The organism is Pseudomonas sp. HLG18 (assembly GCF_051903985.1).
In the GTDB taxonomy this organism is placed as follows: domain Bacteria; phylum Pseudomonadota; class Gammaproteobacteria; order Pseudomonadales; family Pseudomonadaceae; genus Aquipseudomonas; species Aquipseudomonas fluorescens_BT.
Window position 1 is genome coordinate 1,246,864 of sequence record NZ_CP195831.1, and the last position, 54,685, is coordinate 1,301,548.

Genomic DNA, 54,685 nt, shown 5'->3' on the forward strand with positions numbered 1-54,685 from the left:
AATTCGCGGCACAGCAGGAGGCCGTCATCGCCCGGCATCATGATGTCGAGCACGATCAGGTCGACAGTGTTGGCTTCCAGAAAACTGCGCATCTGCCGGCCATCAGCGACCACCGTGGTGCGCAGGCCGTTCTTTTTCAGGTAGTTGCCAACCAGTTCGCGAATCTCGCGGTCGTCATCGACGATGAGAATGTGATCGACATGATCCATGGAGCCAAACCTCTATCAAGTGGGGGAATGTCTCGCAGTCTATAGAGCCCGCGCGGGCTCGCCTGCCTGCCTTTGTATTGCAGTGTATCCGGCGCAACGATGGATACATGTGGACGCAAAATCGCGATTTTTTCAGGGTTTTGTATCGCTGTGTATCCCCCTGCGGGCGAGATACGTAGCGATTTATACCGGCTGTTTTCCGACACAGACGGGATACCTCGCGAGCTTTAAATGAGCTCCATCGAGGCACACCGCAACGCCTCGGCTCAATCAACGACCTACCCATTGAAGCCTTGAGGAAATCGCCATGACCAACAAATCCGTAATCGCCGCCTGCCTGTTTGCCGCCCTGAACATCTGCACCCTGTCGGCCCGCGCCGAAGCGGTTGCCCCGCAAACCTACACCTACGGCACCCATCTGGACATCCAGAAAGTGCTCTCGATGAAAGAAGACCAATCGATGACCTGCGGCATCGTCGACGCCCGCATGACCTACCTCGATTCGGCCGGTCAGACCCGCGTTCTCGACTACAGCAAATTCGCTGACGGCTGTGACAACCAGAACTGATCCGCCACCCATTTAAAGGAAGATTGCCATGAACAACGTTTCGCGTTTCTTGACCGCCATTGCCTTCTCGTTTGCCGGTGTCGCGGCGCATGCCAACAGCGCCGTCGAACAGAATAGCTGCGCCGGCAGCACCTGCTTTCAACTGAGCCCGGTGGCCAAACAGGGCAGCGATGCCTTGATCGCCGCCGACGGCGCCAGCCGCACGCCGCAGGGGCAGATGGTGGCGGCCGACGGCTCCAGCCGCACGCCGCAAGGACAGATGGTGGCGGAAAACGGCGCCAGCCGCACACCGCAAAGCCAATGGCTGGACAGCCAGACCGCTTGAGCTACCCGGGTGCCTGTCGGTGAACGGCAGGCACCTGTTTGATCGGCAGACCGCCCACATTTCAAAAGGTGAACCCTATGTTCCTCATCGCTTTCCTGGGCGGTCTGTTGACTGTCCTCAGCCCGTGCATTCTGCCGGTGGTGCCGTTCCTGTTTGCCGGAGTCGACCGCAGCCGTTCCTCGATCCTGCTGACCCTCGGCGGCATGGCCCTGACCTTCGCCCTGATCTCCAGCCTCGCGGTAGTCAGCAGCGAGTGGGTGATCCAGGCCAACAACACCGGCCGACACATCGCGCTGATCGTGATGGTGCTGTTTGCGCTGTCGCTGATTTCCGCACGCATCGGTGACTGGCTGGCGCGGCCATTCGTGTTGCTGGGTAATCGCCTGGATCCGGACACCCGCAAGAAGGCCGGTCCCATGGGCTCGATCATGATCGGCGTGGCCACCGGTCTGCTGTGGGCACCGTGTGCCGGTCCAATCCTCGGCGTGATCCTCACTGGCGCCATGTTGCAAGGTGCCAATGCCCAGACCAGCCTGTTGCTGCTGGCTTACGGCGCGGGCAGTGCGCTGTCGCTGGGGACGCTGATCTTCGCCGGTCGCGGCTTGGTCAACCGGTTGAAACCGTCGATTCCGTTCACTGGCTGGTTGCGTCGCGGGGCGGGCGTTGCGGTGTTGGCGGCAGCCGCCGTGATCTCCACCGGCGCTGATAAAACCCTGCTGGCCGGCACGTCGTCCGAAGGCGTCGCCAGCGTCGAGAAAAACGTGTTGGAAAACGCGCCGAAAGTGATCGATTACTTCATCAGCAAAGTGCGGGCGGATTCGACGTCGGACGAGCAGGGCAAAGGCGCGATGCCGTCACTGGCCGGCGCAGTGCAATGGCTGAACTCCCCGGAGCTGAACGCCGAATCCCTGCGCGGCAAAGTGGTGCTGGTGGACTTCTGGACCTACGACTGCATCAACTGCCAGCACACGCTGCCGTACGTGAAAGAGTGGGAGAAGAAGTACGGCAAGGACGGCCTGGTGGTGATCGGTGTGCACACCCCGGAATACGGCTACGAGCGAATCATCGACAACGTCAAGGATCAGGTGAAGAAACTCGGTATCACCTACCCGGTGGCCATCGACAACAACTACGCGATCTGGCGCAACTTCGACAACCAGTACTGGCCGGCGCACTACCTGATCGATGCCAAGGGGCAGGTGCGTTACACCCACTTTGGCGAGGGTCGCTATGAAGCTCAGGAGCAGATGATTCAGCAACTGCTCAAAGAGGCCAAGGCACCTGCAGCCTGAACCGCGAACGTCAATGGCTCACAGGTCGCGCACCATGAGCCATTGTTCGTTGTCCCAGGCCTGAAAACGCTCCAGCACTGTCCAGCCGCGTTTGGCGTAGTAGTTCTGTTTGTTTTGCGTATGCAGGTAGAAACGCGGCAGGCCTTGTTTCTTTGCTTGCTCGGCAATTCCTTCGATCAATTTTTCTGCCAGCCCCTGACCGCGAGATTCGGGACTGACCAGCACGCAGGCCAGCCAAGGCTCCAGATCCGGTCGTTGCGCAAGATCTGCACGAGCCAGTGCCGCGCCACCGAGCAAGCGTTCGCCGTCCAGCGCGATCAGGCAGCGCCAGTCACCATTGGTTTGCCCTTCGGCAAATTCCCGCTGCCACTCGGCCAACGGTTGATGGGCATATTCGTAGTGAAACTGGCGGTGGATCCACTCAGCGTAAGTGTCGCTGTGCTGCATGTGGTCGGCGAGCCATTCGAGGCGCAAGGACATGGTCGGATTCCGTTCGCGATTCGGGTCTGCATCAGAGCCGATCCGACGACACCTTGGCAACCCCCATGAGAGTGTTTCGGGGCCTTTACAAAATCCCGCCATTCATCGGCGAAAGCCCGGTTTTAAAGGCTCTTTAGACGATTGGAGGGGACGCCGGACGGCCTCGGGGCGATAGTGGAAGAGCAGGGCTGTACCCGCCCTGTCACTGATAAAAAGAAAGCGAGGTTGCCATGCCGAAATTCGTGATCGAACGCGAGATTCCAGGGGCCGGAAAGCTGTCGGAGCAAGAACTCAAAGCCGTGTCGCAAACGTCCTGCCAGGCGTTGCGTGAACTCGGACCGCAGGTGCAGTGGCTGCAGAGTTATGTCACCGCCGACAAGGTGTATTGCGTGTACATCGCCCCCAACGAAGAGCTGGTGCGCGAACATGCCAGGCTGGGCGGGTTTCCCGCCAACAGTGTGTCCCGGGTGATGAACATCATTGACCCGACGACCGCCGAGTAACGCCTGATTCAACCTGTCGTGGAGCACCCATCGATGAGCACCCCCATTGATCTCACTGCCCTGAAGGAACGCCAGAAAGTCGCCTGGGCCAGTGGCGACTATGCCGTGATCGGCACCACCTTGCAGATCGTCGGGGAAAATCTCGCCGAAGCCTGCGATTTACGCTGCGATGAAGAGGTGCTGGACGTTGCCGCCGGCAATGGCAATGCCACGCTGGCGGCGGCGCGCCGGGGCTGTCGGGTGCTGTCCACCGATTATGTCGCGGCGTTGCTGGAGCGCGGCCAGGACCGGGCGCGGGCCGAGCATCTGGACGTGACCTTCCAGGTCGCTGACGCCGAAGCGCTGCCGTTCGCCGATTCCAGTTTCGATGCGGTGCTGTCGACTTTCGGTGTGATGTTTGCCCCGGATCAGGCCAAGGCTGCGCAGGAACTGGCGCGGGTCTGTCGCCGTGGCGGGCGGATCGGCCTGGCCAACTGGACGCCGGAAGGCTTCGTCGGTCAGATGTTCAAGACCCTCGGTCGCCACCTGCCACCCCCGGCTGGCGCGCAACCACCGTCGAACTGGGGTTCGGAAGCCTGGCTGCATTCGCACTTCGATGAGCGCCAGTTCCTGATGCAAGTGACTCGTCGCCACTTCAATTTCCGTTATCGCTCGGCGGCACACTTCATCGACATCTTCCGCCACTGGTACGGGCCGGTGCACAAGGCATTCGCCGCATTGCCGCCGGAAAGCGGGCAGGCGCTGGAAGGGGATCTGACGCAGCTGATCGACGGGCTGAACCGGGCGGGGCCGGATTCGATGGTAGTGCCGAGCGAGTATCTGGAGGTGGTGATTACCAAGCGCTAAGCGTAATGCAAGACAAGTGTGGGAGCGAGCAGGCTCGCTCCCACAAATTCTTCTATTTCAGGTGCGAAGCATCAAACCACTCCAGCGCCGTTCGCCAGATGCAGATGCCGAGGAAATACGCCGACGCCAGCAACCACAAACCCATCACCAGCGGGTTGATGACCGGGTGGTTGAGCACCAGCGACAGGCTGCACAGCAGCCAGATCGCCGTCACCGCAATATTGATCGGCATGAACCGGCGCACACGGAACGGATGGAGGAATTTCATTCGGGTCACGGTCAGCAGCGCCAGAGCGATCACGGTCAGGAAGGTGATCCACGGCCCCGGGGCGATGATGTACAGGCACAGCGCAACCACGTTCCACGCGGCGGGGAAACCGACGAAGTAGTTGTCCTTGCTCTTCATGTTGACGTTGCAGAAGCAGAACAGCGACGACACCAGAATCAGCGACACGGTCAGCAGCAGGGTGTAGTCGGGCAGGGGAATGTAGCGATAGATGAACAGTGCCGGAATGAACACGTAGGTCAGGTAATCGATCACCAGATCGAGGATCGAGCCGTCGAAACTCGGCAACACTGACTGCACGTTGACCTTGCGCGCCAGCGCCCCGTCGAGGCCGTCGACGATCAGCGCCACGCCCAGCCACATCAGGCAGTGGATTGGCTGGTTTTCCAGCAGGGCGAGGGTGGCGAGGAAGGCTGTGACCACGCCGGTCGCGGTGAAACCATGGGCGCCCCAGGCCTTGAGCCTGGCGATGTGAACGGTCGATATCACGGAGGCGGTCTCCAGAAAGTGAAGCAGGCCGGGAAGCGTCTTGAGCAACAAGCGTGCGGCCAACCGGGTCGGGGTTGCAGCTATCGACCGGCCGGGCCGGGATAAGGTTCACCCATTCATGAATGTTAGCTGGCAACGGAATTTTTTCGACGCAGAAATCATTCGCCCTCCCAGTGTCAGCCAAACGGTGCTGGCACAACCGGTGCGCAGGTCTATCGTTGCCTGACGCGGTTACGCCTTTGCCTGAGGACGACGTCATGAACACCAGTGATTTGCTCGAACAATTGCTGCGAGGCCAGGCCTCGGCGGGACAACAACAAGGCGGCGCTGGGTCCGGTGATGGTCTGGGCGGACTCGGCGGCTTGCTGGGTGGTCTGCTCGGTGGCGGCGGTGCGACTGCCGGCGGACTGGGCGGGCTGTTGGGCGGTTTGCTTGGGGGCACAGGATTGGGGGGTGGAGCACTTGGCGGTGGGACGCAACGTCGTTCCGGCGGCACTAACTACGCGGCCCTGGCCTCGCTGGGCATGATGGCGTTCCAGGCGTATCAAGCCTGGCAACGCAGTCAGGCGTCAGCCGCGCCGCAACAGACACCGCAGACGGCGGACCTGCTGGCCGGCCCGCAGGTCGAGGAGCATAGCCACGCGGTATTGCGCGCATTGATCGCGGCGGCCAAGGCCGACGGGCGGATCGACGAGTCGGAGAAACAGCTGATCAGCAGCGAAATCGGCCGCCACACCGATGATCCGGACCTGCAGCAATGGCTGGACGCCGAAGTCGCCAAGCCCCTCGATGCCCGCGAAGTCGCGCAGGCGGCGAACAGCGATCCGGCCGTGGCCGCCGAAATGTATATCGCCAGTGTGATGCTGGTGGACGACCAGCAGGATGCCGAACGCAATTACCTGGATGAGCTGGCGGCGGCCTTGCAGATCGATCCAGAGTTGCAGGTGCATCTGGAGCAGCAGGCCAAAGGTACGGCCTGAAACCCACCGCTCACAGCCTTCGGCAACTTCTGTTCAGGAAATAAAGTTGCCGGGGGGCTCCGTCCGTCCGGGCAAATTTCACGTCGATTGAATTTTTGCAGCGCGCTGCCTCTCTGCTGCTTTAGAGGCGCGTGAACCAGCGTCCTGCCAATTGACCGGGAATCTGCCATGACTGTCCTGACACGTCTGCTTTCAACACCTGCCCACGCGCAATCGATCCATCCCCCTGGAGGCTTGCGCAGCCTGTATGAAGCATTGCTCTCGGGGGAACCCCCCCGTGCCCTGGCGCGTCCGTTTCTCGAAGAGCAACTGCTGCAGGCTGCGCAATTGCCAGAGGTGTTGCCGCCGGATCCTTCGGTATGGCACGACTGGGTGGCCGAGCATTGTGCCGAAGTCGGCCGGCAATACGCCGATTATCTGCAACATCGCAAGGACGGTGGTTCACGGCAGTTTTTCAGTGGCAAGGCCCATGCGCTGTATTTCCTGCAAGCGGTAGCCCCGACCAAACGGGTGGACGGTGCCTGGCTTTACGGTCTGTTGCAGCACTGGCGCGATCCGCGTTTCAGCGGCCTGATCTGCACTTATCTGGAAGAGCTTGGTGAAGGCAACCCTGCGCAAAACCACGTGGTGATCTACCGCAAACTACTGGCCGAGCATGGTCTGGAACACGCAGATGCCTTGCCCGACGAGCGTTATCTGCAAGGTGCGTTGCAGCTCGCACTGGGTGCCTGCGGCGATGACTTTCTGCCGGAAGTCATTGGCTACAATCTTGGCTATGAACAACTGCCCTTGCACCTGTTGATCAGCAGTTATGAGTTGAGCGAGCTGGGCATCGATCCGTATTACTTCACCCTGCATGTGACCATCGATAACGCCAGCACCGGCCATGCGCACAAAGCCGTGCAGGCTGCACTGGATCTGATGCCGCTGGAGGCTGATCGCGCCGATTTCCTGCGCCGGGTTTCGCGGGGCTACCGGCTCAACGATTTGGGGCAGGGCAGTCGCGCCATCATTGAGGGTTTCGATTTGACGCGTGAGTTGCTGGCCATGCTCGAACGCAAGCGCGTGTTCGGCCAGGACATGCATTCGGACTATTGCCGGTTCGAAGGCAAGACCGTCAATCAATGGCTGGCCGCGCCAGAGCAACTGTCAGGATTTCTCCAGGCGCTGCAAGACAAAGGCTGGATAAAGCGTCATCAAGACCCTCAGGCCAGCCGCTTCTGGCAATTGATCGAGGGCGATGGCGCGTCGATGTTCGGCGTGTTCAATGACTACGAAAAACAGCTGCTGCACGACTGGATTGCCGGTGACCGGGCGCCTGCGACCGGACCGGTTCCGGCGCGACGTCGGAGTCGAGCGGCACCGGTAGTCACGGTGTCCGCGCAGGATCCCGATGTCCGGCAATTGAACGCGGCACTGCACGGACTGGATGGTCACGGACAGATGGCGGCGCTGATCCCTTGGCTGGCGCCGGCCCGTCATGCTCATCCGGCCGGTTTGCTCGCGACCCGCCGTTTCATCGAACTCAAATCCGGCCTGGACTGAGGGAGTCGCCCATGAATCAGGAAGCGTTGCTGTCTGCCGACGATCTTGCGCTGTTGCAACTGGGCCGGCGCTTGCAGGCGGACGGCTATCGATTCGTCACACCGACGCCGCTGACCCATCAGCGGGTCAATCAGCGCGACGAAGGCCAGGCGGTCGACTGTCTGCGCGATGTTTTCGGCTGGTCGCGTTCCTTCGAACCCGGATTGCTTTCGGCCGATGAGGAGCGGCAATGGCAGGATGCGCAAATTCTGGAGGTCTGCGATGGGCGTCTGAAGAGTCGGGTGCGCTGGTCGAGTCTGGACGATTTGCTGTTTGTACATTCGGGGTTTCCCACCGAGGCGGCCGATTCGGTGTTCTTCGGCCCGGATACCTACCGCTTCGCCCAATTGATTCACAGCCATTTGCAACAGAGCTTTGCCCCGATCCAGCGCGCCGTGGACATCGGTTGCGGCGCCGGTGTCGGTGCGATTCTGATCGCCCGCGCCCGTCGCCAGGCACAGGTGCTGGCACTCGACATCAATCCCGCGGCGTTGCGCCTGACCACGATCAACGCAGCGCTGGCAGAAGTGGCCAACGTCGAAGTGCTGGCCAGTGACGTGTTGCAAGGCGTGGAGGGCGAGTTCGACCTGATTGTTGCCAATCCGCCCTACATGGCGGATCCGGCGGGGCGCGCTTACCGCCACGGAGGGGGAACGCTGGGAGCCGGGTTGTCGTTGCGCATTGTCGAGCAGGCGCTCAATCGCCTCACGCCCGGAGGCTCGCTGTTGCTCTACACCGGTGTGGCGATGGTCGATGGCCGTGATCCGTTTATTGACACCGTGGTGCCGCGGCTGGATGCAACGAGGTTCGACTGGACTTACCGTGAACTCGATCCCGATGTCTTCGGCGAGGAGTTGCTGAATGTCGGCTATCAACGGGTCGAGCGGATCGCCGTGGTGGCGCTGACCGTGACCCGAACTGGATGAAACAAGGCAGGTGCGCCATGAACAGGAACCTCGACGACTACAACCGCATGCGCGACTTCTCGGCGACCTCGGAACCGGCAGCAGTCAAGCGTCGGGGCAAAAAGACTGGCGCCGGTCACGCGTTGCAGTTCTGCATCCAGAAGCACGACGCTTCGCACCTGCATTACGACTTTCGCCTGGAGTTGGACGGTGCGCTCAAAAGCTGGGCAGTGCCCAAAGGCCCGTCACTGGATCCCAAGGTCAAGCGCCTGGCGGTGCATGTCGAGGACCACCCTCTGGATTACGCGACATTCGAAGGCACCATCCCGCAGGGGCATTATGGTGCCGGGGACGTGATCGTCTGGGATCGCGGCGTGTGGATTCCGCTGGAGGATCCGCAGAAGGCCTATGCCAAGGGCAAACTCAAGTTCGAGCTGCAGGGCGAGAAGCTTGGCGGCGTGTGGAATCTGGTGCGCACCCACATGCCGGGCAAAAAGGAGCAGTGGTTCCTGATCAAGCATCAGGACAGCGCCGCCCGGCCGCAAAGCGATTACGACGTGCTGGTCGCCGAGCCGGATAGCGTGCTCAGCGAGCGCACCCTTGTCGATAAACCGAGGCTCGACGCCAGGCAAGTCAAACCGCTGAAACAGCCAGCGCGCAAACCTGACTCGGCCAAGCTTGTCGGCGCACACAAGGCGCGAATCCCCGCCCGGTTGAAACCGCAGCTGGCCACGCTGGTGGACAGCGCTCCGGCAGGGGACTGGAGTTACGAAATCAAATTCGACGGCTACCGGGTCATGGCGCGCATCGATCATCAAACGGTGCAGCTGTTCACCCGTAACGGCCATGACTGGACGCACAAACTGCCGGAGCAGGCTCAGGCACTGGCGGCGCTGGGGCTGGAGTCGGCGTGGCTTGACGGTGAAGTAGTGGTCGCCAACGAAAACGGCATTCCGGATTTTCAAGCGCTGCAGAACGCCTTCGACACCCGCCGCAGCAGCGACATCCTTTATTACCTGTTCGATGTGCCTTACCTCAATGGTGTCGACCTGCGCGAAGTTCCGCTGGAAGAACGGCGGGCAGCGCTGGCCACGGTATTGAAGGCTCACGAACATCCGTTGCTGCGTTTTTCCGAAGCGTTCGACGAAACGCCGCAGGCGTTGCTCAACAGCGCCTGCCAGATGCAGATGGAAGGCTTGATCGGCAAGCGTCGCGGCTCGCCCTACGTGTCGCGGCGCAGCAGCGACTGGATCAAGCTCAAGTGCAAACATCGCCAGGAATTCGTGATTGTCGGCTACACCGATCCAAAGGGATCGCGCAGTGCCTTTGGTGCACTGCTGCTCGGTCTGCATGATCGCGACAGCGGCGAGTTACGTTATGCCGGCAAGGTCGGCACTGGCTTTAACGAGGCCACCTTGAAAACCGTGCTTGCCAGGCTCAAGCCGTTGCGCACGAAAAAGACTGCGCTGGCCAACCCGCCCAGTGGATTCGAGGCCAAGGGGGTGCACTGGCTCAAGCCGCACCTGCTGGCGGAGGTGGCGTTTGCCGAAATGACCCGGGAGGGTTCGGTTCGCCATGCCGTGTTCCATGGTCTGCGCGATGACAAACCGGCGCTGGAGATTACGCAGGAGCAAGCGAAACCGATGAAAACTTCAGCCGCGAACCCCCCTGTGAAAAAGCCGGCACCTGCCGCCAAGGCACCCTCTCAGACAGGAATGGTCAGCGGCAAGGTCAGAATCACTCACCCGGACCGCGTGATCGACGCCAGCAGCGGCACCACCAAGATGCAACTGGCCGAGTACTATGCCAGCGTCGCCGAGTGGATCCTGCCTCAACTCAAGGATCGGCCCGTGGCGCTGGTGCGGGCACCGGAAGGCATTGCCGGCGAACTGTTCTTCCAGAAAAACGCCGAAAACCTGGCGATTCCCGGCATCCGCGTGCTGGACAAGCACGTCACCGGACAACCGGTGATGCTGATCAACAACGTCGAAGCGCTGATCGGTGCGGTGCAGATGAGCACCGTCGAACTGCACACCTGGAACGCCACCACGGTGGATCTGGAGAAGCCAGACCGCTTTGTTCTCGATCTGGACCCGGATCCGGCACTGCCGTGGAAAAGCATGGTTGAAGCCACCGCTCTGACTCTGACTGTGCTGGATGAATTGGGCCTCAAGGCTTTCCTGAAGACCAGTGGAGGCAAGGGTATTCACCTGGTGGTGCCGCTGACGCGCAAGCATGGCTGGGACGAGGTGAAGGATTTCAGCCATGCCATCGTCAATCATATGGCTCGGCTGTTGCCGGAGCGGTTTTCAGCGGTATCGGGGCCGAAGAACCGTGTGGGGCGGATTTTCATCGATTACCTGCGCAACGGCCTGGGCGCCACGACCATTTGTGCCTACGCCGCCCGCACCCGGGAAGGGCTGCCGGTATCGGTGCCGCTGTTCCGTGAGGAAGTCGGCGAGATCAAAGGCGCTGACAGGTGGAATGTGCACAACGTTCATGAGCGCCTGGCGGACGTCGGCGATGAGCCCTGGGCGAACATGAAGAAAACCCGACAGAGCATTACCGCCGAGATGCGCAAACGGGTCGGCCTGAAAAAATGATCAGGCGTCGCGCAGCAAGTCGTGGGCGTTGAGCAGTTCGAAGGCGATTTCCGGGTGTCTTTCCAGCCCCCGGCGAATGGCGGCCGGGATCGCCTGGCGAGTCTTGCGACACAGGCCCGGCAGTTCAGCGATTTCGATGGCGATACCGCGCATGGTCCGCACTTCGTTGAAACCCGGAGCGATGTCCATGCGGATCCCCAACTGTTCGAACATCCGCTGTCGCAGGCGTTCGAGGTCAGCCAGGCTTTGCAGGTTTTCCAGGCGTTCGAGCAGGCGCTTTTCTTCCTGCCGCGTGAGCAAAAGTATGCGCAGATCCGCGCCGGGCATTTCCAGCAACGGATCGCGCCCGCAAATGCAGGCGCCGGGCGGGCAGGGGGAGCGGATCGGGGCGGCAATCGTCATGGCCTCCATCATAGAGGCCGTTCGACGGTTTTGCCCATGGTCGCCCGGCTGCCGTCCATCGGCGCAACGCGGAGGTGGCAAATCCGTCAGCCACCGTCGTCGAGCGCGTGGCTGTTACTGCGACAGACCTTCGTAGTGGACCAGGATCGCATTGGCCAGCTCTTCATCGCTGGCGTTCAAGCCCGGGTTTTCCTGACGAACCTGTTGCAGCGCCGATTCCAGATACGCGCCACGGATGGCACCGCCGCTGGCGACGAATGCGGACAGGTCGTCACGGGCCGGAATCACCATTTTGTGATCCTTGAAGGTGGAATACAGCGACGCGGAAACACCGGCCGAGGTGGCGACATCCCCTGCATCCACACGGGCGAAGGCTGAGCCAAAAGGCAGGCAGAGCATGAGAGACGAAACAAGTAATAAACGACGCATGACGGTGTTCCTCCAGCAGCGTAAAGCGAAAAGGAAGTACCACATAATGTGAGAGGTGCGGCGTGACCGGTAGTTCCGTGCAAGATGGCGGGTGGTCGCCGCACAAAGTGAGACCTGGTGCACAGTCTTCGAGGGCGCGGGGCGGGTGCTGACACACATTGCGACGCTCTGGCGCGGCAGCCGGGTGGAAATGAGCTTAACTGAAACGCTGAAAGGCTCATTTCAGGGCGCTCCCGGAGGATCCACCGTGTCGATCAAACTGCGTTTGGTGCTGCTGATTGCGACTAGCCTGCTGACAGCGCTGATCGTGAGTCTGGTCAGTTATGTCGGCAACCAGCGGATGGCGTCGGCAGTCAGTGACAACGCCGTCAGCATGAGTGCGCTGCGCAATCACATGGAAGCCGACATGATGCATGACGCCCTGCGCGCCGACGTCTATTCGGCCATGCTGGTGGGGCTGGGCAAGAGTAACGGCACGGCGGACGAGGTGCGCCGTTCCGTAGAGGAGCATGCCGCGCATTTTCGCGATGTCCTCGGCGAGAACCTCAAACTGCCCCTGGACGCCACGATCCGGGCTGCGCTGGAGCAGATCAAGCCAAGCCTCGACACTTACATCAACGCGGGCGAGCGGATTGTCGGGCTGGCGCTGGACAACCCCGACACGGCGCAGCACGAACTCGGTACGTTCAGCGCCGCGTTCAGCCAGCTTGAAGAACAGATGGCGTCCTTGAGCGAACTGATCGAAACCAGTACCCGGCAGACCAGCCAGGGCACCGAGGCGGCGATCCGCAACGCCAACATCGCCCTCGGCATTGTGCTGATCGCCAGCCTGTTGCTGCTGCTGGTTCAGGGACGCTGGGTGATCCTGAGCATCACCGGCCCGCTGAAAACCGCCAGCCGCATCGCCGAGAGCATTGCTCATGGCAACCTCAGCGAGCCGATCGCCGAGCCGTCCGGCAAGGACGAAGCCAGCGCGCTGATCCGCACGCTGGCCACCATGCAGCGGGATCTGCGGGAAATGATCGACGTGGTGCGACGCAATGCCCACGGCGTCAGTGGCATGAGCGAGCAGCTGAGCCACGGCTGCCATCGGGTGGCGGACAGCAGCCAGCAACAAAGCACCGCCGCCGGCACCATGGCCGCTGCCGCGAGCCAGATGACCGCCAGCATCGAAGAAATCACCCGCCACGCGGAACGGGCCCTGAGCATGGCCAGTCAGGCCGAATCACTGGCCAAGAACGGCGGGCAGGTGATCCATCAAGTGGTCAGCGACATGGACGACATCGCCCGCTCCGCCCAGCAGTCGGCGCAGGTGATCCGCACCCTGGATCATGAGTCCGAAGGCATCTTCAACATCATTCAGGTGATCAAGAGCATCGCCGACCAGACCAACCTGCTGGCGCTCAATGCGGCCATTGAAGCGGCCCGGGCGGGTGAGCAGGGCAGAGGTTTTGCCGTGGTCGCCGATGAAGTGCGCAGCCTGGCTGCCCGCACCAGCGCCTCGACCCAGGAAATCGCTGCGATGGTCGCCCGCATCCAGAACAGCACCCGTGAGGCGGTCAGCAGCATGGAGGCGGGTGTTGCTCAAGTCGACAAGGGGATGGCCGTCACCGCCGACGTCGAACGGGCCATCCGCGAAATCCTCGACGCCACCCTCAACACCACGCAACTGGTCAACGACATTACCCGCACCATCGGCGAACAGAGCCAGGCCAGCAACGAAATCGCCCATCAGGTGGAGATGATCGCCGGCATGTCGGAAGGCAACAGCAAGGTGATCGGCGAGACAGCGAAAACGACGGACGAGTTGTCGACTCTGGCGGGGCGGCTGGCGCAGTCGGTGGAGCGATTCCGGTTGTGACCCGGGCGCCGTCAACCTCATTTGTAACCAGTGCAAGGCCGCAGGCGGGTGGGGAAAGGACGGTCAAATGGCTGAATGGCTTCAGCCAGAGGCATTGTCGGGGTCATGTTCGGTGGGCATCAGCCGATAAGTCATCAGGCGGATAAAGACCATCAAGTCGGGAACAGACGCGCGGGTTTGCCCTGACGTGATATTCTTCGCGCCACTTGGTTTGACCTAATTCAGTCTGGCGCGCTTTTCGGCGGGCCGACCGAACCCCTGTCGCTCAAGTAGCTGAAGCCAATAATGATAAGAAGTCAGTTCAGAAGGGACATATAACTGAGGTCGACGCAGCCTGTCGGCCTTGTGTGCCCACCCGTCAAAATTGAAGTGTGCCGGAACCCGCGACGCTGGCCTGAGTGTCGCGAAAAGAGGGGGAACGCATACGTACAACAGCGGCGGGCGGAAGGCGTTTTATCATAGGTGCAACGGATGTTTAAAAAAGTGAACACAGCGCTGCTGGGTCTGGCTTTGGCGATGGGGATGACATCCGCCAATGCTGACGAAGCAAAAAAAGTCGACGTCCTGCTGATCGGCGGCGGCATCATGAGCACCACCCTCGGTGTGTGGATCAATGAGCTGGAGCCAAGCTGGTCGATGGAAATGGTCGAGCGCCTCGACGGCGTCGCCCTGGAAAGCTCCAACGGCTGGAACAACGCCGGTACCGGTCACTCGGCGCTGGCCGAGCTGAACTACACCCCGGAAGACGATAAAGGCAACGTAACGATCCCGAAAGCCGTCGAGATCAACGAAGCGTTCCAGGTCTCCCGTCAGTTCTGGGCCTGGCAGGTTCAGCAAGGCGTTCTGAAGAACCCTCGCTCGTTCATCAACACCACTCCGCACATGAGCTTCGTGTGGGGCGATGACAACATCAAGTTCCTGAAAAAGCGCTACGAAGCCCTGCAGGCGAGCCCGCTGTTCGCCGGCATGCAGTACTCCGAAGACCCGGCCGTGATCAAGAAGTGGGTTCCGCTGATGATGGAAGGGCGTGACCCGAACCAGAAAATCGCGGCCACCTGGAGCCCGCTGGGCACCGACATGAACTTCGGCGAAATCACCCGCCAGTTCGCCAGTTACCTGCAGACCAAGCCTAACTTCGATCTGAAGCTGTCGAGCGAAGTACAGGACATCACCAAGAATGCCGATGGTACCTGGCGCGTCAGCTACAAGAACCTGAAAGACGGCACCAAGACTGAAACCGACGCCAAGTTCGTGTTCATCGGCGCCGGTGGCGGTGCCCTGCACCTGCTGCAGAAGTCCGGTATCGAAGAAGCCAAGGAATACGCTGGCTTCCCGGTAGGCGGCTCGTTCCTGGTGACCGATAACCCGGCCATCGCCGAGCAGCACCTGGCCAAGGCCTACGGTAAGGCTTCGGTTGGCGCGCCTCCGATGTCCGTTCCGCACCTGGACACCCGCGTCCTGGACGGCAAGCGCGTCATCCTGTTTGGCCCGTTCGCGACTTTCAGCACCAAGTTCCTGAAAGAAGGTTCGTATCTGGACCTGCTGACCAGCACCACCACCCACAACATCTGGCCTATGACCAGGGTCGGCATCAAGGAATACCCGCTGGTCGAGTATCTGGCCGGTCAACTGATGCTGTCGGATGAAGACCGTCTGAACGCGCTGAAGGAATACTTCCCGAACGCCAAAGCCGAAGACTGGCGCCTGTGGCAAGCCGGCCAGCGCGTGCAGATCATCAAGCGTGATGAAGCCGCTGGCGGCGTGCTGAAACTGGGCACCGAGATCGTTGCTTCGAAAGACGGCTCCATTGCCGGTCTGCTGGGCGCATCGCCAGGCGCATCGACCGCTGCACCGATCATGCTGAGCGTGCTGCAGAAAGTCTTCAAGGACAAGGTCGCTACCCCTGAGTGGCAGGCCAAGCTGCACCAGATCGTTCCAAGCTACGGCACCCAGCTGAACAACGATCCGGCCAAAGTGGCCGAAGAGTGGGCTTACACCGCCAAGATCCTGCAACTGCCAACGCCACCGGCGATTGGCCAGGCTGCACCTGCGGCGGCACCTGCTTCGGCTGAAAAGCCACAGGCTCCGAAAGAAAGTGCTGCACGTGACATGGCTCTGTAATTAGACGCCTGACACACAAAGCCCACTGAACCGGTGACGGTCAGTGGGCTTTTTTGTGCCCGGACTTCAGGCTTTGGCGTTCGCCAGATAAGCCCCCAGGCGCCGGCCCATTTCCTCCCCCAGCGCCTGCAACCCGCTCAACGGCCGCACCATCACTTCGAACTCGACGATCTTCCCCTGTTCATCGAAGCGGATCATGTCGATGCCTTTGAGTTCTCTCGTCCCAACCCTGGCGCTGAACTCCAGCACCACGTTCAAGCCATCCGCCGTCGCCAGTTCACGGTGGTATTTGAAGTCTTCGAATACGTTGAACACAGTGTTGAGGATCATCGAGACCACCGGTGCGCCGGGGTAAGGCGTGTGGGCCATCGGCGAGCGAAACACGGCTTGTGGATCGAGCAGGTCGGGCAGGGCTTTCAGGTTGCCGGTACGGATCATGTCATGCCAGCGGTTCAGGGATTCGGCGGCGTTGGGGTGCAGGTTCAGCTCGGACATGGTTTCACTCCTGTATTTTTGTTGTTCTTTGCGTGGCGCCCATGACTCTAGATCAAAGCGGCGCAATGGAAACCCTCTGTATCGATCTGAATGTCGACACATGAGTGCGCCAGATCCATCTGATCCGCTTTTTCCTGTTGAATCTGCATCTGTAACCGTCTCAGCCAAGCGCCCAGAATAGCCCTGCGGTTCGGCCACATGGCACGCGCTTCATTCCGAAGCGCCCGGTGCGCCGGACATTCAGTATTCAGGAGGCCTTCATGGCTAAGATGGCGTTTTTCCTCGGCGGCTTTCTCGTGTTGACCATCATGATCGGCGTTCTGGCCACGATTTCACCGGTCTGAGCCGTCCCGCGCCAGTCGGTTTCCGCAGGCCCGGACGGGTGTCGGCACAGGATCCGGACTAAACCGGGGAATCCCTTCAATGGGGTACCCATCGTGGCGCCCTAGTCATGGACTCTGCGCACGATCAGGGTGGGTGCCGATGGCGGCGAGCGGGCGATGCGTCGACCGAAGTGAGGTGTCAAGGCGCGCCGAACAACATCGTCCAGTACACACCGTTGTCACTGCGGGCATCACTGGCAAAACCGGCGCCGACCTGGGTGAACATCGGGTTCATCAGGTTGGCGCAGTGTCCGGGGCTGGCGAGCCAGCCGGCCATCGCACTGCCCGGTGAGCTTTGCCCGGCGGCGATGTTCTCGCCGATCTGCCGCCCACGGTAACCGGCGGATCGGGCACGATCCGCCGGCATGTCGCCGTCCGGGTCCTGGTGAGCGAAGTAGTTGCCGTAGGCCATGGCCTTGCTGTGGCCCTGAGCCGCGGCGCCGAGGGATGGGTTCCAGCTCAGAGGCCGGGCAGCGGCGAAACGCTGGCGTCCGCACAGGCGCGGCCGGGCACGGGCAGCGTTGACTTGCGCCAGCAGGGCCTTGCCGACGCTGCGGTTGTCGCCCATGCGACTGTCGATCAGCGGACGGGCCAGCACCACTTGCCATTCGCTGCGGGCGTGGCTGATGCCGATGTCGGCATACTGCGCATCCAGCAGCGCGCTGCAATGTTCGTCCTGCAACTGATCGAACGCCTCTTCGGCATCCTCGGCCCCGACAATGCGGATGCTGCGCACGGCCACTGCCGCATAACCGGAAGACTTCAACTGCTCACGCAACCCGCCGCCGTAGCCATAGCCGATGGGCAACGCAATGTTCTGCTTGAGCGCCAGCGGCGCCAGGCGTTGTGCCGGGCGTCGGTCACAGCGTTGCGGATGGGCGCGCAGGTCATTGATGGCGGCCGCCAGTTGTCGTTCCGCGCCGGCATGGGCGGTGGGGGCTAGCAAAGGGGAGAGGAGCAACAGGCACAGCGATACGAAGCGAGACGAACGAGCGGCGTGGCGCATGGGACGCAAGACTCTGAAAAATACAGCGCTGACAGGGAGTTAACCGCGAATGCGGCGCGAGTAGGACTGGCCTTTCTGCACTTGGTTCACGGGACGCCCAGGGCTTTGTCAGGACGCCGACGAACTGCGCAAGGGGCACTCAGCGGTTCAGCACATCCTTCATCCATTGCAGGTATTGCGGGCGCTCGGAAATTGAATTGTGCGTCGCCTCCGTCACCACTTTCAGGGTCGCCACGCCATCCGGGAAATTGCGCAGCAGGCGTTCGCTGCTGCCCCGTGGCACCACCTCATCATCGCTCGCTGCCAGCAGCAGGGTCGGCGCACGGATATGCTCGGCGTACTTGCCCGATTCGTAACGCTCCTTGAGCAGCCATTTGACCGGCACCCACGGGTAATGCCGGACGGCGAGTTCCTGGAGGCTGTTGAAGGGCGTGACCAGAATCAGCCGCGTTACCGGCCGCTGACTGGCCAGCCGCACCGCGACGCCGGAACCGAGACTGCGCCCGATCAGCGCAATCTGCGGATGCCTGGCAAACACCTGATCGAAAAGCCCCACAGCATCCCGGGCAATCGCTTCTTCGGACGGCGAACCGTCACTGCCACCAAAACCGCGATAGTGCAGCAGGTAGATCGCGTGGTCGGGAAACGCCTCGGAAAACGCCGGCAGATTGCGCGAGACGTCCTCGGCATTGCCACCGAAATAGATCAACGCCCGTGCTCCGGAATGCTCGCGGACACTGACGCGAATGTTCGCGTCGGGCATTGTCAGGGTCATCCGCGATTCCGCCGAATCCATTGAACCTGACGGCGGAAAATAGATCAGCGAGCGCTGGAAAACGAACAGTGCTGCACACAGGATCAGGTACAGGGCCAGCAGCAAAGCGACGAGTGACATCAGGATTCTGGACATTCGACTAACTTTAACGGGACGTGGGGGTTCGCCCATGCAGTGTAGTTGAGCCTTCCCCGGTGACCTCCGCCGCACACAAGGTGCAACAGATCCGCGCAACAGAGGTGCGAGCATGAGCCACACTCAGGGTTGTTCCCGTCGCCGCCTGCTCAAACTGGCAGCTGGGGTCACCGCGCTATTCACTGTTGACCGGGCGTTGGCTGCCGCCACGTCGTCGAGTGCCCCTGGAGGCCAGACCATGCAGACCCGCGCCATTCCTTCCAGCTCCGAGCTGCTGCCCCTGGTAGGGCTGGGCACTTATCGCGGCTTCGACGTCGCGCCCGGCGAACCGGCCTATAAACAATTACCGGCGGTGCTCGACGAGTTGTTCAGAAAGGGCGGCACGCTGATTGACAGCTCACCGATGTATGGCCGCGCCGAAGAAACCACCGGCGAGCTGTTGTCGATTCACGAACCCCGTTCACCGGCGTTTCTGGCAACCAAGGTGTGGACCCGGGGACGCGAGGAGGGCATCGCGCAGATGGAGAACTCCTTCCGCCTGCTGCGCACCGATCGCATCGACCTGATGCAGATCCACAACCTGCTGGACTGGCAAACTCATCTGCCGACGCTGCGCGAATGGAAGGAACAGGGCCGCATCCGTTACATCGGCATCACCCATTACACGCCCTCGGCCTACGAGGAAGTGGAAGCGGTGTTGAAGGGCGAGCCGCTCGACTTCCTGCAGATCAACTACGCCCTCGATGACCGTGGCGTGGAAAAACGCATCCTGCCGTTGTGCCGCGAGCGCGGGGTGGCAGTGATCTGCAACCGGCCGTTTGGCGGCGGCGGGCTGCTGGCCCGGCTCAAGGGCAAGCCCCTGCCTGGCTGGGTATCGGACGTGCAGGTCAACAGCTGGCCGCAACTGGCGCTGAAGTTTTTGCTCTCGAACACGGCGGTGACTTGTGTCATCCCGGGCACCGGCAACCCGCGTTACATGGCCGACAATGCCGGCGCCGGGTTCGGGTCGATGCTGACTGATGCGCAGCGGCAGCAGTTGATTGCTCTGGTGGGGTAATTTCCATCGCAGGAGTGAATAGCGCACCAGCACCCCATGCTAGCGCGCTAGCGGATTCAGATCATCGGCGGCAGCGAATCGAGAATCTTGTCCAGGGTAATCGGATACTCCCGCACCCGCGCCCCGGTGGCGTTGTAGATTGCATTCGCCACCGCCGCGCTGACCCCGCAGATGCCCAGTTCGCCCACGCCTTTGGCCTTCATCGGCGAAGAGATCGGGTCGGTTTCATCGAGGAAGATCACCTCCTGATGCGGGATGTCTGCGTGTACCGGCACTTCGTAGCCGGCCAGGTCGTGATTGACGAAAAAGCCCAGGCGCTTGTCCACCGACAGCTCCTCCATCAGCGCCGCCCCGACGCCCATGGTCATCGCGCCGATCACCTGGCTGCGGGCGGATTTCGGGTTGAGAATCCGCCCGGCAGCACAGACCGCGAGCATCCGCCGCACACGCACTTCGCCGGTGGCGGCATCGACCGCGACTTCGACGAAATGCGCACCGAACGTCGATTGCTGATACTGCTTGGCGAGGTCGGCGAATTCGATGCTGTCTTCGGCTTCGATTGCACCGTTTTGCGCGGCATCGCGTAACGGCACGTGTTTGTTGCCGAGCTGCACCTGGCCATCGGCGAACACCGCGTCTGCCTCGGTCATGCCCAGTTTCGTCGTCACCGCTTCGCGCAGCTTCATGCACGCGGCGTAGACCCCGGCGGTCGAGCAATTGGCGCCGAACTGGCCGCCGGAGCCGGACGACACCGGAAAACTCGAATCCCCCAGATGCACCACCACATCATCCAGGCCCACACCCATCATCTCGGCGGCGGTCTGGGCGATGATGGTGTAGCTGCCCGTGCCGATATCGGTCATGTCGGTTTCCACGGTGATCTTGCCGTCACGCTCCAGCCGAACTCTTGCGCCGGATTTCACCAGCAGGTTATTGCGAATCGCCGCGGCCACGCCCATGCCGATCAGCCAGCGACCTTCGCGACGTGTACCGGGCGTTGCATTGCGCCTGTCCCAACCGAAGTGTTCGGCGCCGGTCTGCAGGCATTCGATCAGGCGTCGTTGGGAGAACGGTCGCTCGGTTTTTACCGGATCGACCTGGGTGTCGTTGAGGATGCGGAACTGGATCGGATCGAGTTTGAGTTTTTCCGCCATCTCGTCCATGGCGATCTCCAGCACCATCAGCCCCGGGGTTTCTCCGGGGGCACGCATGGCGTTGCCTTCCGGCAGATCCAACGGTGCCAGGCGCATGCTCACCAGACGGTTTTCCCCGGCGTAGAGCAACTGACTCGGCTGCGCGGCGACTTCGACCTTGCCCTCGGCCAGGTTGCCCGACCAGCCTTCGTGGGCGATGGCGGTGAGTTTGCCGTCCGCCGTGGCGCCCAGGCGGATGCGCTGGATGGTGGCGGGGCGGTGGGTGGTGTTGTTGGCGATCTGCGGGCGGGCGAGGGCGACCTTCACGGGTCGGTTCGCCAGACGGGCGCCGAGTGCGGCGAGGATCGCGTCGGCGCGAATGAACAGCTTGCCGCCGAAACCGCCGCCAATGTAGGGCGAAATCAATCGCACCTTGTCCTTGGGCAGGCCGAGGGTGGTGGCGATGTCACCGACGCTCCAGGCGATCATCTGGTTCGAGGTCCACAGGGTCAGTTGATCGCCTTGCCATGCAGCGAGGGTCGCGTGGGGTTCCATCATCGCGTGGGACTGGTCCGGGGTGCTGTAGGTCTGGTCGAACTGCACCGGGGCGGCGGCAAAAGCGGTGGCGAAATCGCCGTGTCTGACGTCCGGCAATTCTTCCTTCGGCTCCACACCCTGATCCCGCACAGTGGCCAGATCGAACTGGCCTTTGTGTGTCGCGTACTCGACATGCACAAGCTGCGCGGCAGCGCGGGCCTGTTCGAAGGTTTCGGCGACCACCAGTGCCACCGCCTGGTGATAGTGCTGCACCTCGGGGCCGGCCAGCAGGTGCGCGGCGTTGTATTTGCCCTTGCCGAGTTTGCCGGCATTGGCAGAGGTAACGATGGCCAGAACCCCGGGGGCAGCCTGGGCCTTGTCCAGATCCATGCGCGTGATACGACCCTTGGCGATGGCTGCACCGACCATGACGCCGTAAGCCTGATTTTTTGCCGCTTCGTGTTGTTCGTAAGCGTAGGGCGCCTGACCGCTGGTTTTCAGCGGGCCTTCGATGCGGTCGGTGGGTTTGCCGATGACTTTCAATTGGTCAATCGGATTGGTGGCGGCGGGCGTGTCGAATTTCATGCTTCGTCCCTCGCTTGGGCCAGCACCGAGGCGAGCGTGCGCTCCACCAGCGTCAGCTTGAACCGGTTGTCATGGGTGGGTGTGGCGCCGTCGAGCAGGCGCGCACTGACGGCTTTCGCGCCTTGGGGCAGCAGCGCTTCTGCGGCCTCGACACGCCAGGGTTTCGGGGCAATGCCGCCGACGGCGATGCGACCGCTGCCGTCCTTTTGCAGAATCAACCCGACAGAGACCAGCGCGAAGGCATAGGACGAACGATCCCGCACCTTGTGATAGACGTGGGTGCCGCCAACCGGGGCGGGCAGGGTAACGCCGGTGATCAATTCGCCGGCCGTGAGTGCGGTTTCGATATGCGGGGTATCGCCGGGCAAAGCGTGGAAATCGGCCATGGCGATGCGTCGGGTGCTGCCGTCGGGTTTGAGGGTTTCGATCTGCGCATCCAGCGCACGCAGGGCAACTGCCATGTCGCTCGGGTGCGTGGCGATGCAGGCGTCGCTGACGCCGATGATTCCCAGTTGCCGGGTGACCCCGCCAATCGCCGCGCAGCCACTGCCGGGATTGCGTTTGTTGCAGGCCTGGTTGGTGTCGTAGAAATACGGGCAGCGCGTGCGTTGCAGCAGGTTGCCAGCGGTGGTTGCCATGTTGCGCAACTGCCCCGAGGCCCCGGCCAGCAAGGCCCGGGAGAGCAGGGCGTAGTCTTTGCGCACGCGCGAGTCGGCGGCCAGATCGGTGTTGCGCACGAGTGCGCCGATGCGCAAACCGCCCTCGGGAGTGGCTTCGATCCCGTCGAGTCCCAGGTGGTTGACGTCGATCAGGTGCTGCGGCGTTTCGATGTCGAGTTTCATCAAGTCCAGCAGGTTGGTGCCGCCGGCGATGAACCGCGCGCCTTGCGTTTGCGCCGCTTGTGCTGCGGCTGCGGCGGGGGAGTCGGCGCGACTGTAATTGAACGCTCTCATGCCGATACCTCCGCGACTTCGCTGATGGCTTCGATGATGTTGGAGTAGGCGCCGCAACGGCAGAGGTTGCCGCTCATGCGTTCCTGCAACTCGCTGGCGATCAGTTGCGGCGGCTCGGTCAGGCTGGGGCTGGCGTGGCTGGGGATACCGTCGCGGATTTCCTTGAGCACCGCCACCGCCGAGCAGATCTGCCCCGGTGTGCAATAACCGCACTGATAACCGTCATGCTTGATGAACGCGGCTTGCATCGGATGCAACCGGTCCGGCATGCCGAGGCCTTCGATGGTGGTGACCTTGGCGCCGTCCTGCATAACGGCCAGGGTCAGGCACGAGTTGATCCGCCGGCCATCGACAATCACCGTGCAGGCACCGCACTGGCCGTGGTCGCAGCCTTTTTTGCTGCCGGTCAGGTGCAGGTGTTCGCGCAAGGCGTCGAGCAGCGTGGTGCGGGTATCGATATCAAGGGTCTGCGGCTTGCCGTTGACCTCAAGCGTCACTTTGGTCATGGCCGGTTGCTCCAGATTGGCCGCGTAGGCCTTGAGGCTGATGAAGGGCGGTAGCGCAAACGCGGTTGCGGTCACGGCGCCGAGAATCAGGAACCGGCGTCGGGACATCTCCGATGGCGGATGGTCGTTCATGGCTGGGCTTCCTCTGATCAGGTTGGCGGATTGCAAATAACCCGCACATGCACGCCGGCGTGGTCGCCAGTCTTGGTCTGTTCTTGGAGTGACCGCAGGGGAGAGGAAAAGGTTTTGTCGGATTTTTACCCTGGTACCAGACCTCCCTCACAGAGGCAGACGGGGCGATCAACGGTCATGGGCTGTCAGTGAATCATCGGTGTTTTACCCGGTCGAACCTGCGGCTGCGCGCACCGCACCTTGAAGGTGAGGGCAGCGCTGACCGTTCCGTCGTCAAGACCTTGGTTTTAGGGAAATCCTGAATGATGCGTGCAACAACCCTGCTGCTGACTGTTTCTGCCGCCGTTTTGCTGGGCGGCTGCGTGGCGGACTTTGATGATGACTACCGCCATGGCCGGCATTACGATCGCGATCATGGCCGTTATTACGACCACGATCGACGCTGGGATGATCGCGACTATGACCGGCGCGACGGGCGTCGCCATCATCGCGACGACAACGACGACCAGTAATGAGCAAAAAAGGGGCGTTCCTGACCGGAACGCCCCTTGGCATTAAAAATGAGCGTTCGCCCGGACGCTGGATCGCGCAGGCACGTTAGCCTCGATGTCCAGCAAATGGGTGGCGAGTATGTCGCTCAGAAAACGGAACTGATCGTTGAGGCCCACCACTTCATTGCTGAAGTGATTGCTTGCGGCGGGCATCAGCAGATCTTCGAAATCTTCGTTGAACACCAGCGCTTGTGTCTTCAGTGAAACCGGGTGCTGGTCGTAATAGTTGTTGCCGAAGACCGGGAAGCTCACGGCGAGGGTGACGGTATGACTCATGATGTGAACTCCTCGTGGTGTGTGTCTCGGATGGGTGAATCCTGCGCCGGACGCGTCTGCTGCGGAAGGCAATCGTCGTAATGGTGATCATCGACGTCAGTGATGGTTGGAACAAAAACTGAAATCCCGCGCCCGGATCGAGGATCGATACAACCGGACAAACGGCTGAAACCCGCACCTATACTCAAGTCGTTACCTCCAGATCTGACCCATCAAAGGACACCGCCACCGTGAACCTGCGTGCGCTGATCGTCGCGGCACTGATGTTGCTGGCCGGTTGCGCGACTTCGGCGCGGGGCCCGGCGAGCGCGCCGCCGGTGGTGGTTTCACCGGCCACCTGGCAGCAGATCGACCGGGATATCGTTGTGGCGTCCCGGCAGTCCACCGAACAGGTCAAGGCGTTCGCCCGCGGTTCGATGGAACATTGGCGCATTCGGGTCTACGAGCAAACTGAAGAAAAATTCATCCCGTGGTTCAGCAGCTACTGGACCCAGGAATGGCTGTCGATGAAGGTCAGTTGGTACACCATCAGCGCCGGTGGCGAGCAGGATGCTTCGGCCAAGCGTCTGGCGGCCTATCTGCTGGAGCAATATCAGGAGCGGGTGCTGGCGCCGGTGGCTCTGGAGATCGATCCGGACGCGATCCTCGGCCAGGCCACCGCGTTCTACGCGCAACTGATGGCGCAGCAGATGCCGGTCATCGCCCAGCGTTACGGTGTACCCCTCGCGCAGCTCAACGGGCACTTGCAGAAAATCCCCGCCATCGCCCTCGGCCCGCCGCCGGCCCGCGATGCCTCGCTCTACCAGGTTGTCAGCACCGAACCGTTGAATACCTTGCCGGCCTATGCCGCGCTGATCGACAAGATCCACACCGAAGGCGGGGCCAAGGGCATCGCCTCGACCGATGCCGGCATGGCCCCGGTGGCCAAGCGTGCCAGCCAGCGCATGGAGGCAGAGATGGCGCCCCGGGGCGCTGCCAGTGCGGTGGCAGCGGCGGCCGGCAAACTCGTTGGCGGACTGATCTCGGCCGGGGTGGCAGGCATCCGCGCCATCCTCCAGGCCAACGACCGGCCCGACAGCGAAGCGCTGATCCGCAGCAGCCTGGGCAACACCTTCGACAAGGCCTGGCTGAAACTGGTGCAGAACCCGACCACCGGTGTGATGGCCGGCACGCTGCACATGGCGGCGCAGGTCGAGGGCAGTCTGGGTGGGCGGGATGAACCGTCGGTCGGGTTGGGCGTCAACCGTGTCGAATGGCGGCCACCTGAGTCGACTACTCAGCAGACCGAACCCACCCTGCAAGGAGAATGATCATGGCTTACATCGATGTGTTCGTGGCGCCCGTGCCGAATGCCAACCGCGAGCAGTACAAAAAACACTGTGAAATCGCCGCCAAGCTGTTCAAGGAATACGGCGCTCTCGAGGTGATTCAGGGCTGGGGCGATGACGTGCCGGACGGCAAGGTCACCTCATTCCCGATGGCGGTAAAACTCAAGGAAGGCGAAACCGTATCGGCGGGCTGGCTGGTCTGGCCGGACAAGGCCACCCGCGACACCGGCATGGCGAAAATGATGGAAGACCCGCGCATGCAGCCGGACGTCAATCCGATGCCGTTCGATGGGCAGCGGATGATCTTTGGTGGCTTCAAAGACATTCTCGAGCCTTGATGCCGCGCCGCCGGATCACTCCGCTGACGGGGTGATCCGGCAGCCTTTGCGGTTGCGAATCTGCTCGTCTGTCGGCCGCTCGCGGACGAATTCGAAACGTGGTTCTCCCTCGCTGTAATGCACCAGCCAGCCCCATTCCAGTTCGCTCTCATCCTGCCCGGGATTCGGCGGACGGGCCCACCAGGGTTCTTTGCTGAGGATCTCGCGCATGACGTCCTCCGGTTGATGGCAATCGTTGAACTATAAACCCCTTGCCGAGAGTCGCCAGAAACGGGCGTGTAGAATCCAGGGATCTCGACGAACGAAGGAGCGTGGCCATGACGGACGAAACACGCGGGGATCAACCGTTCAAGCGGCTGTTCTTCGCCCTCGACTGCCCACAGGCACAACGCAAGGCGATTGCCCAGTGGCGCAGCGAACTGGGTTTGCGTACCGGCAAACCGGTACCGGCGGACAACTTTCACCTGACACTGCTGTTTCTCGGCGCGGTGCCATTGGCGCAGATCGGCGAAGTCTGCGAAGCCGCGGCGAAAGTGCGTACGCCGGGGGAGGCGCTGAAGATTTCGCTGGATCGGTTGCAGGTCTGGCGGCGTGCCGGGGTCTTGTCGCTGGCGCCGGAGCAGGCACCGCAGGCATTGCTGCGACTGGTGTATGCGCTGGAGCAGGCGATGTTGCCGTTCGGGTTTGAAGAGGCGACCCGTGAGTATCGCCCGCATCTGACGCTGGCCCGGGACTATCGGGCGCCGGAACCGGAATCCGCTACGCCGCCGGAGTTCTTCCTGCGGGCCGAGCGTTTTGCATTGTTCGAATCCCACAAGGGCCGCTACCGCTCTCTGGACGACTGGCCACTGATCTGAGCCCACAAAAAAAGGCGCCCGAGGGCGCCTGAATTCACCTGAACCGAGGAAAGCCAGGTGAGGCCGTTCAGAGCGAGGGTGCAGCGGTGGTAAGGCGCTGCGTGAACGGAAATCGATTGATTCTTGAGTTAGAAACACAACCCCTGTGGGAGCGAGCCTGCTCGCGATGACCTTTGCACATTCAAAATCAATGTCGCCTGAAACTCCGCTATCGCGAGCAGGCTCGCTCCCACACAGTTTCAATTATTTGCCGAGTTTCACGCGGGTCCAGCCCCGGGTCATGATCCGTTGCGTGGCGATCGGTTGATCCGGCACCGCATACAGCGTGGCCATCACTTCCTGCGACGGGTACGAGCCCGGATCGTTGCGGATCGCTTCGTCCACCAGGGGCGTCGCCGCTGCGTTGGCGTTGCTGTAGCCGTTGCTGTTGGTGATCTCGGCAATGATGTCCGGACGCATCAGGAAGTCCATGAACAGGTAAGCGTTCTCGACGTTCGCCGCATCGCGCGGGATGGCGACCATGTCGTAGAAGCTGCCGGCACCTTCCTTGGGAATGCTGTAGTCGATCACCACGTTGTTGCCCGATTCGACCGCGCGGGCCTTGGCCTGCAACACGTCACCGGAATAACCGACGGCCACGCAGATGTTGCCGTTGGCCAGGTCCGAAATGTATTTCGAAGAGTGGAAGTACGCCACGTTCGGGCGAATCTTCATGAACAGTGCCTCGGCTTCCTTGATGTGCGCGGTGTCCTTGTCGTTCACCGGATAGCCCAGATAGTGCAGGGCAGCGGGGATCATTTCGGTCGGCGAGTCGAGAAAGCTGATGCCGCAAGCCTTGAGCTTCTCGGCGTTCTCCGGTTTGAACAACAGGTCCCAGGAATTGGTCGGCGCGTTCTTGCCGAGTACTTCCTTGACCTTGGCCGGGTTGAAACCGATGCCGATCGAGCCCCACATGTACGGGAACGCGTGGGCGTTGTCCGGATCACTGGCGGAGGCGTTTTTCAGCAGCACCGGGTTGAGGTTTTTCCAGTTTGGCAGCTTCGACTTGTCCAGGGTCTGGTAGACCCCGGCCTTGATCTGCTTGGCCAGGAAACTGTTGGACGGCACCACGATGTCGTAGCCGGATTTACCCGCGAGCAAACGCGCTTCGAGGGTTTCATTGCTGTCGAACACATCGTAGGTCACGCGGATGCCGGTCTCGTCCTCGAACTTCTTGACCGTGTCCGGGGCGATGTAGTCCGACCAGTTGTAAACGCGTAGCACCTTGTCGTTGGCCTGGGCGCCTGTGGCGATTGCGCCCAATAAGGACAGTGTCAGCAGAGTCCTGCCAAACATTTTCATCGGTGAAACTCCATTCTTTTTATTCAGAAGCTTTTAAGCAAAAGCGCAAAGCCGTAAAACGCGACGGCCTCAGGCCGTCGCTGTCACTCGTTGAGGTTGCTGCCATGATTCGTTGGCGGTCTGATCCATTGCTTCCTGAATCGCACGCTTGCGGTTGGCTTCTGCCTTGCGACCGAAGTACCAGACCAGGAAGGTCACCAGCGACACCGCCAACAGAATCAGGCTGGCCACAGCGTTGATCTCGGGCTTCACACCCAGACGCACCGCCGAGAACACTTCCATCGGCAGAGTGGTGGAACCCGGACCGGAGACGAAGCTCGCCAGCACCAGATCGTCCAGCGACAGGGCGAACGACATCATGCCGCCTGCCGCCAGCGACGGCGCGATCATCGGAATGGTGATCAGGAAAAACACCTTGAAAGGTTTCGCGCCCAGATCCATCGCCGCTTCTTCGATCGACAGGTCCAGCTCGCGCAAGCGGGCGGAGACTACCACCGCCACATAAGCGGCACAAAACGTGGTGTGGGCGATCCAGATGGTGACGATGCCACGCTCCTGCGGCCAGCCGATCAGTTGCGCCATCGCTACGAACAGCAGCAACAGCGACAGCCCGGTAATCACCTCAGGCATCACCAGCGGCGCGGTCACCAGACCACCGAACAGCGTACGACCCTTGAAGCGCGTCACGCGGGTCAGCACGAACGCGGCGAGTGTGCCCAGTGCCACTGCCGCGACAGCGGTGTAGCAGGCGATTTCCAGCGAGCGCACCACCGAGCCCATCAGTTGGGTGTTGTCGAGCAGGCCGACGTACCACTTCAACGACCAGCCGCCCCAGACCGTTACCAGTTTCGAGGCGTTGAACGAGTAGATCACCAGAATCAGCATCGGCAGATAGATGAACATCAGGCCGAAGATCAGCATGAACTTTGAAAATCCGAAGCGTTTCATCCCCGTGCCTCCATCTCTTTGGCCTGGCTGCGGTTGAACAGCAGAATCGGCACAATCAGGATCAACAGCATCACCACCGCCAGAGCAGACGCCACCGGCCAGTCGCGGTTATTGAAGAACTCTTGCCACAGCACGCGCCCGATCATCAGGGTTTCCGGGCCGCCCAGCAGTTCCGGAATCACGAACTCGCCCACCACCGGAATGAACACCAGCATGCAGCCGGCGATGATCCCGTTCTTGGCCAGCGGCACGGTGATTTTCCAGAAGTTGTTGAAGTTGCTCGAACCCAGATCCTGCGCGGCTTCCAGCAGGCTGCCGTCGTGCTTCACCAGGTTGGCGTAGAGCGGCAGCACCATGAACGGCAGGTAGGCGTAGACCACGCCGATATACACGGCCGTGTTGGTGTTGAGGATCTCGATCGGGTGATCGGTGAGCCCGGTCCACATCAGGAATGCGTTAAGCAGACCGTTGTTGCTGAGGATGCCCATCCACGCGTAAACACGGATCAGGATCGCGGTCCAGGTCGGCATCATGATCAACAGCAGCAGAACGTTTTGCGCTTCCTTGCTGGCCTTGGTGATCGCGTAAGCCATCGGGAAACCGATCACCAGGCACATCATCGTGCTCAGTGCCGCGACCTTCAGCGAGCCGAGGTAGGCCGACAGATACAGCTCGTCTTCGCCGAGCATGGTGTAGTTGCCGATGTTCAGCAGCAGCTGGAATTTCTGTTCGGCGTAGGTGTAGATCTCCGAGTACGGCGGGATCGACAGCGCGGCTTCCGAGAAGCTGATCTTCATCACCAGGAAGAACGGCAGCATGAAGAACAGGAACAGCCAGATGAACGGAATGCCGATGACGAACTTTCGCCCGCTGGGCACCAGGCGCAGGAATTGCTGATTGAAGGTTCTCATGAGCGCAGTACCACGCCGCTGTCGTCTTCCCACCAGACGTAGACCTTGTCGTCCCAGGTCGGCCGCGCGCCACGGCGTTCGGCGTTGGCCATGAACGACTGGACGATCTTGCCGCTCGGCAACTCGACGTAGAACACCGAGTGGCCGCCGAGGTAGGCGATGTCATGCACCTTGCCTTCGGACCAGTTGTAGCGGCTCTCCGGCTTGAGGGTGCTGACCAGCATTTTTTCCGGGCGGATTGCGTAGGTGATCGACTTGTCCTGCACCGACGTGCTGACGCCATGACCGACGTAGATCTTTTGCTGCAAGTCCGGGCTGTGAATGATCGCGTGACCTTCAAGGTCCTCGACCACGGTGCCGTCGAAGGCGTTCACGTTGCCGATGAATTCGCAGACCATGCGGCTGACCGGCGCTTCATAGATGTCGACCGGGCTGCCGATCTGGGCGATCCAGCCCAGGTGCATGATCGCGATGCGCTCGGCCATGGTCATGGCCTCTTCCTGGTCGTGGGTCACCATCACGCAGGTCACGCCGACGCGTTCGATGATTTCCACCAGTTCCAGCTGCATTTGCGAACGCAGCTTTTTATCCAGCGCGCCCATCGGTTCGTCGAGCAGCAACAGCTTCGGACGTTTGGCCAGTGAGCGGGCGAGGGCCACGCGCTGACGCTGACCGCCGGACAGTTGATGCGGGCGGCGCTTGGCGTATTGGGTCATGTGGACGAGGCGCAGCATTTCTTCGACACGGGCGTCGATTTCGCTGGCCGGCAAACGGTCCTGCTTGAGGCCGAAGGCGATGTTCTGCGCCACGGTCATGTGCGGGAACAGCGCGTAGGACTGGAACATCATGTTGATCGGCCGCTCGTACGGCGGCATGTCGGTGATGTCGACACCGTCGAGCAGAATGCGTCCTTCAGTCGGCCGTTCGAAACCGGCGAGCATGCGCAGCAGGGTCGATTTGCCCGAGCCGGAGCCGCCGAGCAGGGCAAAGATTTCGCCCTGATGGATCTCCAGGGACACGTCGTCCACCGCCGTGGTTTCGTCGAACTTCTTGGTGACTCGATCGACCTTCACCAGAACCTTTTTCGGTTGCTGATGACCTTCAAGAGCCTTCCTGTAAGTGCTGGAGGCGTTTGCCATGTGAAACTCCCAACAGGTTTCAGTCGCCGGGCCAACGCGGCCTGGCTTAAGAGTGGATTGCAGACTTGCAAGAGCATTTCCTGTCGGATCGCATCCCCTGTGGGAGCGGGCTTGCTCGCGAATACGTCGTGTCAGTCGACATGGTTATTGCCTGACACTCCGCTTTCGCGAGCAAGCCCGCTCCCACAGAGTTTTGCGTTGTCCTGATGGGCACTGCGCTTGCCGATCCGGCTTGGTCGGCGCCGCCGTCCTGGCTGCCTGGGTAGTACTTGTTGTTATTACGGTTTGTTGTTTTCACGGATGACGGGTGCGCACACGCGCAGCCGCCGACCCCGTGGGGGCAGTAAACAGTGATGAAATTCTGGGTTGTGTCAGCGCTGGTTGCGTCGCGCCGCACGCTGGCGGCAAGCCTCGCCGAATGCCTGGAAAATCCGCAGGTAGTTCGGGTTGTCCAGCACCTGCCATTCCGGGTGCCATTGCACGCCGAGGGCGAAGGTCGGGCTGTGCTCCACCGAGACCGCCTCGATCAGGCCGTCCGGTGCCACGGCTTCGGCGCGCAGGCCGGGAGCGAGGCGGTCGATGCCCTGACTGTGAATCGAGTTGACCTGGAATTCACCCGGCAGCACCAGCGCTTCGAACACGCCACCGGCCAGCACCGTCACGGCATGGGCCGGGGCGTACTGCACGGCGACATCCGGGCTGTCGGCTTCGCGGTGATCGAGCATGCCCGGCAGCTCGTGCACCTTCTGGTGCAGGCTGCCGCCGAACGCCACGTTCATTTCCTGGAAACCGCGGCAGATGCCGAGTACCGGAACGCCCGCCGCAATGGCCGCACGCAATAGAGGAAGGGTGGTGGCATCCCGCGCCGGATCGTGATCCGTGCCGGGAGCGCTGTCCGGGCCCTGATAGTGGAAGGGTTCCACGTTGGACGGCGAGCCAGTCAGCAACAGACCGTCGAGCTGACCCAGCAGGTCTTCGATTTCAGTCAGTTGGCCAAGGGAAGGAATGACGACGGGCAACCCCAGCGCCGCAACGCTGACAGCGCGAACGTACTTGTCGCCGCTGATGTGATAGGGGTGCAGGCCAATCTGTTTGACGCACGCAGTAACGCCGATCAATGGCTTGAATGCCATTTTTATTCACCTCGAAGTTTGACACTTGAACGAGCTTTTCCGGAGCTTAGCCTCGTTGATTTTAATTAACAACTCCCATGTAAAAAATTCTAAACGCCGTTCATCAAATCTTCATGATTCGCGGGCCTCTGGCGCCTGCATTGGCACAAGAGTGTTAAAAAAAGCCCGAAAAATAAACGCTGAGCGGCCCTGTGTTCGCTATTGACTTCACTTTGCCGTTCGGGTTGACTGGCTCGGCGAAACAGCAGTGAACATAATAATTAACAGCTAAATAGGTGCATCATGTCGGTCCCTCTGCGTGCCGTTCAACTCAACGAAGCAAACGCATTCCTTAAGAAACATCCTGAGGTTTTGTACGTCGACCTTCTGATTGCAGACATGAACGGTGTGGTGCGCGGCAAGCGCATCGAGCGCACCAGTCTTCATAAGGTGTACGAAAAAGGCATCAACTTGCCGGCCTCGCTCTTCGCCCTCGACATCAATGGCTCCACAGTGGAAAGCACTGGCCTTGGCCTGGACATCGGCGACGCCGACCGCATCTGCTACCCAATCCCCGGCACCCTGAGCATCGAGCCCTGGCAGAAGCGCCCGACCGCGCAACTGCTGATGACCATGCACGAACTGGAAGGCGAGCCGTTCTTCGCCGACCCGCGTGAAGTGCTGGCCAACGTGGTGCGCAAATTCGACGACCTGGGCCTGACCATCTGCGCCGCGTTCGAACTCGAGTTCTACCTGATCGACCAGGACAACGTGAACGGCCGTCCGCAATCGCCACGCTCGCCGGTTTCGGGCAAGCGTCCGGTGTCGACTCAGGTTTATCTGATCGACGACCTCGACGAGTACGTCGACTGCCTGCAGGACATCCTCGAAGGCGCGAAAGAGCAGGGCATTCCGGCCGACGCCATCGTCAAGGAAAGCGCCCCGGCGCAGTTCGAAGTCAACCTGCACCACGTGTCCGACCCGATCAAGGCGTGCGACTACGCCGTCCTGCTCAAGCGTCTGGTGAAGAACATCGCCTACGACCACGAGATGGACACCACCTTCATGGCCAAGCCGTATCCGGGCCAGGCGGGCAACGGTCTGCATGTGCACATTTCGATTCTGGATAAAGAAGGCAACAACATCTTCGCCAGCGAGGATCCCGAGCAGAACGCCGCGCTACGCCACGCGATCGGCGGTGTGCTGGAGACCCTGCCTGCGCAAATGGCTTTCCTGTGCCCGAACGTCAACTCGTACCGCCGCTTCGGTGCGCAGTTCTACGTGCCGAACTCGCCGAGCTGGGGCATCGACAACCGCACCGTGGCGGTACGCGTACCGACCGGTTCGGCAGACGCCGTGCGCATCGAGCACCGTGTTGCCGGTGCCGACGCCAACCCGTACCTGCTGATGGCTTCCGTGCTGGCCGGTATTCACCACGGCCTGACCAACCAGATCGAACCGGGCGCCCCGGTCGAAGGCAACAGCTACGAGCAGAACGAACAGAGCCTGCCGAACAACCTGCGCGACGCCCTGCGTGAGCTGGACGACAGCGAAGTCATGGCCCGCTACATCGACCCGATGTACATCGACGTGTTCGTCGCGTGCAAGGAAAGCGAGCTGGCCGAGTTCGAAAACTCGATCTCTGACCTTGAGTACAACTGGTATCTGCATACCGTCTAAGGGCTAATTGAAAACCTTGTGGGAGCGAGCCTGCTCGCGATTACGGAGTGTCAGCCGACATCGTTGTTATCTGATGCACCGCTATCGCGAGCAGGCTCGCTCCCACAGGGGGGTCGTATTACCAAAGTTTTGATGGGCGGGCATCTGCTCGCCTTTCACCAATTATTCTGTGTGAGTCACCCCCATGACCATGACCCGCAACGACTGGGAACAACGCTTCCAGTCCCTGACCCTCGAATCCCGTGCCTTCATCAACGGCGAATATCGCCCGGCGATCAGCGGCGAGACCTTCGAATGCCTGAGCCCCGTGGACGGCCGTTTCCTGGCCTCCGTCGCCAGCACCGATGAAGCCGACGCCAACCTCGCCGTCGAAGCCGCGCGCCAATCCTTCAACGCCGGCGTGTGGGCCAACAAGGCCCCGGCCGAGCGCAAGCGCATCCTGATTCGCTTCGCCGATCTGATCCTGCAACACCAGGAAGAACTGGCGTTGCTCGAAACCCTCGACATGGGCAAGCCGATCAGCGACTCGATGAGCATCGACATCCCGGCGACCGCCAACGCGATCCGTTGGAGCGCCGAAGCGATCGACAAGATCTACGACGAAGTCGCCGCCACCCCGCACGACCAACTCGGTCTGGTGACTCGCGAGCCGTCCGGCGTGGTCGCGGCCATCGTGCCGTGGAATTTCCCGCTGATCATGGCCAGCTGGAAATTCGCCCCGGCACTGGCGGCGGGTAACTCGTTCATCCTCAAGCCTTCGGAAAAATCCCCGCTGACCGCGATCCGCATCGCGCAACTGGCGCTGGACGCCGGCATTCCGAAAGGCGTGTTCAACGTCCTGCCGGGCTTCGGCCACACCGTCGGCAAGGCGCTGGCGCTGCACATGGACGTCGACGTGCTGGCCTTCACCGGCTCCACGGCGATTGCCAAGCAACTGATGATTTATGCCGGCCAAAGCAACATGAAACGCGTCTGGCTCGAAGCTGGGGGCAAGAGCCCGAACGTGGTGTTTGCCGACGCACCGGACTTGCGCGCGGCAGCACAAGCAGCGGCCGGCGCCATTGCGTTCAACCAGGGCGAAGTCTGCACCGCCGGCTCGCGCCTGTTGGTGGAGCGTTCGATCCGCGAGCAATTCATCCCGCTGCTGGTGGAAGCGCTGCAAGCGTGGAAACCGGGGCACGCCCTGGATCCTGCCACCACTGTCGGCGCCGTGGTCGATCAGCGTCAACTGGACAACGTGCTGCGCTACATCAGCATCGGCCGCGAGCAGGGCGCCGAAGTGATCGCCGGCGGCCGACGCACCCTCGAGGAAACCGGCGGCACCTACATCGAGCCGACGATTTTCGACGGTGTGACCAACGCGATGACCATCGCCAAGGAAGAAATCTTCGGCCCGGTGCTGTCGCTGATCACCTTCGACACCGTTGAAGAAGCGCTGCACATCGCCAACGACAGCATCTTCGGCCTCGCCGCCGGTGTCTGGACCAGCAACCTGAGCAAGGCCCACACCTTCGCCCGTGGCCTGCGCGCCGGCAGCGTGTGGGTCAACCAGTACGACGGCGGCGACATGACCGCGCCGTTCGGTGGCTTCAAACAGTCGGGCAACGGTCGCGACAAGTCGCTGCACGCGTTCGACAAGTACACCGAGCTGAAAGCGACCTGGATCAAGCTCTGACTCTTTTACAGCGGTGGTCGCCTGCAACCGGCGACCCTCGGAGAATAAAAAAATGAAACAACAACACGTGAACAGCTACTACGCCGCCACCCGCAACGAAGTGATCGATTTCCCGGTCCTCGAAGAGTCGGTGGAGTGCGATGTCTGCATCATCGGCGCCGGCTACACCGGTCTGTCCTCGGCACTGTTCCTGAGCGAAGCCGGCTACAAGGTGACGGTGCTGGAAGCGGCGAAAGTCGGCTACGGTGCCAGTGGTCGCAATGGCGGCCAACTGGTCAACTCCTACAGCCGCGACGTCGACGTGATCGAAGCGCGCTACGGCGACAAGACCGCCGAAATCCTCGGCAGCATGATCTTCGAAGGCGCCGACATCATTCGTTCGCGAATCAAGGAATACGACATCAAATGCGACTACCGCCCGGGCGGCATTTTCGCAGCGATGAACAACAAACAGCTCAAGGGACTCGCCGAGCAAAAGCGTAGCTGGGAACGTTACGGCAATAAAAACCTGAAGATGCTCGACGCTGCGGACATCCGCCGCGAAGTCGGCTCGGACGCCTACGTCGGCGGCCTGCTGGACATGCAGGGCGGCCACATCCACCCGCTGAACCTGGCCCTCGGTGAAGCCGCGGCCATCGTGCGTCTGGGCGGCAAGATCTACGAGCAATCCGCTGCGGTGGAAATCAAATACGGCGAACCCAACGTCGTACGCACCGCCAAAGGCCAGGTCCGCGCCAAGTACCTGCTGATTGCCGGCAACGCCTACCTGCCGCAAGGCCTCGACAACCGCGTGACCGCCAAGAGCATGCCGTGCGGCTCGCAGATCTGCGTCACCGAACCACTGACCGAGAAGCAGGCCCGCAGCCTGATCACCAACAACTATTGCGTCGAAGACTGCAACTACCTGCTCGACTACTACCGCCTCACCGCCGACAACCGTCTGCTCTACGGCGGCGGCGTGGTCTACGGCGCCCGTGAACCGGACGACATCGAAACCCTGATCCGCCCGAAGATCCTCAAGACCTTCCCGCAGCTCAAGGACGTGAAAATCGACTACCGCTGGACCGGCAACTTCCTGCTGACGATGTCGCGCATGCCGCAATTCGGCCGCATCGAGAAAAACGCCTACTACATGCAGGGCTACAGCGGCCACGGCGTCACCTGCTCGCACCTGGCCGGCAAACTGATCTCGGAAATGATCCGCGGCGACGCCGAACGCTTCGACGCCTTCGCCTCCCTGCCACACATGCCAATGCTCGGCGGCCGCACCTTCTCCGCGCCGCTGACCGCCCTCGGCGCCGTGTACTACTCGCTGCGCGACCGCTTCGGCATCTGATTAACCTCGCCGGCGGCGCCCCCAAAAAGGGCGTCGCCGGCTTTTTCATGTGCCGTCCATCGAACCTGCTGAGCAACACCAACAAACGTGATTTAATAGCCGCCTTTCACGGTTCCGGGACACGGGAGCAACGTGATCCGCGCGACCTGCGCGGCACCCGCCACCCACCCCCATTACCCTTAAGTCGTTCTCACATAAGGCTGTCATGGATACGGGTTCTCGACTCAAACTAGTACGCGAAAGCTACAAACTCTCCCAGCGCGAGCTGGCCCGACGTAGCGGCGTGACCAATGCCACCATCTCCCTGATCGAACAGAATCGTGTCAGTCCTTCCGTCAGCTCACTGAAAAAGCTGCTCGAAGGCATCCCGATGTCCCTGGCCGACTTCTTCACCTTCGACCAGCCCCCCCGCGAACACCAATACGTCTTCCGCGCCAACGAACAACCCGACCTCGGCCGCCACGGCCTGCGCCTGCTCCTGATCGGCGCCTCGGTCCCAAGCCGCCAGATGCGCCTGCTGCGCGAGCAATACGCGCCGGGCGCAAGTTCGGGAGAAGAGCCGATTGTTCACGCGGAAGGTGAAGAGTGTGGGTTGGTGACCCGCGGCACGGTCGAGTTGACGGTGGACGGGCAGGTGAGCGTGTTGAGTGCGGGGGATGGGTATTATTTTCCGACGACGCTGCCGCATAAGTTCCGGAACATCGGGGCGGATGAGGCTGAGATTATTAGTGCGAATACGCCGGCGAATTTTTGATCGTCGACTGAAAATTTGGATTTTTTGTAAGGGAAGACGAAATGGAAAATGGTGCCTTCTGGAAACAATTAACCTTGCCTGTTGCTTTGTTTTTTCTGTTCCTGAGTATCGCAACGGTGGCAGGCATGCTCTGGTATTCCGAATCAAATGGTGTTGTTTTTCGGATCTGGGGCCAAGATTTTAGTGCTGTAAAAAATACGCCTAATGTTGACGGTGTGTTTGGCGAGAAAATAACTTCCCTTGAAAAGCGTATTTCCGAACTTGAAAAAGCAAAGCAACAAGTGGAAGTCAAGTCACCAGAAAGCACTGTGACAAAGCCTATAAACAAGACCCGTATCTTGAATGTAGGGCAGGGCCTGAAAGAAAGTACTTTGCCGTTTAGTGTATATGTAAAGTCAGCATCGGGCGGTGAAGGGTATTCGAGTTTTCTTATAGACGTTCAGACGCCGGAGTCTCCTTTGTATACGGTAAAAGTAACCAAGGGGTGGAGTCGAAACTTTGAAGTGGGGGCGCGGTCGTTTACTTTCAGTATCGTTGATGTTGATAAAAAACTTGCCACTATTACGGTGTTGTTGAAAGAGCTGAATAGTAGGGAGTGATTGCTGTGACATGCAGAAAAGGTGACAGACCTATTTGTATGAGTCTATCACCTTCAAGTTTTCTAGCCTACGACATCAAATCCTCGTTGCTCTATAACTCGAAACACATCACTCACGTCTTGCACCATGATTCTGGCGATGGTGGTGACTGTGTTGATGTCATGTTCAGCATGGTCAGGTAAGTGAATACAGGCCATGAGATCGAGAAATTTGAGGACGGCATTCAGGCGTTCACTGAGGCAGGCATGTAAGTCGCGCAGTGGGGTGTCGGCGTCGATGAGCAGGACAGGGTGATCGGTGGCAGGGTGGGACATGTTTGCACAGTGGCGCATGAGTTTCTGTGTCGTCATGGTGTTAATCCTTTGTTGAGAAGAATTGCCACCGTCCTGCTGCGAAACAAAATGGGTGGCAGCTATGCGCGGGTTCGCAGACCGGAGGATTAACACCAAGACCCGGCAGACCCGAAGGTCTCCCACGCACAACCGCCATAAAATTTGCCCAGCCGGGAGTCGGCCGTGCCAGACGGAACAGGGTGTCAATCTTAAGGGCTGCGAAACCCTATCGCCAAATTCGTTCAGCGACAGAGCCACTCTAGGCATCGACCCCCACCGTCGCAATCAGCCTGTAGGACACAAAATCACCAAGTCTGGCCAGAGACTTCACTCCCGTTCGGCGGCACAACCGACGTAAATCAAGGGCTACGGAGTGCCAGGAAAAATGACTCGACGAATTTCGGCCTGCTTCGTATCCCATCGGGAGCAAGCTCCCTCACCACGCGCGGTCATTTCCTACGAAGTTTTCAGATCCCAAAATCCAGTCCTCATCCCCGCCCCGGAACTTTCCTAAAAAGCGATGTCAATTTGATAGCGTGTCGCGACGCTCATTTCGAACGGATCAACCAGTGCCTGGCTGTTTCCCGGCAAACCCAAGGAAGTGTGAGATGAAACTGATTCTTGCGATGTTGTTGCTGTTCAGCGGTTACGCATTTGCCGGTTGTTCCAGCATCCACGACAGCGACCAGCGCGCTTACTGCGAGGCGAAAAGCGGCAGCACGTGTTCGAGCATTCATGATTCGGATTTGCGCGCAACATGTGAGGCCGAGAAGGGCAGTACTTGTTCGAGCATTCACGACAGCGACCAGCGCGCTTACTGTGAGGCGAAAAAGGGCAGCACGTGTTCGAGCATTCATGATTCGGATTTACGCGCAACGTGTGAGGCTGAGAAAGGCAGTACCTGTTCCAGCATCCATGACAGCGATCAGCGTGCATTTTGTGAGGCGAAGAAGGGCAGCACTTGTTCGAGCATCCATGATTCGGATCTACGCAACCAGTGCGAAGCCATGAAGCGCTGATTCACCGACCTGATTCCAAACGCAAAAAGGGACACCCAACGGTGTCCCTTTTTCGTGGACGCCTGAAACGGAATCCCCGGACCACCCAGTCAAACTTTTCACTTGCCACAACCCGGTTCATCGCCAAAGGTTCCCCCCACCAGCACCACGTCGTAGACTGCGAAACAAGTTGTAACGCCTCTCCCACGGACGGAACCGCGCATGATTCACATCGGCAGCCGCAACAACGCCCCCACGCCGCAGCACAAAACCCAGGACATCTACATCTTCAGCATCGACCTGTCCCGACCGGCGACGCCGTTCTGCTTCGAGCAATCGATTGGCGGCGGGCATGTCGAGCAGGGCGGTGCGCGGTGGCTGGCGCTGGATGAGCTGGATGGCTGGCCCGGTGAATGGCGTGAGCATTTGAAGAAGGCCGGATGTGCCTGGGTGGTTGAGTTGATGGGCGCTCATTCGGGGGAGAGTCAGGCTGATCTGGTCTCGCTGATCCTCCAGCGCTATGCCGAGCCGGCGCAGCCAACCGGGCGTTTGCAGGCGATTGGGCGCTGGTTCAAGCGCCACTTCTATATTGGCGGCCGGTACGGCGTCTGACCCGAGGAGACTCTCATGACCCAGACTCTGGAACGCGCCATCGCGATTGCCGCCACGGCCCACGCGGGGCAGGTGGACAAGGGCGGTGCGCCGTACATTTTGCATCCGCTGAAGGTCATGTTGCGCATGAGCAGCCTGGAAGAGCGCATCGTCGCGGTGCTGCACGATGTGGTCGAGGACTGCGGCATCAGCCTGGAGGATTTGCGCAAGGAAGGTTTCAGCGAAGCCGTTTTGTCCGCCATCGAATCGGTGACCAAAGTGCCCGGCGAATCCTATGAGGACTTCGTCGAGCGGGCGGCCCAGAATCCTATCGGGCGGGTGGTGAAGCTGGCGGATCTGGAAGAAAACAGCGACCTGTCGCGGATTGCCTCGCCGAGTTGGGAGGATCTGGAGCGGGTCGAAAAATATCGGCGGGCGATTGGACGGCTGCGCGCCTGACCTAACTGAAAAGCACCTTGAATAGCCAGGAAGGCGACCATGAAATCCATTCTGTGTTTGTTGATTGCTGCCGGATTCGGCGCGCTGTTGCAGTTCGAAGGCGTGCCCCACGGTTTGCTGTTGGGCTCGATTCTTGTCACCGCACTTGTCGTCACTAAATTTGGCATCGCACCGGCGACGCCTTATGGTCTGGGCTATATCCAGGTCACGCTGGGTATCGCTACCGGGCTGATGTTCGAAGCATGGGACAGCGCGACCGTCTCGACGATGTTGCCGAGCCTCGGCGTGTTGCTGCTGTGCCTGGCAGTGCAAGTGGCGCTGGCCGCATGGTGGCTGTCGCGCGGGGCAGGGTGGAATCGCACGGATGCCTTGTTGGCCGTGTATCCGGGCGCATTGGCGGCGGTGTTCGATTTGCTGGAATCGCATCAGGCGTCGAGCAAGGTGATCATCGTGCACTTGATGCGGCTGCTGCTGATCACGGTGTTGGTGAGTTTGTTGATTCCCGGAACGGCGCCGGTTGCCGTGACCGAAGTTGATCCCCTGTCCACGGGCATGGCGTTGACCGTGCTGTCGGTGATCGGTTTGAGCGTGGTGGTCGGGCGTTTGCTGCTCGCCGTTGGCGTGCCGGCGCCGTTCATGTTGACGGCAATCATCGTCACCGCCGTGTTTGTGAAATCAGGGTGGCTGCAGGGCTTTCACATGCCGGACTGGAGTTTGAATCTGGCGGCGCTGATTCTCGGTGTGCGGATCGGCTCCCGTTTTCAGGGATTGGGCCTCGCGGAACTGGGACGTCATGGCCGCACGGCGCTGGTGTCGGTCGGTTTGATGATTCTGGTCGCGGCGATTTTTGCATTGGCGGCGGCGCGGTTGCTGGGCAGCGATGCGTTGTCACTGTGGCTGGCGTACATGCCGGGGGCGATTGAAACCATCGCGATTGTGGCGTTCGCCGGCGGGTTAAATGTGGTGTTTATCCTGACTCACCATCTGGCGCGGATGGTGGTGCTGCACTTTGCGCCGGCGTTGCTGGTGCAGGTTCGGCGGGTGCGGGAGGGCGTCTGACCGGGACTTCGATAGCCAGCTTCAGGGTTCAACATCCGTCGGCATACATCAGCGCTAACTTTTCAATCCACTCGGTAGGGGCTTGACATCTTGCAAAGTACGCTTGTTTCTCTGCGTCCCCGAGTTGGATGAAATACGGAAGAAAGTAGTTGTCGTTATAGAAACCCTGCGCGCCCTGCATATTGCCGCCCCACCACGATGCGGGGTAACCGTCAAAGGCGATCCAGGGCGGAGGTACGCAAAAGGTCTGATTTCCAAGGCTACTTAGAAATTCGACGCTGTTGGTCATGATGCGAAGGGTTAGCGCGTTGAACTCGGTGGTAGAAGGGGAATAAATCAACAGCTCCTGCTTCGCGACATCTTCATATTCAAAAACGGTCAGGTCTGTAAATGTACGCTCGTCGATCTTTTGGAAGTGTGATTCCACCAGTCGCTGAAACTTGCAAAGGTCATCGGCGACCATCAGAAGGGAGACGTAATAAGCATTGATCCCGGACGCTTCTACAGATGCCACCGTCGATAGTTTCGGCAGGTTGGCGTTTGGTAAAGGGGAGGCGAATCGGGTCTTGAGCGCTTGCTCGCTGTAACCGGCAAAAAGCTTTCGGCTTGCGGGTTTCACGAAAGCCTTGATTCGGCTAAGTAGATTCATCGGGATGGGGGACACGAAGATATTGGTGTGCCGGGATGGTACCCAACAAGTGGGGTGTGAACCATTGATGCGTTCGCCCGGAGTTGTGAACCCCGTGAACTACACTCCCAGATTACCCCGCCCCACAGACAACCCCGCCGCGTCGGAGGTCATCATGTTCCGCTTCTTACTCTTCATCGCAGCGTGCCTGTGCGCCACACAGGCCAGCGCTGAATCTGTCGTCCCGCTCAAGGGCCAGACTTCCCAGCAAACCCAGATCGACATCAACGATTGCCATTCCATCGTGTCCACCTCAACCACGTCGACACCCCAGGCCGGCGGTCGGTTGAAGGGCGCCGCAGTGGGTGCCGCTGCCGGCGCTACTGCCGCTGAAGTGCGCGGCCGTCAGCACGACGAGTTCTATGAAGCCGTGGACGATGACCGCAAGCAGGATTATCGCCAGAACCGAGCCAAAGAGACGGCTGCCGCCGGTGCGGTGGTCGGTGGTGCGCGGCAGCGGCAGGATCGGCGCGAGCAGCGGCGGACCGATGCTTCAGCCAGTTCAAGTGCCTACACCGGTTGCCTGCAAGGACGGGGTTATCAGGTCACGCCCTGACGGCTTTCCCGGTGCGCGACGAGCAGGTGCATCATCACACCGCTGTAAAGCGTCACCAGAATGAACAACCCCATGCGCACCGCGAACGCGGTGTAGACGTCCTTGCCCGCCGCGCTGTCCTCCACCGATTGCCCAAGCAGGATGATCATGGTGATCAGGGTGTTGAGCCAGAACCCCGGCGTGAGCTGCGTCGGGTGCAGTCGATAGAGTTTGCGCGCCAGAAACAGCCCGAACAGCAGCATCCACAGAAAGAACATCCACAGGTGCACGAACAGGCTCAACGCGCACCAGAACAGCACCGCCAGCAGTCCGCCGAGCAAGGTTGAGCCGAGCAGTTCGCGCCCGGCGTGGTGGGTGCGGGTGGTGGTGCTCTGCTGGCCGAGGCTGACGGCTTTGAGGATGATCGGCAGGTAGCTGGCGGGGTCGATCAGCACCAGCAGGAAAGTCGGCAGCACGATCAATGTTGCGCGCATCGCTACGCGGGGCACGTCTTCGGCGGGCAGGGCGGGCGTGGGTGGTGGCGCCGGGCTGTTGGCCGGTTCCGGGAACAGGACGTGGCTCAGCCCAACGATGACGACGGCCAGCAACAGGCCTTTGACCAGCGCGCCGATCACCGCCATCGCCAGTTCGAATGAGGCGAAGCCGGCGGCGGAGATCATGGTCATGCCGATCACCAGGAACGTCATGATCAGCACGTTGCCGCCGCGCAAACCGTAGGTGAACACCCGAAACAGACCGACACCGATCAGCAGCACGCCGCACGCCGGGTAATAACGCAGCAACGGCACCAGCAACAGCCCGAGACTGGTGGTGAGCGCGGCAACGAATGTCAGCACCAGCGCGGTTTTGGCGGGCAATGGCCGGGGCATGCTCGCCAGCAGCAACACCGCGAGCACCGGCGACAAAAACGACAGCGGCAAGGCGAGGCCGTAACTCGCGGCGGTACACAACGCCGTGCCGCAAGCCAGACGCAGGGCCCGTTGCGCCGGAACGCTGCGCTCAGTAGGCATAGCTCAGCCAACTCATAAGCCAGACGAACACCCGCCCGAGCGGATTGAGCAGATTGCCCTCGCTGGGAAATGCCATGACTTCCGCCTGCCCGCCAGCGCGAATCGAACGGCTTTCGAACAGACGCTTTTTCGCCTCTTCGCTGAACTCGATGATCACCGGAAAACGCTGTGCCGGACGCAGCCAGTCGCGGCTGTTCTGGATCGTCGGCAGGGTGCCGGGCGGCGGCGTCTGGCCGACGCTGACACCATAACCGACGCTGCGCACCCGGCCGTCGAGCACTTCGCCGGGCAGGGCGTCGAGGATGATCGACACTGGCGTGCCGGGCTTGATCCGGCCGAGGTTGTTCTCGGTGAGGTCGGCACTGACCCACACGTCCTGGATCGTGATCAGCGTCATCACCGGACTGCCGGCAGCGGCGAACTGGCCGACGTCGGTGCGCAGGTCGGTGATCAGTCCCGCCGAGCGCGCGCCGATGCGGGTGTTGGCCAGATCCAGTTCAGCCTTGGCCAGCGTGGCGGCGGCGCTGAGCAGTTTGGCGTTGGTGTCGGTGTTGCCGCCTTCCTGCTCCTGGGCGCGCAGCACTTCGGCCCGGGCGGCGGCAACCTGGCTGACCGCCGCTTCGTGGTTGGCCCGGGACACTTCCAGCAGCCGAACCGAAACCGTACCCGGATCCTCCTTGTACAAACCCTCCAGCCGCCGATTGTCCTGGCGCGTTTTAAGTTCATTGGCCTGCGCCGCTCGCAACGATGCCTGGGCCGAAGCGATGCCGGCGGTGCTGGCGCCGACCGTGCGCCGGGTGTTTTCCAGGTCGGCGCGGGCCCGGTCGACGGCGATTTGCAGTGGTTGCGGATCAAGCTCGAAGAGGATGTCGCCAGCCTGCACGTCCTGATTGTTGCGCACGTTGACCTTGATCACCCGCCCCGCGACTTCCGCCGCCACCGGGATCACAAACGCACCGACCCGCGCCTGCTGGGTGTAGGGCGTAAAACGGTCGGCCAGCAGATACCAGACCAGGCTCAGCACAATCACCAGCAGCACCCAGCGGATGCCTTTTTTCGCCGGATCCGGCGGTGCTTCGTCACTCATGGCGGTCTACCTGCGAGGGAATCGGATAGGTCGGTTGGGGCGGCGGGGCGCTCAGCAGATCGCCCCAGTCGGTGCGTTGCTGCATTTGCTGCCGGGTCGCTGAATCAATCTGCGGCCCGGCGCTTTGCCAGCCACCGCCGACGGCGCGGTACAAAGCGATCAGGTTGCTGACGGCGTTGCTGCGGCTGACCAGATAGTTGTCCTGTAGCTCCAGCAACGCCCGCTGGGCATCGAGCACCCGCTGAAAGTCCGAATAGCCTTCACGATATTGAGTGTTGGCCAGCACCAGCGAACGCCGCGCCGCACCTTCGGCCTCGCCGAGAATGCGCTCGCGTTCCAGCGCTTTGGTCAGGCCGCTCGCGGCATCGTCGGCCTCGCGGGCGGCCTGACGGACTTTGTCGCGATAGGCTTCGATCAGTTGCTGCAAGCGCGCATCCTGCACGCGGATGTTGTTGTGGATGCGGCCGTAGTCGAACAGGTTCCAGCGCAGGCTCGGGCCGCCGATCAGGTCGAGACTGCGCGGCGTGGCGCCGAGGGTGTCGCTGGACCAGACGATGCTGCCGAGCAAGGTCAGCGACGGATACAGATCGGTCTCGGCCACGCCAACCAGCGCCGATTGCGCGGCAACGTTCAGTTCCGCTGCGCGCACATCGGGGCGGCGCAGCAGCAGGTTCGCCGGAACGTCCTGCAACACGGCGCGATCCACCAGCGGAATCAGCCCCGGTTGTTCCGCCAGAAACGCCGCGCCACCGGGCGGCTGGCCGACCAGCACCGCCAGCGCATTGCGGGTACGCAGCAATTGATCTTCGAACGCCGGAATGCTGCTCAGGGTGCCCAGGTATTGAGTCCTGGCCTGTTGCAGGTCGAGTTCGGCGGTCTGGCCGCTGCGAAAGAGTTTTTCGGTGATCTCGAAGTTACGCTTTTGCTGGGCGGCGTTTTCCCGAGCGACTCGCAGCCGGGCTTCGGTGGTGCGCAGGGCAAAGTAGGTGTCGGCCACTTGCGCGCGCAGCAGCACGAGGGCGTCTTCGTAGTTAGCCTGGGCGGCGAAGTAGCTGGCGTCGGCGGACTCGATGGCGCGGCTGAAGCGACCCCAGAAATCCAGCTCCCAGCCGACATCGAACGCGGCGCTGTGCTGCCAGAAGTGCAAGTCCTGCGGATTGTTGCCGCCGGACTGGTGACGGTCGATGTACAGGCTGTCGGCGCTGGCCTGTTGCAGTTGCGGGTAGCGACCGCTGTCGGCGATGCCCAGTTGTGCCCGGGCTTCGAGCACCCGCAGGCCGGCGATTTTCAGGCTGCTGTTGCGGGCTTCGGCGTCGCTGATCAAACGGTCGAGTACCGGATCGGCAAACACCTGCCACCACTGGCGCAGATCCGGCAACGTGCCGCGTTCGCTGGCCTGTTCCAGCGCCGGGCTTTGCCACTGCTTGCTCCAGGCCTCGGCCGGCGGCTGGAAATCCGGGCCCAGCCGCAGGCAGCCGCCAAGGCTCAGGGCACCGAGCAGCAGCAGGTGGCCGGGACGGATCAGCAGGGCTGGCGTTGCAGGCATACCGGGAGGCCCCAGCGGGAAATGTCACTGGAGCATAGACCGCAGATTGCCGGTTGATCGAAGCAATCAGCTGCTACGCTTTTTCAGGCGAACGCCACCGAACCCTGCTCCGGACAAAAAGGTAGGAAGCCATGGACACTGCTCAAGAACCGCTTGCCCCCACCAGCGCCAACTGGCGTTTCAAGGTCGGCGTGGCAATCATCTGCCTGATGCTCGGTTCGTGGCTGATGGTGCCGATTGCCGCCGCCCTCGACGTGCCGGGTTCGAAAGTCGCGGCGCTGACCGGGGTGTTGTTCATCAGCAACAAAGTGCTGTTGCTGCTGGTGATCGCGGTGATGGGCAAGGCCGGGTTCGCCGAACTCAAGCGCACGATCGGCCACTATATTTCCGGCGTGATTCCGACCCCGGTGGCCGAAGTCAGCCCGATGCGCCACAAGATCGGCGTGGTGATGTTCTGCCTGCCGCTGCTGTCGTCCTTCCTGGAACCGTATTTCGACAATTTCTTCCCGGGTGTGCGGCCCAACCTCTGGCAGATGCAGGCGCTGGGCGACTTGATGTTCGTCGGTAGCTTTTTCGTGCTGGGCGGCAATTTCTGGGACAAGGTGCATGCGCTGTTCGTGCGCAAGGCGCGGGTGGTGGAGTAAAAAAAACAGGGGCCAAGCCCCTGTTTTTTGAGGTGAGAGGTTATTTGAGGTGGGCGGCGAAGCCTTCGCTGCCCGGCGCAATATCATCCTTCAAGGTCAACGCCGGAATCTCGTAATCGCCGGCATTCTGCCGCCGAAATCCGATCGGCCGCGTACTCCACAACTCATCCAGCCGCGCACCCAGCTCCTTGCACGTTTGGGTAAACCGCGCCTCATCCATTTTTCCGGTGCGATAGACCACGAACGGCGGCAGCACCTCGAAGCCCGGGTAATACAGAATCCCGTGATGAATCGGGAACAGCAGATCATCGATCGGGCCGTTGATTCCGCGCGGGCTGTAGTGCGATTCCCAACCGCCGGCGGTCACCATCAGCATCGCCCGTTTGCCTTTCAAGGTGCCTTCGCCGTAGCGGTCGCCCCAACGAGAATCCGAATGCTCGCCGACACCGTAAGCAAATCCGTAGGCGTACACGCGCTCGACCCAGCCCTTGAGAATCGCCGGCATGGAAAACCACCACAGCGGAAACTGCAGGATCAGGGTGTCGGCCCACAGCAGTTTGGCCTGCTCGGCGGTGATGTCGGTGGCTTGCCGTCCTTGTTCGAAGGCGAGTTTCGAATCGAGGGACGCGTCGAACGGGCGAGTGCTGTCGCGACCCGGGCTGTCATCGGCGTCGAGGCTGGCTTTCCAGTTCATGGCGTAGAGATCGGAAACCTGCACGGTATGGCCGGCGGCTTCCAGGCGCTGGACGGTGAAGTCCTTGAGCGCGCCGTTGAGCGATTGCGGTTCGGGGTGGGCGTAGACCAGTAGCACATTCATGGTGAGGCTCCGTTGCTGAGTGACAGCAGGATCGGCGCCCGGCAGGTATATTGGAAATGAATGTCTGATATGTCTGGTATAGCCATGAATAATTTGAGACGGCTGGATGTCAACCTGCTGCTGACCCTTGATGTGCTGTTGTCCGAGCACAACGTCACCCGCGCCGCGCAGAGGCTGCACCTGTCGCAGCCTTCGGTGAGCGTGCATCTGGCCCGGTTACGGGAGATTTTTGGCGATCCACTGTTGCTGCCGGGACCCCGCGGCATGCGCCCGACGGCGCGGGCCGATGAATTGCGCGAACCGTTGCGCGAGGCGCTGGAAGCGTTGGAGCGGGCGGTGGCGCCGGCCAGTCCGTTCGACCCGGCGCAGGCGACCCACACCTGGAAAGTCGCGGCCTCGGACTATGGCGAATCGACCATTCTGCTGCCGGCCCTCGGCGGGCTGCGCACCCAGGCGCCGGGCACGCGACTGGCGGTGCTGGACCTGTCGCCCCGGCAACTGGTCAAGCAGGCGGAGCAGGGCGTGATCGACCTGGCGCTGCACACCAGCGAGGATGCGCCGCTGGAACTGCACCGGCGTGCGCTGTTCACCGAACGTTATGTACTGGCCGGTCGCGCCGGGCACCCGAAACTGCAACGCAAGCCGACCCGCGCGCAGTTCTGCGAGCTGGAGCATGTGCTGGTGTCGCCGGAAGGCGGAGGTTTTTTCGGGGTGACGGACAAGGCGCTGGCGGAGGTGGGGCTTACGCGAAACGTGGTGCTGTCGGTGCCGCACTTTCTGTTGCTGATGTCGGTGCTGGCCAGCACCGATCTGGTGGCAATGCTGCCGTCACGGCTGGCGCGCGGCAATGCCGCGCTGCAAGTGGTCGAGCCACCGCTGGAAGTGCCGGGCTACGAAATGGCCATGCTCTGGGCCGAGCGTTCGCATCGCGACCCGGCGCACATATGGTTTCGCGAGCATCTGGCGGCGTCGGTCTGATCAGGCGTGCCCAAGCGCAATGGCAAACGACACGACGACCATGCAGGCAAAAGCGAAATTGAGGTTCATGGGGTGTTCATCCTGGTCCTTTTGAAAGTGGGGCCATTCTGCCGGGCTCGGGTCAAAAGAAAAAATTCGACTTCGTGATTCCAATGATCGAAGCCATTGATACCACCGTTGTGTTTGCCGGTTTGCCTGGCTAAGCTTGCACAAACCTGCACTTAAAAGCACAAACAGGCAAAACCATGCACGATCATTCCGCTTCCGAGCTTCCTTCCCTGCGTCGGCAGAAGATCCTTCTGATCCTCGAACGTGACGGCAAGGTCATGGCTTCCGAGTTGAGCCAGCATTTTGCGGTGTCCGAAGACACCATCCGCCGCGATCTCGCCGAGCTGGACAACGCCGGGCTGGTGCAGCGAGTGCACGGCGGCGCGCTGCCGAGGCCCAAGGACACCGGCAAGGATTACTTCACCCGGCTGGACGAGATCGACGAGGTGAAGATTCGTCTGGCGCAATTGGCGGCGCAGCAGGTGCGGAACGGGCAGACGGTGATGTTCGACTCCGGTTCCACCTCGTTGCAGGTGGCGCGCTCCTTGCCCAGGGACATCAGCCTCACGGCGGTGACGGCGTCGCCGATGACGGCGATTGCGTTGTCCGAATATCCGGGCATCAAGGTGATTCTGGCGGGCGGGCAATTGAATCCGAAAACCATGTCGGCTGGCGGTCATGAGGCGCTGCGGCTGCTGTCAGGGATCAAGGCGGATCTGGCGATCACCGGGGTCTGCGCGATTCATCCGGAGGTGGGCATCACCTCGTTGCACTTCGATGAAGTGCCGGTCAAACAGGCATTGCTCGATTGTGCGACGCGGGTAATTGCCGTCACCACGGCGGACAAGCTCGGGGCGGTGGAACCGTTTGTGGTGGCGCCGTGCGAGCGCTTGCACACGCTGATCACCGAACGGCATGTGGCATCGGGGAATATTGAGGACTATCGGCGGTTGGGGATTGAGGTTGAGCAACTGCAGGATTGAGTTTTGTGGTGAATTTAAAGGCCCCATCGCGAGCAAGCTCGCTCCCACAGTGTCCGAGGCGTACTCAAAACTCAGGTATGCCCCAAACTTTGTGGGAGCGGGCTTGCCCGCGAAGAGGCCAGTCGATCCAATGCATAAACTGGCACGCGGTCGAGGAATCAATCAGCGCAGTTTTTCGAGCATCTGGTAGTACCACATGCCGGCCGCCAGCATCGGATTCCCCAGCAGATCGCCCATTGGCACGCGAATGTGCGAGCACGCGGCAAACGTGTCGAACTGCTGCATCTGCCCGGTGATCGCCTGGCTCATGATCTCGCCCATGATGTGGGTCGTGGCGATGCCATGGCCGGAATAGCCCTGGCAATACCAGACGTTGTCCGAGAGCTTGCCCAGTTGCGGGATGCGGTTGATGACGATGCCCATCGCGCAGCTCCACTGGTAATCGATCTTCACCCCTTTGAGCGCCGGGAAAGTCTGTTCGATGCACGGCCGCAGTTCGCCGGCGATGTCCCGTGAGTCCTTGCCGCTGTAGTTGGCGCCGCCGCCGAACAGCAAGCGACCGTCGGCGGTGAGGCGGTAGTAGTCGAGGACGAAGCGGCAGTCGTAAACGGCGAGGTCTTCAGGGTTGATCTGTTTTGCCAGATCGCCCAATGGTTCGGTGGTGACGATACCGCCCATGGCCGGGAAAATCTTGCCCTTGAGCTGGCCCGGCTCGAGCTTGTGGTAGACGTCGCCGGCCAGCAGCACCTGATTGGCGTCGACCTGTCCGTGGGCGGTGCGCACGCCGGGGCTGTCACCATGAATGATCTCCAGCACTTCGCTGTTTTCGAAGATCAGCGCGCCGAGGCTTTCCGCCGCCCGCGCCTCGCCGATACACAGGTTGAGCGGGTGCAGGTGCATGTTGCGGGTGTTCTTGATCGCGCCGTGATAGAGGTCGCTTTGCAGCAGGTCGCGCACCTGGCTGCGGTCGAGCAGGCTGACGTCATCACCCATGCCGCGACGCACGGCTTCGTCATAGTCGCTGCGCAAACCGGCCATGTGGCTCGGCTTGTACGCCGCGTGCAAATGGCCGTGCTTGAGGTCGCAATCGATCGCGTATTTCTCGACCCGTTGCTGGATGATTTCGTGGCCGCGCCAGCGCAGGTGCCAGATGAAATCATCGACCTCATCGCCCAGGGTGTTGCGCATCTGTTTGCGCATCGCGCCGTCGCCGGACAGGCTGCCGGTGACCTGCCCGCCATTGCGGCCGGTGGCGCCCCAGCCGATCTTGTGGCTTTCGACGATGGCGACTTTCAGGCCTTTTTCGGCCAGTTCCACGGCGGTGGCGACGCCGGTGAAACCGCCGCCGATGATCACCACATCGACCTTGTGCCGGCCTTGCAGGGTCGGGTAGTCGGTGTCGCGGTTGAGGGTCGCGGTGTAGTAGGAATTGCTGCGTTGAGTCATTTCAGTGTCCAGATTCGGGAGTCGGTGCACGGACCCTGTGGGAGCGGGCTTGCTCGCGAAAGCGATGTGTCAGTCACCTGAAGTTGTAGGATGTGACGTCGCCTTCGCGGGCAAGCCCGCTCCCACAGGGGAAGGTGTGAAAGATCAGGCCTCTGTGAGGTACCAGCGCCAGTCCTGCTCACCCACTTCGGCCATGAACTGCCGGTATTCCGCACGTTTCACTGCCAGATACACCCCGAGGAATTCCTGCCCCAGCGCATCCCGCGCCCACACCGAATTCTCCAGCGCCGTAAGTGAGGTCAGCCAATCGGTCGGCAGCAATTCTTTCGCCTGCGCGTAACCGTTGCCTTCCACCGGTTCACCCGGATCGATGTGTTCTTTTATGCCGCGATGAATGCCCGCCAGGATCGCCGCCGCTGCCAGATACGGGTTGGCATCGGCGCCGCAGATGCGGTGTTCGATGTGCCGGGTGTTGGCCGGACCGCCGGGCACGCGCAGGCTGACGGTACGGTTGTCGACGCCCCACGTCGGTGCCAGCGGTGCGTAGCTGTTGGCCTGGAAACGGCGGTAGGAGTTGGCGTTCGGGCAGAACAGCAGCAGCGAATCGAGCAGGGAGGCGAGCATCCCGCCAATCGCCGTGCGCAGCAGCGGGGTGCCGGCCGGATCCTCGGAGGCGAACAGATTGCGCCCTTCGGCATCGGCGAGGCTGACGTGCATGTGCATGCCGGTGCCGGCCAGGTGATCGAACGGCTTGGCCATGAATGTCGCCTGCATTCCGTGCTTGTGTGCTACGGCTTTGACCAGCCGTTTGTAGCGCACGGCCTGGTCCATCGCCTCCAGCGCATCGCCGTGTTCGAGGGTGATTTCCACCTGGCCCGGCGCGTATTCCGAGATCGCCGTGCGCGCCGGAATGCCGTGCAGTTTGCAGGCGCTGTAGAGGTCGGCGAGGAACGGTTCGATCTGTTCCAGCTCACGCAAACCGTAGACCTGCGTGTGCCTCGGTCGGCCGCCGTCGGCATCCAGCGCCGGTTGCGGGCGGCCGTTGTGATCGCGTTTGGCGTCGAGCAGATAGAACTCCAGCTCGCAGGCCATCACCGGGTGGTAACCCTCGGCTTTTAAACGGTCGATGACCTTGATCAACAGGTGACGCGGGTCGGCAATGCTTGCCGGCATGCCTTGTTCCGGGTGCATGCTGACCTGCACCGCAGCGGTCGGAATCTGCCGCCACGGCAGGCGCACCAGACTGCCATCCAGCGGATAGGCGCGGCAGTCGATGTCACCGACGTCCCACACCAGACCGGAGTTCTCCACGTCCTCACCTTGCACGGTCAGGCCGAGGATGGTGCTCGGCAGCGGGCGACCGCTTTCGTACACGGCGAGCAGCTCTTCGCGGTGCAACAGCTTGCCGCGGGGCACGCCGTTGGCATCGAGGATGAACAGTTCGATCATGTCGATGTCGGGGTTCTGCTCGAGAAAGCTACGGGCGTCTTCAATGGCTGCGAATTTCATAATCAATCACTCACGATGGCGCCGCACAGGCGCGCAGATTCGGCCTGGACGCAGCTCGGCAAAAGGCGCGGGCGTCCTGGCAGGGATATCGAAAAAGAGAAGGAACTGTCGCGATTTTTACCGGCGCGATCAGACGGGCAGGCGGATATCCGGCGGGCGTGCGGAGTGACGCAGCTTGGAACGGCTCAGGGCCATGGGGAGATTGACGATGCGATTCATGCGCGGCCCCTGTGAAGGAGGGCGCACAGTGCAGAGACGTTCAACGATTCTGATTGTTGGAGTGACGTGCTCATGACGCGTGTTTCCGTTGGCGGAAAACGTCGGCGGCGGGAGCGTCCCGCCATGCCGGTGTGGCGGGATAGTAAGGGGGAAGTCCGGGATAAGTAAACGCCTGATTCCGATGCGCGCGGCAAGCCACCGGTTCAGCGCAACAGATGAAACCCCAGCCCGACGAGGGCGCAAACGATCAACACCTCGATCACCCCGCGCTTGAAGATAAACAGCCCGAGGGTGGCGGCGAGGGCGAGCAACAGCGCAAAAAAGTCAGGCTGTCCGGCAAAACCGTTGGGCCAGAACACATGCCAGGCGAAGAAGCACGCCAGATTCAGGATCACCCCGACCACAGCTGCGGTAATCGCCGTTAGCGGTGCGGTGAACTTCAGTTCGTTGTGCGTCGATTCCACCAACGGCCCGCCGGCGAGGATGAACAGAAACGAGGGCAGAAAGGTGAACCAGGTCACCAGTGTCGCCGCCAGCGCACCAGCAGCAAACGCGTGCTCCGGGCCGAACGTCGGTTGCACATAAGCCCCGACGAATCCGACGAATGCCACGACCATGATCAGCGGCCCCGGCGTGGTTTCGCCCAGAGCCAGTCCATCGATCATCTGCGTCGGCGTCAGCCAGCCGTAATGCCCGACCGCGCCCTGATATACGTAAGGCAGCACGGCATAAGCACCGCCGAAGGTCAGCAGCGCTGCTTTGGTGAAGAACCAGCCCATCTGCGTAAAAGTGCCGCCCCAGCCGAACAGCGCCGTCAGCAACGCCATCGGCAGGCACCACAACAACCCACCGACCAGCACCAGACGCAGCAGCCTCGGCAGGCTGAACCGTGCATGTTCAGCTGGCGGAGTGTCGTCATCGATCAGTGCCGGGCCGAAGGACTTTTCGCTGCCGCGATGGCCGCCATTGTTGAACCGATGAGGCGCCCAGCGTCCGCCGAAATAGCCGATCAGTGCCGCGCCGAGCACGATCAGCGGAAACGGCACGTTGAAGGCGAAGATCGCCACGAACGCCGCCCCGGCAATCGCCCACAGCCAGCCATTTTTCAAGGCCCGGGAGCCGATGCGATGGGCTGCGTGCAGCACAATCGCGGTCACCGCCGGTTTGATCCCGTAAAACACCCCGGCCACCGCCGGCACGTCGCCCAACGCGATGTACACCCACGACAGGGCAATCAGGACCAATAGCGACGGCAGCACAAACAGCGCCCCGGCCAGCACGCCGCCACGG

Annotated in this window: 56 protein-coding genes and 1 pseudogene (2 of these 57 running past the window's edge); 30 read left to right on the forward strand and 27 right to left on the reverse strand. The window is 61.4% G+C overall.

Annotated features, from left to right (window positions below; translation table 11 throughout):
• On the reverse strand, positions 1 to 209 hold the start of the coding sequence (locus tag ACSPX5_RS05760) for a response regulator (RefSeq protein WP_085708690.1). It extends 532 nt beyond the left edge of the window; 209 of the gene's 741 nt are visible here — the first part of the coding sequence; the start codon lies at positions 207 to 209; the stop codon falls past the left edge of the window.
• A 307-nt stretch (positions 210 to 516) separates the two neighbouring features.
• On the opposite strand from ACSPX5_RS05760, the gene ACSPX5_RS05765 reads away from it, so the two are divergent.
• The 3 genes from ACSPX5_RS05765 to ACSPX5_RS05775 all read left to right on the forward strand — a co-directional run bounded on the left by ACSPX5_RS05765 (position 517) and on the right by ACSPX5_RS05775 (position 2,394).
• A complete protein-coding gene (locus ACSPX5_RS05765) occupies positions 517 to 777 on the forward strand; it encodes a DUF2790 domain-containing protein (protein WP_169429814.1) in 261 nt (86 codons plus the stop codon).
• A 28-nt stretch (positions 778 to 805) separates the two neighbouring features.
• Positions 806 to 1,102, forward strand: a complete 297-nt coding sequence (locus ACSPX5_RS05770; RefSeq protein ID WP_169429815.1) for a hypothetical protein — start codon at positions 806 to 808, stop codon at positions 1,100 to 1,102.
• A gap of 77 nt (positions 1,103 to 1,179) precedes the next feature.
• Entirely contained in the window at positions 1,180 to 2,394 is a 1,215-nt protein-coding gene (locus tag ACSPX5_RS05775; RefSeq protein ID WP_439821141.1) for a cytochrome c biogenesis protein DipZ, read from the forward strand.
• Positions 2,395 to 2,412: 18 nt separating this feature from the next.
• Here the strand turns inward: ACSPX5_RS05775 and ACSPX5_RS05780 are convergent, their stop codons facing one another.
• Entirely contained in the window at positions 2,413 to 2,874 is a 462-nt protein-coding gene (locus ACSPX5_RS05780; RefSeq protein ID WP_439821142.1) for a GNAT family N-acetyltransferase, read from the reverse strand.
• A gap of 230 nt (positions 2,875 to 3,104) precedes the next feature.
• Between ACSPX5_RS05780 and ACSPX5_RS05785 the strand changes: the two genes are divergently transcribed.
• The gene (locus tag ACSPX5_RS05785) at positions 3,105 to 3,377 is read left to right on the forward strand and encodes a DUF4242 domain-containing protein (RefSeq protein WP_169429818.1); all 273 of its coding nucleotides are present in this window, start codon (positions 3,105 to 3,107) and stop codon (positions 3,375 to 3,377) included.
• A gap of 33 nt (positions 3,378 to 3,410) precedes the next feature.
• Entirely contained in the window at positions 3,411 to 4,223 is an 813-nt protein-coding gene (locus ACSPX5_RS05790) for a class I SAM-dependent methyltransferase (RefSeq protein WP_323160919.1), read from the forward strand.
• A gap of 52 nt (positions 4,224 to 4,275) precedes the next feature.
• Here the strand turns inward: ACSPX5_RS05790 and pcsA are convergent, their stop codons facing one another.
• Positions 4,276 to 4,998 (reverse strand): phosphatidylcholine synthase, encoded by a 723-nt coding sequence (pcsA, locus tag ACSPX5_RS05795; protein WP_169429820.1) that lies wholly within the window; start codon positions 4,996 to 4,998, stop codon positions 4,276 to 4,278.
• Between the two features lie 257 nt (positions 4,999 to 5,255).
• On the opposite strand from pcsA, the gene ACSPX5_RS05800 reads away from it, so the two are divergent.
• The 4 genes from ACSPX5_RS05800 to ligD all read left to right on the forward strand — a co-directional run bounded on the left by ACSPX5_RS05800 (position 5,256) and on the right by ligD (position 11,070).
• Positions 5,256 to 5,978 carry a tellurite resistance TerB family protein gene (locus ACSPX5_RS05800; RefSeq protein WP_439821143.1) on the forward strand — a complete coding sequence of 241 codons (723 nt, stop codon included), beginning with the start codon at positions 5,256 to 5,258 and terminating at the stop codon, positions 5,976 to 5,978.
• A 168-nt stretch (positions 5,979 to 6,146) separates the two neighbouring features.
• Positions 6,147 to 7,523 carry an iron-containing redox enzyme family protein gene (locus tag ACSPX5_RS05805; protein WP_439821144.1) on the forward strand — a complete coding sequence of 459 codons (1,377 nt, stop codon included), beginning with the start codon at positions 6,147 to 6,149 and terminating at the stop codon, positions 7,521 to 7,523.
• Positions 7,524 to 7,534: 11 nt separating this feature from the next.
• Positions 7,535 to 8,488: a methyltransferase gene (locus ACSPX5_RS05810; RefSeq protein ID WP_439821145.1), complete on the forward strand. Its 954-nt coding sequence runs from the start codon at positions 7,535 to 7,537 to the stop codon at positions 8,486 to 8,488.
• 17 nt (positions 8,489 to 8,505) lie between these two features.
• A complete protein-coding gene (gene ligD, locus ACSPX5_RS05815; RefSeq protein ID WP_439821146.1) occupies positions 8,506 to 11,070 on the forward strand; it encodes a DNA ligase D in 2,565 nt (854 codons plus the stop codon).
• Here ligD and ACSPX5_RS05820 read toward each other — a convergent pair whose 3' ends face one another.
• Both ACSPX5_RS05820 and ACSPX5_RS05825 read right to left on the reverse strand, forming a co-directional pair.
• On the reverse strand, positions 11,071 to 11,472 hold the full coding sequence (locus ACSPX5_RS05820) for a hypothetical protein (RefSeq protein WP_207866143.1): 402 nt from the start codon (positions 11,470 to 11,472) through the stop codon (positions 11,071 to 11,073).
• 114 nt (positions 11,473 to 11,586) lie between these two features.
• Positions 11,587 to 11,901: a DUF2388 domain-containing protein gene (locus tag ACSPX5_RS05825; RefSeq protein ID WP_207866141.1), complete on the reverse strand. Its 315-nt coding sequence runs from the start codon at positions 11,899 to 11,901 to the stop codon at positions 11,587 to 11,589.
• A 190-nt stretch (positions 11,902 to 12,091) separates the two neighbouring features.
• Here ACSPX5_RS05825 and ACSPX5_RS05830 point away from each other — a divergent pair.
• From ACSPX5_RS05830 to mqo, 3 genes and pseudogenes are all read left to right on the forward strand, one after another.
• Positions 12,092 to 12,907: pseudogene (locus ACSPX5_RS05830) on the forward strand (MCP four helix bundle domain-containing protein); the annotation flags it as partial.
• 129 nt (positions 12,908 to 13,036) lie between these two features.
• On the forward strand, positions 13,037 to 13,762 hold the full coding sequence (locus ACSPX5_RS05835) for a methyl-accepting chemotaxis protein (RefSeq protein WP_439822005.1): 726 nt from the start codon (positions 13,037 to 13,039) through the stop codon (positions 13,760 to 13,762).
• Positions 13,763 to 14,233: 471 nt separating this feature from the next.
• Positions 14,234 to 15,883 (forward strand): malate dehydrogenase (quinone), encoded by a 1,650-nt coding sequence (gene mqo, locus ACSPX5_RS05840; RefSeq protein ID WP_169429828.1) that lies wholly within the window; start codon positions 14,234 to 14,236, stop codon positions 15,881 to 15,883.
• A gap of 66 nt (positions 15,884 to 15,949) precedes the next feature.
• Here mqo and ACSPX5_RS05845 read toward each other — a convergent pair whose 3' ends face one another.
• The 3 genes from ACSPX5_RS05845 to ACSPX5_RS05855 all read right to left on the reverse strand — a co-directional run bounded on the left by ACSPX5_RS05845 (position 15,950) and on the right by ACSPX5_RS05855 (position 18,677).
• Positions 15,950 to 16,378: a nuclear transport factor 2 family protein gene (locus tag ACSPX5_RS05845; RefSeq protein WP_439821147.1), complete on the reverse strand. Its 429-nt coding sequence runs from the start codon at positions 16,376 to 16,378 to the stop codon at positions 15,950 to 15,952.
• A 522-nt stretch (positions 16,379 to 16,900) separates the two neighbouring features.
• Positions 16,901 to 17,767, reverse strand: coding sequence for a CAP domain-containing protein (locus ACSPX5_RS05850; RefSeq protein ID WP_169429830.1), 867 nt, complete (start codon positions 17,765 to 17,767; stop codon positions 16,901 to 16,903).
• Positions 17,768 to 17,906: 139 nt separating this feature from the next.
• Positions 17,907 to 18,677: an alpha/beta hydrolase gene (locus ACSPX5_RS05855; protein WP_169429831.1), complete on the reverse strand. Its 771-nt coding sequence runs from the start codon at positions 18,675 to 18,677 to the stop codon at positions 17,907 to 17,909.
• A gap of 112 nt (positions 18,678 to 18,789) precedes the next feature.
• Between ACSPX5_RS05855 and ACSPX5_RS05860 the strand changes: the two genes are divergently transcribed.
• Positions 18,790 to 19,734, forward strand: a complete 945-nt coding sequence (locus ACSPX5_RS05860; RefSeq protein ID WP_439821148.1) for an aldo/keto reductase — start codon at positions 18,790 to 18,792, stop codon at positions 19,732 to 19,734.
• A gap of 56 nt (positions 19,735 to 19,790) precedes the next feature.
• Here ACSPX5_RS05860 and paoC read toward each other — a convergent pair whose 3' ends face one another.
• From paoC to paoA, 3 genes are read right to left on the reverse strand one after another with little or no spacing between them, the layout of a single operon-like run.
• Positions 19,791 to 21,989 (reverse strand): aldehyde oxidoreductase molybdenum-binding subunit PaoC, encoded by a 2,199-nt coding sequence (gene paoC, locus ACSPX5_RS05865; RefSeq protein ID WP_439821149.1) that lies wholly within the window; start codon positions 21,987 to 21,989, stop codon positions 19,791 to 19,793.
• Positions 21,986 to 22,942, reverse strand: coding sequence for an FAD binding domain-containing protein (locus ACSPX5_RS05870; protein WP_169429834.1), 957 nt, complete (start codon positions 22,940 to 22,942; stop codon positions 21,986 to 21,988). The genes paoC and ACSPX5_RS05870 overlap by 4 nt, the downstream gene beginning before the upstream one ends.
• Complete coding sequence (paoA, locus tag ACSPX5_RS05875; RefSeq protein ID WP_169429835.1) at positions 22,939 to 23,580, reverse strand: aldehyde dehydrogenase iron-sulfur subunit PaoA; 642 nt, start codon at positions 23,578 to 23,580, stop codon at positions 22,939 to 22,941. Before paoA ends, ACSPX5_RS05870 begins: the two co-directional genes overlap by 4 nt.
• Before the next feature lie 302 nt (positions 23,581 to 23,882).
• On the opposite strand from paoA, the gene ACSPX5_RS05880 reads away from it, so the two are divergent.
• Entirely contained in the window at positions 23,883 to 24,092 is a 210-nt protein-coding gene (locus ACSPX5_RS05880; protein WP_169429836.1) for a hypothetical protein, read from the forward strand.
• Positions 24,093 to 24,134: 42 nt separating this feature from the next.
• On the opposite strand, the gene ACSPX5_RS05885 is transcribed toward ACSPX5_RS05880, so the two are convergent.
• Positions 24,135 to 24,407, reverse strand: coding sequence for a hypothetical protein (locus tag ACSPX5_RS05885; RefSeq protein WP_207866124.1), 273 nt, complete (start codon positions 24,405 to 24,407; stop codon positions 24,135 to 24,137).
• A 230-nt stretch (positions 24,408 to 24,637) separates the two neighbouring features.
• Between ACSPX5_RS05885 and ACSPX5_RS05890 the strand changes: the two genes are divergently transcribed.
• Both ACSPX5_RS05890 and ACSPX5_RS05895 read left to right on the forward strand, forming a co-directional pair.
• A complete protein-coding gene (locus ACSPX5_RS05890; protein WP_439821150.1) occupies positions 24,638 to 25,717 on the forward strand; it encodes a hypothetical protein in 1,080 nt (359 codons plus the stop codon).
• Between the two features lie 2 nt (positions 25,718 to 25,719).
• A complete protein-coding gene (locus ACSPX5_RS05895) occupies positions 25,720 to 26,073 on the forward strand; it encodes a DUF1428 domain-containing protein (protein WP_169429839.1) in 354 nt (117 codons plus the stop codon).
• A gap of 15 nt (positions 26,074 to 26,088) precedes the next feature.
• Here the strand turns inward: ACSPX5_RS05895 and ACSPX5_RS05900 are convergent, their stop codons facing one another.
• Positions 26,089 to 26,283 carry a hypothetical protein gene (locus tag ACSPX5_RS05900; protein ID WP_007957125.1) on the reverse strand — a complete coding sequence of 65 codons (195 nt, stop codon included), beginning with the start codon at positions 26,281 to 26,283 and terminating at the stop codon, positions 26,089 to 26,091.
• Positions 26,284 to 26,390: 107 nt separating this feature from the next.
• Here ACSPX5_RS05900 and thpR point away from each other — a divergent pair, with 107 nt between their 5' ends.
• Positions 26,391 to 26,930 carry an RNA 2',3'-cyclic phosphodiesterase gene (thpR, locus tag ACSPX5_RS05905; RefSeq protein ID WP_439821151.1) on the forward strand — a complete coding sequence of 180 codons (540 nt, stop codon included), beginning with the start codon at positions 26,391 to 26,393 and terminating at the stop codon, positions 26,928 to 26,930.
• A gap of 243 nt (positions 26,931 to 27,173) precedes the next feature.
• Here thpR and ACSPX5_RS05910 read toward each other — a convergent pair whose 3' ends face one another.
• The 5 genes from ACSPX5_RS05910 to ACSPX5_RS05930 form a co-directional block, all read right to left on the reverse strand.
• Entirely contained in the window at positions 27,174 to 28,271 is a 1,098-nt protein-coding gene (locus ACSPX5_RS05910) for a polyamine ABC transporter substrate-binding protein (RefSeq protein ID WP_169429841.1), read from the reverse strand.
• A 69-nt stretch (positions 28,272 to 28,340) separates the two neighbouring features.
• A complete protein-coding gene (locus tag ACSPX5_RS05915; RefSeq protein WP_439821152.1) occupies positions 28,341 to 29,219 on the reverse strand; it encodes an ABC transporter permease subunit in 879 nt (292 codons plus the stop codon).
• Positions 29,216 to 30,097: an ABC transporter permease subunit gene (locus tag ACSPX5_RS05920; protein WP_371807411.1), complete on the reverse strand. Its 882-nt coding sequence runs from the start codon at positions 30,095 to 30,097 to the stop codon at positions 29,216 to 29,218. The genes ACSPX5_RS05915 and ACSPX5_RS05920 overlap by 4 nt, the downstream gene beginning before the upstream one ends.
• 29 nt (positions 30,098 to 30,126) lie before the next feature.
• Positions 30,127 to 31,269 carry a polyamine ABC transporter ATP-binding protein gene (gene potA, locus ACSPX5_RS05925; RefSeq protein WP_207866111.1) on the reverse strand — a complete coding sequence of 381 codons (1,143 nt, stop codon included), beginning with the start codon at positions 31,267 to 31,269 and terminating at the stop codon, positions 30,127 to 30,129.
• Positions 31,270 to 31,640: 371 nt separating this feature from the next.
• Entirely contained in the window at positions 31,641 to 32,402 is a 762-nt protein-coding gene (locus tag ACSPX5_RS05930) for a gamma-glutamyl-gamma-aminobutyrate hydrolase family protein (protein WP_169429844.1), read from the reverse strand.
• 282 nt (positions 32,403 to 32,684) lie between these two features.
• Here ACSPX5_RS05930 and ACSPX5_RS05935 point away from each other — a divergent pair, with 282 nt between their 5' ends.
• The 5 genes from ACSPX5_RS05935 to ACSPX5_RS05955 all read left to right on the forward strand — a co-directional run bounded on the left by ACSPX5_RS05935 (position 32,685) and on the right by ACSPX5_RS05955 (position 38,425).
• A complete protein-coding gene (locus tag ACSPX5_RS05935; protein ID WP_169429845.1) occupies positions 32,685 to 34,061 on the forward strand; it encodes a glutamine synthetase family protein in 1,377 nt (458 codons plus the stop codon).
• A 184-nt stretch (positions 34,062 to 34,245) separates the two neighbouring features.
• Positions 34,246 to 35,736: an aldehyde dehydrogenase gene (locus tag ACSPX5_RS05940; RefSeq protein ID WP_323160937.1), complete on the forward strand. Its 1,491-nt coding sequence runs from the start codon at positions 34,246 to 34,248 to the stop codon at positions 35,734 to 35,736.
• Positions 35,737 to 35,788: 52 nt separating this feature from the next.
• Positions 35,789 to 37,072, forward strand: coding sequence for an NAD(P)/FAD-dependent oxidoreductase (locus ACSPX5_RS05945; protein WP_439821153.1), 1,284 nt, complete (start codon positions 35,789 to 35,791; stop codon positions 37,070 to 37,072).
• Positions 37,073 to 37,277: 205 nt separating this feature from the next.
• Positions 37,278 to 37,826, forward strand: a complete 549-nt coding sequence (locus ACSPX5_RS05950) for a cupin domain-containing protein (protein ID WP_011333561.1) — start codon at positions 37,278 to 37,280, stop codon at positions 37,824 to 37,826.
• A 41-nt stretch (positions 37,827 to 37,867) separates the two neighbouring features.
• Complete coding sequence (locus tag ACSPX5_RS05955; protein ID WP_439821154.1) at positions 37,868 to 38,425, forward strand: hypothetical protein; 558 nt, start codon at positions 37,868 to 37,870, stop codon at positions 38,423 to 38,425.
• A 62-nt stretch (positions 38,426 to 38,487) separates the two neighbouring features.
• On the opposite strand, the gene ACSPX5_RS05960 is transcribed toward ACSPX5_RS05955, so the two are convergent.
• Complete coding sequence (locus ACSPX5_RS05960; RefSeq protein WP_439821155.1) at positions 38,488 to 38,775, reverse strand: fructose-bisphosphate aldolase; 288 nt, start codon at positions 38,773 to 38,775, stop codon at positions 38,488 to 38,490.
• Between the two features lie 590 nt (positions 38,776 to 39,365).
• Here ACSPX5_RS05960 and ACSPX5_RS05965 point away from each other — a divergent pair.
• The 4 genes from ACSPX5_RS05965 to ACSPX5_RS05980 all read left to right on the forward strand — a co-directional run bounded on the left by ACSPX5_RS05965 (position 39,366) and on the right by ACSPX5_RS05980 (position 41,864).
• Positions 39,366 to 39,776: a hypothetical protein gene (locus ACSPX5_RS05965; RefSeq protein WP_439821156.1), complete on the forward strand. Its 411-nt coding sequence runs from the start codon at positions 39,366 to 39,368 to the stop codon at positions 39,774 to 39,776.
• 201 nt (positions 39,777 to 39,977) lie between these two features.
• Positions 39,978 to 40,367: a hypothetical protein gene (locus ACSPX5_RS05970; protein WP_439821157.1), complete on the forward strand. Its 390-nt coding sequence runs from the start codon at positions 39,978 to 39,980 to the stop codon at positions 40,365 to 40,367.
• Between the two features lie 15 nt (positions 40,368 to 40,382).
• The gene (locus tag ACSPX5_RS05975) at positions 40,383 to 40,805 is read left to right on the forward strand and encodes an HD domain-containing protein (protein ID WP_236181681.1); all 423 of its coding nucleotides are present in this window, start codon (positions 40,383 to 40,385) and stop codon (positions 40,803 to 40,805) included.
• 39 nt (positions 40,806 to 40,844) lie between these two features.
• Positions 40,845 to 41,864 carry an AbrB family transcriptional regulator gene (locus ACSPX5_RS05980; protein WP_439821158.1) on the forward strand — a complete coding sequence of 340 codons (1,020 nt, stop codon included), beginning with the start codon at positions 40,845 to 40,847 and terminating at the stop codon, positions 41,862 to 41,864.
• Between the two features lie 28 nt (positions 41,865 to 41,892).
• Here ACSPX5_RS05980 and ACSPX5_RS05985 read toward each other — a convergent pair whose 3' ends face one another.
• On the reverse strand, positions 41,893 to 42,483 hold the full coding sequence (locus tag ACSPX5_RS05985) for a hypothetical protein (RefSeq protein ID WP_439821159.1): 591 nt from the start codon (positions 42,481 to 42,483) through the stop codon (positions 41,893 to 41,895).
• A 184-nt stretch (positions 42,484 to 42,667) separates the two neighbouring features.
• Between ACSPX5_RS05985 and ACSPX5_RS05990 the strand changes: the two genes are divergently transcribed.
• The gene (locus tag ACSPX5_RS05990; RefSeq protein WP_439821160.1) at positions 42,668 to 43,108 is read left to right on the forward strand and encodes a hypothetical protein; all 441 of its coding nucleotides are present in this window, start codon (positions 42,668 to 42,670) and stop codon (positions 43,106 to 43,108) included.
• On the opposite strand, the gene ACSPX5_RS05995 is transcribed toward ACSPX5_RS05990, so the two are convergent.
• The 3 genes from ACSPX5_RS05995 to ACSPX5_RS06005 are packed head-to-tail and all read right to left on the reverse strand — an operon-like array spanning position 43,093 to position 46,751.
• Entirely contained in the window at positions 43,093 to 44,118 is a 1,026-nt protein-coding gene (locus tag ACSPX5_RS05995) for a DUF2955 domain-containing protein (protein ID WP_439821161.1), read from the reverse strand. The genes ACSPX5_RS05990 and ACSPX5_RS05995 overlap by 16 nt on opposite strands.
• Positions 44,108 to 45,205 (reverse strand): HlyD family secretion protein, encoded by a 1,098-nt coding sequence (locus ACSPX5_RS06000; protein ID WP_108561123.1) that lies wholly within the window; start codon positions 45,203 to 45,205, stop codon positions 44,108 to 44,110. Before ACSPX5_RS06000 ends, ACSPX5_RS05995 begins: the two co-directional genes overlap by 11 nt.
• Complete coding sequence (locus ACSPX5_RS06005; RefSeq protein WP_207866088.1) at positions 45,198 to 46,751, reverse strand: efflux transporter outer membrane subunit; 1,554 nt, start codon at positions 46,749 to 46,751, stop codon at positions 45,198 to 45,200. The genes ACSPX5_RS06000 and ACSPX5_RS06005 overlap by 8 nt, the downstream gene beginning before the upstream one ends.
• Before the next feature lie 131 nt (positions 46,752 to 46,882).
• On the opposite strand from ACSPX5_RS06005, the gene ACSPX5_RS06010 reads away from it, so the two are divergent.
• Entirely contained in the window at positions 46,883 to 47,395 is a 513-nt protein-coding gene (locus tag ACSPX5_RS06010; RefSeq protein ID WP_439821162.1) for a transporter suffix domain-containing protein, read from the forward strand.
• A gap of 40 nt (positions 47,396 to 47,435) precedes the next feature.
• Here the strand turns inward: ACSPX5_RS06010 and ACSPX5_RS06015 are convergent, their stop codons facing one another.
• A complete protein-coding gene (locus ACSPX5_RS06015) occupies positions 47,436 to 48,212 on the reverse strand; it encodes an NAD(P)H-dependent oxidoreductase (protein WP_169429860.1) in 777 nt (258 codons plus the stop codon).
• A gap of 84 nt (positions 48,213 to 48,296) precedes the next feature.
• Between ACSPX5_RS06015 and ACSPX5_RS06020 the strand changes: the two genes are divergently transcribed.
• Complete coding sequence (locus ACSPX5_RS06020) at positions 48,297 to 49,190, forward strand: LysR family transcriptional regulator (RefSeq protein WP_207866084.1); 894 nt, start codon at positions 48,297 to 48,299, stop codon at positions 49,188 to 49,190.
• Positions 49,191 to 49,435: 245 nt separating this feature from the next.
• Entirely contained in the window at positions 49,436 to 50,221 is a 786-nt protein-coding gene (locus ACSPX5_RS06025; protein ID WP_169429863.1) for a DeoR/GlpR family DNA-binding transcription regulator, read from the forward strand.
• Positions 50,222 to 50,383: 162 nt separating this feature from the next.
• On the opposite strand, the gene ACSPX5_RS06030 is transcribed toward ACSPX5_RS06025, so the two are convergent.
• The 3 genes from ACSPX5_RS06030 to chrA form a co-directional block, all read right to left on the reverse strand.
• Complete coding sequence (locus ACSPX5_RS06030) at positions 50,384 to 51,667, reverse strand: NAD(P)/FAD-dependent oxidoreductase (RefSeq protein WP_439821163.1); 1,284 nt, start codon at positions 51,665 to 51,667, stop codon at positions 50,384 to 50,386.
• A gap of 144 nt (positions 51,668 to 51,811) precedes the next feature.
• On the reverse strand, positions 51,812 to 53,176 hold the full coding sequence (locus ACSPX5_RS06035; protein ID WP_169429865.1) for a glutamine synthetase family protein: 1,365 nt from the start codon (positions 53,174 to 53,176) through the stop codon (positions 51,812 to 51,814).
• A 422-nt stretch (positions 53,177 to 53,598) separates the two neighbouring features.
• Positions 53,599 to 54,685, reverse strand: partial view of a chromate efflux transporter gene (gene chrA / locus ACSPX5_RS06040; protein WP_439821164.1) — the 3' portion only. The gene runs 260 nt beyond the window's last position; 1,087 of the gene's 1,347 nt are visible here — the last part of the coding sequence; its start codon lies beyond the right edge, outside the window; the stop codon is at positions 53,599 to 53,601.

Bases quoted from the DNA above. Each gene is read 5' to 3' on its own strand.
- ACSPX5_RS05965 (WP_439821156.1), top strand. From the start codon at position 39,366: ATGAAACTGATTCTTGCGATGTTGTTGCTGTTCAGCGGTTACGCATTT.
- ACSPX5_RS05805 (WP_439821144.1), top strand. From the start codon at position 6,147: ATGACTGTCCTGACACGTCTGCTTTCAACACCTGCCCACGCGCAATCG.
- ACSPX5_RS05885 (WP_207866124.1), bottom strand. From the start codon at position 24,407: ATGAGTCATACCGTCACCCTCGCCGTGAGCTTCCCGGTCTTCGGCAAC.
- ACSPX5_RS05790 (WP_323160919.1), top strand. From the start codon at position 3,411: ATGAGCACCCCCATTGATCTCACTGCCCTGAAGGAACGCCAGAAAGTC.
- ACSPX5_RS05900 (WP_007957125.1), bottom strand. From the start codon at position 26,283: ATGCGCGAGATCCTCAGCAAAGAACCCTGGTGGGCCCGTCCGCCGAAT.
- ACSPX5_RS05975 (WP_236181681.1), top strand. From the start codon at position 40,383: ATGACCCAGACTCTGGAACGCGCCATCGCGATTGCCGCCACGGCCCAC.
- ACSPX5_RS05850 (WP_169429830.1), bottom strand. From the start codon at position 17,767: ATGCGCCACGCCGCTCGTTCGTCTCGCTTCGTATCGCTGTGCCTGTTG.
- ligD (WP_439821146.1), top strand. From the start codon at position 8,506: ATGAACAGGAACCTCGACGACTACAACCGCATGCGCGACTTCTCGGCG.
- ACSPX5_RS05880 (WP_169429836.1), top strand. From the start codon at position 23,883: ATGATGCGTGCAACAACCCTGCTGCTGACTGTTTCTGCCGCCGTTTTG.
- ACSPX5_RS05785 (WP_169429818.1), top strand. From the start codon at position 3,105: ATGCCGAAATTCGTGATCGAACGCGAGATTCCAGGGGCCGGAAAGCTG.
- ACSPX5_RS05800 (WP_439821143.1), top strand. From the start codon at position 5,256: ATGAACACCAGTGATTTGCTCGAACAATTGCTGCGAGGCCAGGCCTCG.
- ACSPX5_RS05825 (WP_207866141.1), bottom strand. From the start codon at position 11,901: ATGCGTCGTTTATTACTTGTTTCGTCTCTCATGCTCTGCCTGCCTTTT.
- ACSPX5_RS05860 (WP_439821148.1), top strand. From the start codon at position 18,790: ATGAGCCACACTCAGGGTTGTTCCCGTCGCCGCCTGCTCAAACTGGCA.
- ACSPX5_RS05765 (WP_169429814.1), top strand. From the start codon at position 517: ATGACCAACAAATCCGTAATCGCCGCCTGCCTGTTTGCCGCCCTGAAC.
- ACSPX5_RS05770 (WP_169429815.1), top strand. From the start codon at position 806: ATGAACAACGTTTCGCGTTTCTTGACCGCCATTGCCTTCTCGTTTGCC.
- paoA (WP_169429835.1), bottom strand. From the start codon at position 23,580: ATGAACGACCATCCGCCATCGGAGATGTCCCGACGCCGGTTCCTGATT.
- ACSPX5_RS05775 (WP_439821141.1), top strand. From the start codon at position 1,180: ATGTTCCTCATCGCTTTCCTGGGCGGTCTGTTGACTGTCCTCAGCCCG.
- ACSPX5_RS05960 (WP_439821155.1), bottom strand. From the start codon at position 38,775: ATGACGACACAGAAACTCATGCGCCACTGTGCAAACATGTCCCACCCT.
- ACSPX5_RS05940 (WP_323160937.1), top strand. From the start codon at position 34,246: ATGACCATGACCCGCAACGACTGGGAACAACGCTTCCAGTCCCTGACC.
- ACSPX5_RS05845 (WP_439821147.1), bottom strand. From the start codon at position 16,378: ATGTCCGAGCTGAACCTGCACCCCAACGCCGCCGAATCCCTGAACCGC.
- ACSPX5_RS05910 (WP_169429841.1), bottom strand. From the start codon at position 28,271: ATGAAAATGTTTGGCAGGACTCTGCTGACACTGTCCTTATTGGGCGCA.
- ACSPX5_RS05955 (WP_439821154.1), top strand. From the start codon at position 37,868: ATGGAAAATGGTGCCTTCTGGAAACAATTAACCTTGCCTGTTGCTTTG.
- ACSPX5_RS05945 (WP_439821153.1), top strand. From the start codon at position 35,789: ATGAAACAACAACACGTGAACAGCTACTACGCCGCCACCCGCAACGAA.
- thpR (WP_439821151.1), top strand. From the start codon at position 26,391: ATGACGGACGAAACACGCGGGGATCAACCGTTCAAGCGGCTGTTCTTC.
- ACSPX5_RS05980 (WP_439821158.1), top strand. From the start codon at position 40,845: ATGAAATCCATTCTGTGTTTGTTGATTGCTGCCGGATTCGGCGCGCTG.
- ACSPX5_RS05935 (WP_169429845.1), top strand. From the start codon at position 32,685: ATGTCGGTCCCTCTGCGTGCCGTTCAACTCAACGAAGCAAACGCATTC.
- ACSPX5_RS05835 (WP_439822005.1), top strand. From the start codon at position 13,037: ATGGCCGCTGCCGCGAGCCAGATGACCGCCAGCATCGAAGAAATCACC.
- mqo (WP_169429828.1), top strand. From the start codon at position 14,234: ATGTTTAAAAAAGTGAACACAGCGCTGCTGGGTCTGGCTTTGGCGATG.
- ACSPX5_RS05990 (WP_439821160.1), top strand. From the start codon at position 42,668: ATGTTCCGCTTCTTACTCTTCATCGCAGCGTGCCTGTGCGCCACACAG.
- ACSPX5_RS05930 (WP_169429844.1), bottom strand. From the start codon at position 32,402: ATGGCATTCAAGCCATTGATCGGCGTTACTGCGTGCGTCAAACAGATT.
- ACSPX5_RS05780 (WP_439821142.1), bottom strand. From the start codon at position 2,874: ATGTCCTTGCGCCTCGAATGGCTCGCCGACCACATGCAGCACAGCGAC.
- ACSPX5_RS05970 (WP_439821157.1), top strand. From the start codon at position 39,978: ATGATTCACATCGGCAGCCGCAACAACGCCCCCACGCCGCAGCACAAA.
- ACSPX5_RS05995 (WP_439821161.1), bottom strand. From the start codon at position 44,118: ATGCCTACTGAGCGCAGCGTTCCGGCGCAACGGGCCCTGCGTCTGGCT.
- ACSPX5_RS06010 (WP_439821162.1), top strand. From the start codon at position 46,883: ATGGACACTGCTCAAGAACCGCTTGCCCCCACCAGCGCCAACTGGCGT.
- ACSPX5_RS05870 (WP_169429834.1), bottom strand. From the start codon at position 22,942: ATGAGAGCGTTCAATTACAGTCGCGCCGACTCCCCCGCCGCAGCCGCA.
- ACSPX5_RS06030 (WP_439821163.1), bottom strand. From the start codon at position 51,667: ATGACTCAACGCAGCAATTCCTACTACACCGCGACCCTCAACCGCGAC.
- ACSPX5_RS05915 (WP_439821152.1), bottom strand. From the start codon at position 29,219: ATGAAACGCTTCGGATTTTCAAAGTTCATGCTGATCTTCGGCCTGATG.
- ACSPX5_RS05950 (WP_011333561.1), top strand. From the start codon at position 37,278: ATGGATACGGGTTCTCGACTCAAACTAGTACGCGAAAGCTACAAACTC.
- ACSPX5_RS06005 (WP_207866088.1), bottom strand. From the start codon at position 46,751: ATGCCTGCAACGCCAGCCCTGCTGATCCGTCCCGGCCACCTGCTGCTG.
- ACSPX5_RS05855 (WP_169429831.1), bottom strand. From the start codon at position 18,677: ATGTCCAGAATCCTGATGTCACTCGTCGCTTTGCTGCTGGCCCTGTAC.
- ACSPX5_RS05895 (WP_169429839.1), top strand. From the start codon at position 25,720: ATGGCTTACATCGATGTGTTCGTGGCGCCCGTGCCGAATGCCAACCGC.
- ACSPX5_RS05810 (WP_439821145.1), top strand. From the start codon at position 7,535: ATGAATCAGGAAGCGTTGCTGTCTGCCGACGATCTTGCGCTGTTGCAA.
- ACSPX5_RS05820 (WP_207866143.1), bottom strand. From the start codon at position 11,472: ATGACGATTGCCGCCCCGATCCGCTCCCCCTGCCCGCCCGGCGCCTGC.
- potA (WP_207866111.1), bottom strand. From the start codon at position 31,269: ATGGCAAACGCCTCCAGCACTTACAGGAAGGCTCTTGAAGGTCATCAG.
- ACSPX5_RS06015 (WP_169429860.1), bottom strand. From the start codon at position 48,212: ATGAATGTGCTACTGGTCTACGCCCACCCCGAACCGCAATCGCTCAAC.
- ACSPX5_RS06020 (WP_207866084.1), top strand. From the start codon at position 48,297: ATGAATAATTTGAGACGGCTGGATGTCAACCTGCTGCTGACCCTTGAT.
- paoC (WP_439821149.1), bottom strand. From the start codon at position 21,989: ATGAAATTCGACACGCCCGCCGCCACCAATCCGATTGACCAATTGAAA.
- ACSPX5_RS06035 (WP_169429865.1), bottom strand. From the start codon at position 53,176: ATGAAATTCGCAGCCATTGAAGACGCCCGTAGCTTTCTCGAGCAGAAC.
- ACSPX5_RS06025 (WP_169429863.1), top strand. From the start codon at position 49,436: ATGCACGATCATTCCGCTTCCGAGCTTCCTTCCCTGCGTCGGCAGAAG.
- ACSPX5_RS06000 (WP_108561123.1), bottom strand. From the start codon at position 45,205: ATGAGTGACGAAGCACCGCCGGATCCGGCGAAAAAAGGCATCCGCTGG.